This is a genomic window from Komagataeibacter saccharivorans, from assembly GCF_004348195.1.
In the GTDB taxonomy this organism is placed as follows: domain Bacteria; phylum Pseudomonadota; class Alphaproteobacteria; order Acetobacterales; family Acetobacteraceae; genus Komagataeibacter; species Komagataeibacter saccharivorans.
The window spans coordinates 1,492,498-1,542,500 of record NZ_CP036404.1; the positions used below are offsets into that span (position 1 = coordinate 1,492,498).

At 57.5% G+C, this 50,003-nt stretch carries 39 protein-coding genes, 1 tRNA gene, 2 rRNA genes and 2 pseudogenes (2 of these 44 only partly in view); 20 read left to right on the forward strand and 24 right to left on the reverse strand.

Annotated elements, in window-relative coordinates:
• The 3 genes from KSAC_RS06810 to KSAC_RS06820 form a co-directional block, all read right to left on the reverse strand.
• Window positions 1-245, reverse strand: partial view of an SDR family NAD(P)-dependent oxidoreductase gene (locus KSAC_RS06810; RefSeq protein ID WP_118963618.1) — the start only. It extends 535 nt beyond the left edge of the window; 245 of the gene's 780 nt are visible here — the first part of the coding sequence; it begins with the start codon at window positions 243-245; its stop codon lies off the left edge, out of view.
• A gap of 299 nt (window positions 246-544) precedes the next feature.
• Window positions 545-1,795: an aromatic ring-hydroxylating oxygenase subunit alpha gene (locus KSAC_RS06815; RefSeq protein WP_132304826.1), complete on the reverse strand. Its 1,251-nt coding sequence runs from the start codon at window positions 1,793-1,795 to the stop codon at window positions 545-547.
• Window positions 1,796-1,906: 111 nt separating this feature from the next.
• The gene (locus KSAC_RS06820; protein WP_165927295.1) at window positions 1,907-2,809 is read right to left on the reverse strand and encodes a LysR substrate-binding domain-containing protein; all 903 of its coding nucleotides are present in this window, start codon (window positions 2,807-2,809) and stop codon (window positions 1,907-1,909) included.
• A 257-nt stretch (window positions 2,810-3,066) separates the two neighbouring features.
• Here KSAC_RS06820 and KSAC_RS06825 point away from each other — a divergent pair, with 257 nt between their 5' ends.
• The 3 genes from KSAC_RS06825 to KSAC_RS06835 all read left to right on the forward strand — a co-directional run bounded on the left by KSAC_RS06825 (window position 3,067) and on the right by KSAC_RS06835 (window position 6,074).
• A complete protein-coding gene (locus tag KSAC_RS06825; protein WP_132304830.1) occupies window positions 3,067-3,435 on the forward strand; it encodes a hypothetical protein in 369 nt (122 codons plus the stop codon).
• 78 nt (window positions 3,436-3,513) lie between these two features.
• On the forward strand, window positions 3,514-5,295 hold the full coding sequence (locus KSAC_RS06830) for a copper resistance system multicopper oxidase (RefSeq protein WP_102323073.1): 1,782 nt from the start codon (window positions 3,514-3,516) through the stop codon (window positions 5,293-5,295).
• A gap of 26 nt (window positions 5,296-5,321) precedes the next feature.
• Window positions 5,322-6,074 carry a copper resistance protein B gene (locus KSAC_RS06835; RefSeq protein WP_243705360.1) on the forward strand — a complete coding sequence of 251 codons (753 nt, stop codon included), beginning with the start codon at window positions 5,322-5,324 and terminating at the stop codon, window positions 6,072-6,074.
• Between the two features lie 26 nt (window positions 6,075-6,100).
• Here the strand turns inward: KSAC_RS06835 and KSAC_RS06840 are convergent, their stop codons facing one another.
• The 6 genes from KSAC_RS06840 to KSAC_RS06865 all read right to left on the reverse strand — a co-directional run bounded on the left by KSAC_RS06840 (window position 6,101) and on the right by KSAC_RS06865 (window position 14,042).
• Window positions 6,101-7,057: an NAD(P)-dependent oxidoreductase gene (locus KSAC_RS06840; RefSeq protein WP_132304834.1), complete on the reverse strand. Its 957-nt coding sequence runs from the start codon at window positions 7,055-7,057 to the stop codon at window positions 6,101-6,103.
• Window positions 7,058-7,142: 85 nt separating this feature from the next.
• A complete protein-coding gene (locus tag KSAC_RS06845; RefSeq protein ID WP_207918778.1) occupies window positions 7,143-8,435 on the reverse strand; it encodes a Zn-dependent hydrolase in 1,293 nt (430 codons plus the stop codon).
• 10 nt (window positions 8,436-8,445) lie between these two features.
• A complete protein-coding gene (locus KSAC_RS06850) occupies window positions 8,446-8,874 on the reverse strand; it encodes a VOC family protein (RefSeq protein WP_102323070.1) in 429 nt (142 codons plus the stop codon).
• A gap of 124 nt (window positions 8,875-8,998) precedes the next feature.
• A complete protein-coding gene (locus KSAC_RS06855) occupies window positions 8,999-10,315 on the reverse strand; it encodes a CapA family protein (protein WP_110546699.1) in 1,317 nt (438 codons plus the stop codon).
• A gap of 21 nt (window positions 10,316-10,336) precedes the next feature.
• Complete coding sequence (locus KSAC_RS06860) at window positions 10,337-11,635, reverse strand: MFS transporter (protein WP_102323068.1); 1,299 nt, start codon at window positions 11,633-11,635, stop codon at window positions 10,337-10,339.
• Between the two features lie 79 nt (window positions 11,636-11,714).
• Window positions 11,715-14,042 carry a TonB-dependent receptor gene (locus KSAC_RS06865; protein ID WP_165927296.1) on the reverse strand — a complete coding sequence of 776 codons (2,328 nt, stop codon included), beginning with the start codon at window positions 14,040-14,042 and terminating at the stop codon, window positions 11,715-11,717.
• A 358-nt stretch (window positions 14,043-14,400) separates the two neighbouring features.
• Here KSAC_RS06865 and KSAC_RS06870 point away from each other — a divergent pair, with 358 nt between their 5' ends.
• The 3 genes from KSAC_RS06870 (at window position 14,401) to KSAC_RS06880 (ending at window position 17,753) form a co-directional block, all read left to right on the forward strand.
• Window positions 14,401-15,816: an amidohydrolase gene (locus tag KSAC_RS06870; protein WP_341812859.1), complete on the forward strand. Its 1,416-nt coding sequence runs from the start codon at window positions 14,401-14,403 to the stop codon at window positions 15,814-15,816.
• A gap of 59 nt (window positions 15,817-15,875) precedes the next feature.
• A complete protein-coding gene (locus KSAC_RS06875; protein ID WP_132304838.1) occupies window positions 15,876-16,745 on the forward strand; it encodes a LysR family transcriptional regulator in 870 nt (289 codons plus the stop codon).
• 108 nt (window positions 16,746-16,853) lie between these two features.
• Window positions 16,854-17,753: a LysR family transcriptional regulator gene (locus KSAC_RS06880; RefSeq protein WP_132304840.1), complete on the forward strand. Its 900-nt coding sequence runs from the start codon at window positions 16,854-16,856 to the stop codon at window positions 17,751-17,753.
• A 122-nt stretch (window positions 17,754-17,875) separates the two neighbouring features.
• Here the strand turns inward: KSAC_RS06880 and KSAC_RS06885 are convergent, their stop codons facing one another.
• On the reverse strand, window positions 17,876-18,802 hold the full coding sequence (locus tag KSAC_RS06885; protein WP_132304842.1) for a LysR family transcriptional regulator: 927 nt from the start codon (window positions 18,800-18,802) through the stop codon (window positions 17,876-17,878).
• A 599-nt stretch (window positions 18,803-19,401) separates the two neighbouring features.
• Here KSAC_RS06885 and KSAC_RS06890 point away from each other — a divergent pair.
• The 3 genes from KSAC_RS06890 to KSAC_RS06900 all read left to right on the forward strand — a co-directional run bounded on the left by KSAC_RS06890 (window position 19,402) and on the right by KSAC_RS06900 (window position 21,662).
• Entirely contained in the window at window positions 19,402-20,430 is a 1,029-nt protein-coding gene (locus tag KSAC_RS06890; RefSeq protein ID WP_102323063.1) for a Dyp-type peroxidase, read from the forward strand.
• 1 nt (window position 20,431) lies between these two features.
• Entirely contained in the window at window positions 20,432-21,226 is a 795-nt protein-coding gene (locus tag KSAC_RS06895; protein WP_132304844.1) for a family 1 encapsulin nanocompartment shell protein, read from the forward strand.
• Between the two features lie 100 nt (window positions 21,227-21,326).
• Entirely contained in the window at window positions 21,327-21,662 is a 336-nt protein-coding gene (locus tag KSAC_RS06900; protein ID WP_102323061.1) for a hypothetical protein, read from the forward strand.
• 196 nt (window positions 21,663-21,858) lie between these two features.
• Here the strand turns inward: KSAC_RS06900 and KSAC_RS06905 are convergent, their stop codons facing one another.
• A complete protein-coding gene (locus tag KSAC_RS06905) occupies window positions 21,859-23,415 on the reverse strand; it encodes a vWA domain-containing protein (protein ID WP_132304846.1) in 1,557 nt (518 codons plus the stop codon).
• Window positions 23,416-23,591: 176 nt separating this feature from the next.
• Here KSAC_RS06905 and KSAC_RS06910 point away from each other — a divergent pair, with 176 nt between their 5' ends.
• Window positions 23,592-25,166, forward strand: a complete 1,575-nt coding sequence (locus KSAC_RS06910) for an RNA repair transcriptional activator RtcR family protein (RefSeq protein WP_132304848.1) — start codon at window positions 23,592-23,594, stop codon at window positions 25,164-25,166.
• A gap of 222 nt (window positions 25,167-25,388) precedes the next feature.
• On the opposite strand, the gene KSAC_RS06915 is transcribed toward KSAC_RS06910, so the two are convergent.
• Entirely contained in the window at window positions 25,389-27,776 is a 2,388-nt protein-coding gene (locus KSAC_RS06915; RefSeq protein ID WP_132304850.1) for a TonB-dependent siderophore receptor, read from the reverse strand.
• 367 nt (window positions 27,777-28,143) lie between these two features.
• Here KSAC_RS06915 and KSAC_RS17815 point away from each other — a divergent pair, with 367 nt between their 5' ends.
• Both KSAC_RS17815 and KSAC_RS06930 read left to right on the forward strand, forming a co-directional pair.
• A complete protein-coding gene (locus tag KSAC_RS17815; RefSeq protein ID WP_132304852.1) occupies window positions 28,144-28,248 on the forward strand; it encodes a transposase in 105 nt (34 codons plus the stop codon).
• Window positions 28,249-28,733: 485 nt separating this feature from the next.
• Window positions 28,734-30,104, forward strand: coding sequence for an NAD-dependent succinate-semialdehyde dehydrogenase (locus tag KSAC_RS06930; protein WP_132304854.1), 1,371 nt, complete (start codon window positions 28,734-28,736; stop codon window positions 30,102-30,104).
• 128 nt (window positions 30,105-30,232) lie between these two features.
• On the opposite strand, the gene KSAC_RS06935 is transcribed toward KSAC_RS06930, so the two are convergent.
• Window positions 30,233-31,537, reverse strand: a complete 1,305-nt coding sequence (locus KSAC_RS06935) for an MFS transporter (RefSeq protein ID WP_132304856.1) — start codon at window positions 31,535-31,537, stop codon at window positions 30,233-30,235.
• A gap of 252 nt (window positions 31,538-31,789) precedes the next feature.
• On the opposite strand from KSAC_RS06935, the gene KSAC_RS06940 reads away from it, so the two are divergent.
• Window positions 31,790-32,458: a glutathione S-transferase family protein gene (locus tag KSAC_RS06940; protein WP_118962883.1), complete on the forward strand. Its 669-nt coding sequence runs from the start codon at window positions 31,790-31,792 to the stop codon at window positions 32,456-32,458.
• Window positions 32,458-33,018: a GNAT family N-acetyltransferase gene (locus tag KSAC_RS06945; protein WP_408884748.1), complete on the forward strand. Its 561-nt coding sequence runs from the start codon at window positions 32,458-32,460 to the stop codon at window positions 33,016-33,018. Before KSAC_RS06940 ends, KSAC_RS06945 begins: the two co-directional genes overlap by 1 nt.
• Before the next feature lie 231 nt (window positions 33,019-33,249).
• On the opposite strand, the gene KSAC_RS06950 is transcribed toward KSAC_RS06945, so the two are convergent.
• Window positions 33,250-34,104, reverse strand: a complete 855-nt coding sequence (locus KSAC_RS06950; RefSeq protein ID WP_132304858.1) for a hypothetical protein — start codon at window positions 34,102-34,104, stop codon at window positions 33,250-33,252.
• 340 nt (window positions 34,105-34,444) lie between these two features.
• Between KSAC_RS06950 and KSAC_RS17820 the strand changes: the two genes are divergently transcribed.
• Window positions 34,445-34,555, forward strand: coding sequence for an AbrB/MazE/SpoVT family DNA-binding domain-containing protein (locus KSAC_RS17820; protein ID WP_132304860.1), 111 nt, complete (start codon window positions 34,445-34,447; stop codon window positions 34,553-34,555).
• 20 nt (window positions 34,556-34,575) lie between these two features.
• On the opposite strand, the gene KSAC_RS06960 is transcribed toward KSAC_RS17820, so the two are convergent.
• The 4 genes from KSAC_RS06960 to aspT all read right to left on the reverse strand — a co-directional run bounded on the left by KSAC_RS06960 (window position 34,576) and on the right by aspT (window position 40,138).
• Window positions 34,576-35,583, reverse strand: a complete 1,008-nt coding sequence (locus tag KSAC_RS06960; RefSeq protein WP_243705331.1) for a hypothetical protein — start codon at window positions 35,581-35,583, stop codon at window positions 34,576-34,578.
• Window positions 35,584-35,591: 8 nt separating this feature from the next.
• Window positions 35,592-36,701: an asparaginase gene (locus tag KSAC_RS06965; protein ID WP_243705332.1), complete on the reverse strand. Its 1,110-nt coding sequence runs from the start codon at window positions 36,699-36,701 to the stop codon at window positions 35,592-35,594.
• 125 nt (window positions 36,702-36,826) lie between these two features.
• Entirely contained in the window at window positions 36,827-38,416 is a 1,590-nt protein-coding gene (locus KSAC_RS06970) for a bifunctional aspartate transaminase/aspartate 4-decarboxylase (protein WP_102323050.1), read from the reverse strand.
• A gap of 30 nt (window positions 38,417-38,446) precedes the next feature.
• Window positions 38,447-40,138: an aspartate-alanine antiporter gene (aspT, locus tag KSAC_RS06975; RefSeq protein WP_132304862.1), complete on the reverse strand. Its 1,692-nt coding sequence runs from the start codon at window positions 40,136-40,138 to the stop codon at window positions 38,447-38,449.
• A gap of 320 nt (window positions 40,139-40,458) precedes the next feature.
• Here aspT and KSAC_RS06980 point away from each other — a divergent pair.
• Together KSAC_RS06980 and KSAC_RS06985 are read left to right on the forward strand one after the other, a co-directional pair.
• A pseudogene (locus KSAC_RS06980) lies at window positions 40,459-41,269 on the forward strand (IS5 family transposase); the annotation flags it as partial.
• 310 nt (window positions 41,270-41,579) lie between these two features.
• A protein-coding gene (locus KSAC_RS06985) for an IS5 family transposase (protein ID WP_207918819.1) occupies window positions 41,580-42,358 on the forward strand; the annotation gives its coding sequence in 2 pieces (ribosomal slippage) (window positions 41,580-41,918 and window positions 41,921-42,358; 777 coding nt in all).
• A gap of 20 nt (window positions 42,359-42,378) precedes the next feature.
• Here KSAC_RS06985 and KSAC_RS06990 read toward each other — a convergent pair.
• Window positions 42,379-42,774 carry a nuclear transport factor 2 family protein gene (locus KSAC_RS06990; protein ID WP_132304864.1) on the reverse strand — a complete coding sequence of 132 codons (396 nt, stop codon included), beginning with the start codon at window positions 42,772-42,774 and terminating at the stop codon, window positions 42,379-42,381.
• A gap of 93 nt (window positions 42,775-42,867) precedes the next feature.
• Between KSAC_RS06990 and KSAC_RS06995 the strand changes: the two genes are divergently transcribed.
• Window positions 42,868-43,680 carry an AraC family transcriptional regulator gene (locus KSAC_RS06995; RefSeq protein WP_132304866.1) on the forward strand — a complete coding sequence of 271 codons (813 nt, stop codon included), beginning with the start codon at window positions 42,868-42,870 and terminating at the stop codon, window positions 43,678-43,680.
• A 177-nt stretch (window positions 43,681-43,857) separates the two neighbouring features.
• Here KSAC_RS06995 and KSAC_RS07000 read toward each other — a convergent pair whose 3' ends face one another.
• On the reverse strand, window positions 43,858-44,823 hold the full coding sequence (locus tag KSAC_RS07000; protein WP_207918781.1) for a LysR substrate-binding domain-containing protein: 966 nt from the start codon (window positions 44,821-44,823) through the stop codon (window positions 43,858-43,860).
• Between the two features lie 98 nt (window positions 44,824-44,921).
• Here KSAC_RS07000 and KSAC_RS07005 point away from each other — a divergent pair, with 98 nt between their 5' ends.
• Window positions 44,922-46,232, forward strand: coding sequence for a D-serine ammonia-lyase (locus tag KSAC_RS07005; RefSeq protein ID WP_132304870.1), 1,311 nt, complete (start codon window positions 44,922-44,924; stop codon window positions 46,230-46,232).
• 339 nt (window positions 46,233-46,571) lie between these two features.
• Window positions 46,572-47,327, forward strand: a pseudogene (locus tag KSAC_RS07010) (IS5 family transposase).
• Here KSAC_RS07010 and KSAC_RS07015 read toward each other — a convergent pair.
• From KSAC_RS07015 to KSAC_RS07030, 4 genes are all read right to left on the reverse strand, one after another.
• Window positions 47,258-47,758 (reverse strand): sigma-70 family RNA polymerase sigma factor, encoded by a 501-nt coding sequence (locus KSAC_RS07015; RefSeq protein ID WP_165927297.1) that lies wholly within the window; start codon window positions 47,756-47,758, stop codon window positions 47,258-47,260. The pseudogene KSAC_RS07010 and the gene KSAC_RS07015 overlap by 70 nt on opposite strands.
• A 305-nt stretch (window positions 47,759-48,063) precedes the next feature.
• Window positions 48,064-48,140: transfer RNA gene (locus KSAC_RS07020), tRNA-Met, on the reverse strand.
• A 21-nt stretch (window positions 48,141-48,161) separates the two neighbouring features.
• Window positions 48,162-48,277, reverse strand: a 5S ribosomal RNA gene (gene rrf, locus KSAC_RS07025).
• A gap of 113 nt (window positions 48,278-48,390) precedes the next feature.
• Window positions 48,391-50,003 (reverse strand): 23S ribosomal RNA (locus KSAC_RS07030); it runs 1,126 nt beyond the window's last position.

Here is a 50,003-nt window from a genome sequence, read left to right on the forward strand (position 1 = left end):
ACCCGACCGAAGGCATCGACGGCGCAGGCTATCAGACGTTCGATTTCTTCGCGCCTGCTGACATCGCATTCGACGGCCCGGATAACATCGGCACCACCCAGGTCTTCCTGCGTCTGCGCCATTTCGGAACCGGCGATATCCCCGATGACAACTTTTGCGCCGTCCGCGATAAAGCGTTCCGCGCAGGCGCGGCCCAGTCCCTGTGCGCCACCGGTAATAACCGCGACCTTGTCTTTCAGCTTCATGTCTGCACCTTCCATATCGGTTCGGTAACGCAATGACCTGCCCCGTACCGGACCGCGACCTGCAGGACGCGGCAGACGATCAGGAAATGGACCATATATTATAAAATCATACCGGCCTTTATGCCTTACGGTAGATGTTATATGATTAAAACGAAGATGCAACAGTTCCGATATGAAACTTCCAGCCGGTGGCAAACAGCATGAGCCACCGGCTGAAAGCGGACTGACAGGGCAATGCAGCAGCCCTGAAAGACCGTTACATTACCCTTCTACTTCAAGATTACTCCATCAACAGGTAATCAGTAACCATTGGCCTGCATGCGATCGACGTACCATGTCATGAACGTATCAAGCTGCTGTTCGGTGAAACGGGAATACGGACCGGGCTGGTAGCCGTAATTGCTTACCCCCTGCTGCGCCAGACCGACCAGTTCCGCATCCTGCACGTTTGTGGCCTTCCATACGGCGGTCAGGTTTTCCACGTCATAATCCACGCCTTCAACCGCATCCTGATGGACCAGCCATTTGGTGCGCACCAGCGTCCGGTCCGGTGACAGGGGGATCACAATGACGGACAGTGCATGGTCCCCCATGAAGTGATGCCATGAATTATGCGTCCACAGATGCACATCCCCCAGATCCTTGCGCGTCATATGTCCAAGCAGACGACTGCATGCCGCACGGCCATCGGGGGTCTGTGATTCACCCGGCCCCGCCATCATCAGGCGCTGGGTGCGAAAATTGGTGACATGGCCCGCCACATGCTCCACCGCACGGGACGGAAAGCCCTGCGCTTCCCATTCCTTCATGCGGGTTGTGTAAAGCGCTTCATGTGCGTCCGCTTGCGCACGCTCCGCGCCCTCCAGACCTGCCGGATCGTAACCGAAATCAAGCGCGATGAAAGACGTACACAGTTCGGGGTGGTTTGCAGCACAGTGATAGCATTCGCGGTTGTTTTCAATGACCAGCTTCCAGTTCCCCTCCTCGATGATATCGGCTTCGAAGGCGACTTTCGCATGGGCCAGATCGTATGGCGCCAGCCGTGGCAGCATTGTCGTTTCAAGATCGGCAATATCGGACGGCGCATCATCGGACAGGCAGGCGAACAGCAGTCCCCCGATATTGCGCAGGTTGACGCGGCGCAGCCCATGGCAGGCATGGTCAAAATCATCCCCCATATCACGCGCATGCACCAGATCGCCCGACAGGTCATAAACCCACTGGTGATAGGGGCAGACCAGCTTGCCCACGACATCACGCCCCGGCGGGGCTATACGCGCGCCCCGGTGGCGACAGACATTGTAAAACGCCCGTACCTGTTCATCATCGCCACGCACCAGAACGATACTGGTCGGGCCAAAATCGACACTGTAGATATCACCCGGTTCCGGCACGTCGCATTCCAGACCGACAAATATCCAGTGCCGGTGAAAAAACACGTCCATATCGGCATCGAACACATCTGACCGGCAGTACAGGTCCGCCGGAAGCGTAAAGCCGGGCTTGCGTGAACGCAGGAGGGCGGGGATGGATGTCTGCTGGCCTTGCATGGGTATCTGGTCCCTGTTGGAGATACGATATCGTAACGAGCCTGCGTGTCCCCACCTTTTGCGTCAACGGCATAAAAAATCCTGCGATCCATAACCTGTATTTATGGAAAGTCAGGGCGGTGGCACGGCGTCCAGCCTGCCCGCCAGCCAGTGCGCGAAATCATGCACCACCGGATGGCTATCACGATGTTCAGGCAGCATGATCGTGTAATGGGCGGGCGAGGACACAGCCAGTTCCCCCAACCGCACCAGCTTGCCCGAATGCAGAAGGTCCGCGACCAGCAGCTCCCAGCCCAGTGCCACCCCCTGACCCGCCATCGCGGCAAGGATCGCATCGGTATAGTGATTGCAGTGCAGGGTAACACCCGGCGGCGGCCCGTCCAGACCGACATGGCGGAACCACTGCCCCCACTGCATCCATGTCGGGTCCGGCGCATCACTCCCGATCAGGGGCAGGTCATGCAGGCCGCGCGTCTCCTCTGCCCTGATGAAACCCGGCGCGCAGACGGGAAAGACCATATCCCCCACGCTGCTGACACTCCGTCCGCCCGTCAGTGGCGGCACGCCGAACCTGACCATGACATCGACTTCATCCGTGCGCAGGTCAAAGGGTTCATCCTGCGAGACGACGCGTATCCTGATCCCCGGATAACGCTCACGGAATTCCGGCAGGCGGGACATGAGCCAGAACTGTGTAAAGGCCAGCGACCCACCCACGCTGAGCGTATTCCCATCGCGGGGGGAGCGGATGGCGTCTATGTCCTGACTGATCGTATCGAAGGCCGTGCTGAGCGTCCGACCCAGTCGTGCCCCGGCCTGCGTCGGTTCCACCGCGCGATGGGCGCGATGGAAAAGCTGGACGCCGAAATCGGTCTCCAGCAGGCGGACCTGCCGACTGACGGCGGCCTGACTGACGCCGAGTTCACGCGCGGCAGCGGTAAAGCTGCGCAGGCGGCTTGCTGCCTCAAATGTGACAAGCGCGCTGATGGAGGGGACATTCCTTTTAAAAGACACTTTCATTCCCCGCCCTGCTGCCGGCGCGCACCGCAAAGTCGCCCTGTCACAGCCTGTTCCGGTCGTGCGGGTTTGGCAAGCATGGAACATGCCGCAATACAGGCAGGACAGTCGGGCTGCTCGGAAAACCATGCGTCAAGACCATTTTTCACGCTCCCGTTACCGAAAGGACGGCAAGAAAACCCTTTTCCTCATGCCCCCCATGGGTATAACAGGGGTCAAAAGGCACATGGTTCATCTGTGCGCGGGAGCCCTGAATGGTCAGGACACATGGCCGGATATGGATTGGTATTGCGGCCTGCCTGCTTATGCTGGCGGGGCTGCTGGGCAGTGCTGTCCCCGTTTCCGCCCAGGCGCATCCGGCAACGGGCAACTGCCCGGGGATGATGGAAACACACTGCCTTTCCCATCAACAGCCGTCGCCTGCTACAGAACATGCGCATCATAAAGATCCGTGCTGCCATGTGCATGTCTGTGCGCCCGATCTGTCATCGCCTGCCGCCTTGCTGCGTCCTGCCGGTCTGGCCGGAACCGGCAGGCCGGATTTTGCATTTCACAGGCAGACGCACCGCGCAGGTGGCGACTGGCTGCCGCCCCTGCGACCACCCAGAATCCAGAACAGCTAAACGCCATATGGCGCGTTTCATGTCCTGCCGCCCGGACGGGATGGCAGCGCCTGACAGCTTTATTCTGGATTTATCCCTATGCATATTCCGTCCCGCAAGCGGGGCGGCCTGACACGACGCCGTTTTGTCACGGGTCTTGGCGCAGGGGGGCTTGTCTCCGCCCTTCCCCGCCCGTCACACGCAGGCACGATGGCAGCCGGCATACCCCCGGCTACATCATGCGCGACGTGGAACCTGAGTGTTGGCCGCAACCGTATTGAAATCGACCGCAAGGTCCTGCATGCCCCGTGCATCGGTGGCAGCGTGCCCGCTCCCATCCTGCGCTGGCGGGAGGGCGATACGGTCGCCATCAACGTCACCAACACATTGCGCGATGAAGATACCTCCCTGCACTGGCATGGTATCCGCCTGCCCGCCAACATGGATGGCGTACCAGGACTGAGCTTTACCGGCATCCCGCCGGGGGAAACCTTCACCTACCGCTTCCCCGTAAGACAAAGCGGCACCTACTGGTACCACAGCCATTCCGGCATGCAGGAAGCGCAGGGCCTGTATGGGGCGATCGTGATTGATCCCGTGCAGCCGGACCCACATGCCTGCACCCGCGATTATGTCATCGTGCTGTCGGAATGGACTGATGTCCCGCCGACGGACATCATGAGCAATCTGAAAATGCAGGACGACTATTACGTATTCCGCCAGCGCACGGCCGCGTCCTTCCCGCGGGAGGCCCGTGCCGCGGGAAGCGCCATGGCTGCGCTGAAGGACCGCCTTGCGTGGTCACGCATGCGCATGGCCGCGACCGACATTTCAGATGTGACCGGCATCATCTACACCTACCTGCTGAACGGCCATGCGCCGGACATGAACTGGAGCGGCCTGTTCCGTCCCGGTGAACGGGTGCGCCTGCGTTTTATCAACAGTTCGTCCATGACCTTCTTCGATGTGCGCATACCGGGTCTGGAAATGCTGGTGGTGCAGGCGGATGGCAATGCGGTCGAACCCGTGCCGGTCGATGAATTCCGTATTGGCGTGGCCGAGACGTATGATGTCATTGTCCAGCCGAAAGACAGCCGTGCCTACACGATCTTTGCCCAGAGCGAGGACCGCACGGGCTACGCGCGCGGCACGCTCGCCCCGCAGCCGGGCATGCGCGGCACCGTGCCGCCAATGGACCCGCGCCCTGTCCGCACCATGATCGATATGGGCATGGGGGACATGAAGCCCGGCGGTTCCATGAAAGGCATGGACATGTCCGACATGAAAAAAGACGACGACATGGCCGATATGGACGGCATGGACATGTCATCCATGGACCATATGAACGCCCCGCACATGGAGGTGGATGACCCCGGACCGCCGCCCCTGAACGTGGAAAACCAGAACGTCGCCAGAATGCCGGCAGACCGTCTGGCCAGCCCCGGTGACGGGCTGGAACATAACGGGCGTCGCGTCCTGAATTACACGCAGCTTCGCGCCACACGACCGGGAACCGATCCACGCCCCCCGTCGCGCGAAATCATCATGCACCTGACCGGTAACATGGAACGCTACATATGGGGGTTCAACGGACGGAAGTTTTCTGAATCTGGTCCGATCCGCCTGAAGCTGGGTGAGCGCGTGCGCTTTACCCTCATCAACGACACGATGATGGAACACCCCATCCATCTGCACGGATTATGGAGCGAACTGGAAAACGGTCAGGACGAATACCGCCCCTACAAACACACCATCATTTCCCAGCCGGGGTCGCGGCTGAGTTATCTGGTCACGGCGGATGTGCCGGGCATGTGGGCCTATCACTGCCACCTCATGCTGCATATGGAGATGGGCATGTTCCGCACGGTCATCGTGTCATGAACCATATCCTGCGCGCCGTGACCTTCATGCTTTCGGTCCTGCCCATACCCGCGCTGGCGCAGGCTGTTACCGGCACGACCTACCACGCCGCCGATGCCGCAACATCCACCCCGGTTGTCTATCTGGGCGGGATGAAGCCGGTAATGGATCAGGCCAGCTATTTCCATGGCATTCTTGATGAATTCGAAGGACGTTACGCCCCCGGCGGGTCGGATTTCCGCTGGGATGGGGAAGCGTGGTACGGCACGGATTACAACAGGGTATGGCTGAAATCCGAAGGCACGCTGGAACGCGGCAGGCTGGGCGATGGCGACCATGAACTGCTCTACAGCCGGGCCATTTCGCCCTATTTCAATGTCCAGACCGGAGTGCGCGCCGATATTGATGACGGCCCGACACGCACATGGGGCGCACTGGGCGTGCAGGGACTGGCACTGTATGAATTCGAATTTCAGGCTACCGCCTATGTCAGTGACCGGGGCCGGTTTGCAACCCGTATCGAAGGGTCATACGACTTTCTGCTGACCAATCGCCTGATCCTGCAGCCACAGGCGGAATTCAACCTGTACACCAAGTCCGATCCAGCCCGTCAGGTCGGCGCCGGTCTGTCCGATGTCGATGCGGGGCTACGCCTGCGTTACGAGATATGGCGGAAATTCGCGCCTTACGTGGCCGTTACCTATGACGGTTATCTTACGCAGGCCCGCCGGATCGTACATGACCAGCATGGAGATAGCGGATCACTTCGTTTCAGCTTCGGTATACGAAGCTGGTTCTGACCGGGCGCAGGGAAGTCGTTTGAGATTTACGCAGGTGGTGAGACGATATGGGCAGGCACCCTGCCGCCCAGACAGTCCATGATCTGGTGCGCGCACATCATGGCCATGCGGATCAGGGCTTCTTCCGTCGTCGCACCCATATGGGGGGTGAGGGTCATGCCCGGGCAGGAAAGGGCCGCTTCATCTGGCAGCGGAGGTTCCTGCGGCAGGACATCAAGGGCCGCTGCCCCCAGCCGCCCCGCCTTCAGCATTTCAGTCAGTGCGCGCGTATCAATGGCGCTACCCCGGCTTGTATTGACAATAATGGCATGACCGGGAAGCAGTTCCAGATGCTTCGCGTCCAGAAGTGGCTGGCCGGAAGCTGATGCCGGACGGTGCAGGGAAAGCACATCCGCCTGCACCAGCAGGTCCTCGATACACGCAACGCGCACCACATCATGGGCTGCAAAAACATCATCGGGCACGCTGGGGGACCACGCCGCGACCTTCATGCCCAGACCGTGGCCCGCAATCTGCGCGACATGACGGGCAATCGCCCCGAACCCGACCAGGGCCAGGGTCTTGCGATGCAGTTCCGTTCCCGCCCCTTCGTAACGGAAACCCCAGTTTCCCTGCCGGACGGCCGCATCGGCTGGGCATATCCGCCGCGCACCCGCCAGCATGAGGGCGATGGTCATTTCAGCAACGGAGCGGCTGTTCGCATCAACCGCACGGGTGACGGGAATACCCCGCCTGGCTGCTGCCGCCACTGCTATCCTGTTGGTGCCCGAACCATGGCATGCGATGATACGCAGCGCCGGGGCCGCCGCCACCGCTTCGGCGCTGAAACCAAGGTCACGGGTTATGACCGCCTCGGCATCTCCGACCTCCGCAATGACGGCTTCCATCGTGGGCATGGTGGCAAAACGCGTCCGGAGTCCCTGTTCATGCAGGAACCGCACCGCTTCGGGGTGAATGGGTTGCGTTATGAAGCAGGTGCTCATGATGCCATTTCCACGTCGGGTATAAAATCAGGGTGCCAGTGCATATTACGGGGCCGGTGCCACAGGGCACCGCCCGCCCCCGGTTTCAGGGCCTGCTGGCGCGCTGACGCAACAGGTGTTCCAGCAGCCTTACGCCATACAGGAAGTCATCGAACTCCATGCTTTCGTCCGGGTTATGGCTGCCGTTTTCATTGCGCACGAACAGCATTTCCGTGGGAATGCCCTGCCCCGCGAATGTTGCGGCGTCATGTCCCGCGCCGCTGGCCATCGACACGACCGGGATGTTCATGCTGGCGGCAAGTTTTTCCGCTTCAGCCTGCAACCCCGCATCCATGATGGCCGGGGTACTGCGCGTGCGCGGTCCCAGATCGACGGTTACGTTAAAGTCGCTCTCGACACGCCGGGCCTGTTCGATAACCAGTCCGTTCATCCGTTCAAGCAGGTCCTCATTACGCGAACGGATGTCGATGACCAGCTCCAGCCTGCCCGGCACGGCGGCGAAGTTGGCCTGCGCGGGATCGGTCTGGCACACGCCAAAGGTCAGGGTCATTTCTTCCCCTTCCGCCTCAACCTGCCGCCATGCCTCATGCAGGGCCATCATCATGCTGGCCCCGGCCATGACGGAATCGGAACGGAAGCGCCGCGGCGTGGCGCCAGAATGGGCGTACTGCCCATGAATGACGGCGGAACGATAGCGCGTGCTGCCGCATATACCGGTCACGATCCCCACCGGAACATCCGCTTCCAGCAGAACCGGACCCTGTTCGATATGCAGTTCTACAAAACAGTCGATATCCGCCGCATTCAGCACGGACGCCCTGCCGCACAGTTCGGGCTGAGCGCCACAGGCAAGCATGTGTTCACGCAGGCTGGTCCCGTCATCGCTGCGTGGTGTATCCAGCAACGCGGGGTCAAGCAGGCCAAAGGCCGTCCGGCTGCCCAGATAGGAAATGGGAAACCAGACACTCTCCTCCGCCCGGGTGACAATAAGCGTCGTGTCCCGCTCGGGCCGGTAGCCAGCCCTTGCCCATGCACACAGCACCAGCAGCCCCGCCACGGCACCCGCCGCGCCATCAAAATTACCACCGCACGGAACGGTATCCGCGTGGGAGCCGGTCATGACGGCAGGCAGGCTGCGGTTCTGGCCCGGAATGGTGATGAACAGGTTCGCAGCCCAGTCCCGGCGGACCTCAAGGCCATGTTCCCATGCCACGCTTTCGAACAGGGCGTGGGCGCGGTTCTCCCCTTCCCCATACGACGGGCGCGTCATGCCCCGTCCGTCAAAACCGATTTCGTGCAGTCGTGCGAAGACCCGCTGCCCCAGAGCGGCGTCCAGAACCGGCGCGGGACATTGGGTGGACATGAGGGAACTGGCCATAACGGGGTCCTTACTGCTTGGTGAAAAGCTGGGTCATGTCCGCGAACGCCTTGAACTCCAGCGCATTGCCCGCAGGGTCGCAGAAAAACATGGTGGCCTGTTCACCGGGCAGACCGGCGAAACGGATGGTCGGCTCCATGCCGAATGCGATGTCGTGGGCACGCAGCCGGTCGGCCAGTGCTTTCCAGTCATCCATGTCCAGCACGACACCAAAATGCGGGATGGGCACATTATGCCCGTCCACCGCCCCGCTGCCTTTTCCTGCGGCGGAATGGCAGGCATCGGGGATCAGGTGCGTTACAACCTGATGGCCATACAGGTCGAAATCGATCCACGTATCCGTGCTGCGCCCTTCCGGGCACCCCAGAACGGTTCCGTAAAACGCCCGGGCGGCATCCAGATCATCGACAGGGAAGGCAATATGGAAGGGATTAGCCATGAATACACCACAAAGTTACAAATAACGTATTCATATCATGCGGTTTTTTGGCGCAATAACATGAATATATGACTTCACACGCAAGAAAATGTTTCTGTTTACGCCTTATCGACGCAGAAGATTTTCAGCTCCGTTCCAGAACCAGCTTTTCCCCTTCGCGGCGGAAATGGGTGCCGTAAGGACGACACAGATCCTCGAAACGGGTGAGGATGTGCTGCGCCTCATCCCCCGTCGCCAGGAACGGCAGCCCGCGACGGTGGGCGGAGCGCCCCAGCCCGAGGGAGACGGGATGGATTTCCATGGACGCAAGATTGCCGTTCCCATCGAATTCACACACGGGCAGCAGCGTTTCCCAGAAACGCCGATCGGCAGGAAAGCCCTTCGTATCGTTAAGGGTCCGGGTCTTGTACACCTGATGCGGTGTCACGTCGGTATCCACCTTGTAGAAGGTATAGGAATCTTCAGGCAGCATATCGACCAGTTCATTCTGGCCAATAAAGTTGCCAAGGCTGTAGAAAATCGGCTTTCCCTTGTACAACTCCATCCCCTTGAGCAGATGCTGGCCGTGGCACACCACGATATCAGCCCCCTGATCGATGACTTCACGTGCAAAGGTTTCCAGAAACGCACCCGGCTTTTCCCAGCTTATATTCCCGTCTTCGTCATAACCCACTTCGTGGGTATGCACGCTTACGATCACCACATCGGAAACGACACGCGCCTCGCGCACCCAGCGTCCGATTTCTTCCACATCGCGGGTATTGGGCGTGGTCAGGATGCGCGTCTGCGGCCCTTCGACAAAACGGGTGCCATCCAGTGTCAGCGTGCCTTCGGGCGCGGGATAGCCAAAGCCCAGCTTGATCTGTTCTTCCTTGATCTTTTCCAGACCAAGACCGGTGGAAACGCTGCGCAGCATGGCCAGTTCTTCAGGCCGCACCTGATAGGTGGTGGTGAAATGCAGCGGATTGAGACCGGGGCGCCCCTGCATGCTGCGTGTCTGATCGGCAGCCTCCTGCCCGCGCGCAAAAGTGGAGCAGCACGACAGCATCGAAACCGTACCCCTGGTATGGCTGTAATAGGCGGGGCGACGCGCCTCCTCCAGTGTCAGTCCGACACCGGCATACAGGAGTTCGCGCTTCCTGAGTTCCTCGATTGCAATCCTCAGGCCGGAAATACTGTAATCAAGACAGTGGTTGGTCGCCGCCGCGAACAGGTCGAAACCGGCGGTGCGCAGTTCGTCCAGAATCCACGGATGCGCACTGAAATGCGACCCGCCATGATCCAGCGCCGGATCACCCTGATAATCACTGGGCATGATCTCAAGATTGGTGAACGAGGCATCACATTCACGGATCATGTCGAACAGTGGCGCGCATACCGGGTCCACATCCGTATTCAACCGTCGCAGCACGATGCTGTCACCCGTAAGGCAGACTTTCATTTCTGTTTCTTTCAGCAGGAATTAGACAATTTCGGCAGGCATGTCAGAGCGGACATCGCCCCGCGTAAGGGTCCGGGTGACAGACCACAGGATGGCCGCACCAAGGGCAACCGTAATCCCCATGCACACCATGCCGGCGGACAGGGTTCCCGTAAGGGTGGTCAGCTTGCCCACGGCCATGGGGCTGATAAAACCGCCCCACAGCCCGATGGCATTGATCAGGGCGAAACCGCCGGTCGCGGCACTGCCCTGGAATACATTGGCGGCCAGCGCCCAGAACACGACGTAGGAGGCATAGATGCCCGCCGTCGCACCAGCCAGAATGACAAGCTGGAGCGCAAAGACATTCGGCACGACCGTTGTCAGCACAAAGCACGCACTGGCCAGCAGGGCCGGGGCATAGCAGTGGAAACTGCGTTCCTTCTTCCTGTCAGAACGCGCGCTCCAGTACGCCATGGAGGCGACGGACACGACATACGGAAAGGACGAATACAGCCCCACCGCCATGGGCGAATGCACCCCGGCTTCATGAATGAGGGATGGCAGCCAGAAATTGAGCATGTACATGCCTGCCATCAGGGCGAAGAACCCCAGCGACAGAAGATAGATCGCCGGATCGCGGATCACGGCGGAAAAGGCGACATGCCGCACGTTGCGCCGGACACTCCAGCCTTCGATGATCTGGCGTTCCCCCGCGGAAAGCCATTTTGCATCCATCGGCGTGCGGGGCAGGACAAACACGATGACGATGCCCAGCAGGACGGAAGGCAGCCCTTCCATCACGAACATCCACCGCCAGCCCGCCAGACCGCCGACCTGATCGAAATGCGACAGCAGCCATCCCGATACGGGACCAATCAGGATTCCGGCCAGCGGCAGGGAAAGCTGGTGCCAGAAAATGACGCCCGACATCCGGTTTTCAGGATACCAGCGCGCCAGATAATAAGTGCAGGTGGGCGCAAACCCGGCTTCAAATACCCCCAGCAGGAAGCGCAGGATATAGAAACTCTCGCGGCTATGGATAAAGCCGGTCGCCGCCGAGGTCATGCCCCACAGCACCATGATACGGGCAAATGTCCGCGGTGCGCCGACCTTCGACGCCCACAGGCTTATGGGAATTTCGAACAGCACCAGACCGATAAAGAAAATACCGGCAGCAAATCCGAACTGCGTCGCATCCAGCCCCACATCGTGCGAGATATGGGTCCGGGCAAAGCCCAGATTTGTCCGGTCTATGCTGTCCATCAGGTAGATCACGATAATCCACGACATGATGCGCCAGTTGAGACGATGATACAGTCTTGTCTGGATATCTTTCATTGTCCCACCCCATCGTGCCGCCTGTCCGCACCGGGGCGCGGACAGAGGACCTGTTTCAAATGATGCAGAAGTATTCCGGTCAGAAATTGTAGGCGAAACGCCCGCCGACAAAGCGCGGCTGTCCGGAAATACCCATGTTCACCGTTGTCGCCAGCGTGCGGCTGACAATGTAGTCACGGTTGAGAATGTTCGTGGCATAGGCCGTGACCGACCACGGCCCCCTGACCGGCTTGAACGTCACGCTGCCGTTCATCAGGAAGTAGGACGGCAGCAGATAGGCCCCGGTGCCACGCGGCACGGTATCCTGCGCGCCACGGTAGGAATAATCGCCTTCCATCGTAACGGTATATTTGCCGAATACAGGCCGCGTTTCGTAGGAAACGGTTCCGTTCAGGGTCAGCTTGGGAATACCCATATCCGCGCCGTTATAGCTGTCCGTAAAGGACTTCCACGTGCCGGTGCGCGCGTAATAGGCGCTGACCGCCTGAACATTCAGCACCTGGAAATCATCATAGGTGCCGCGCTGGTAGCCAACATTCTGCGACAGTGTCAGGCCACGGACGGGATGGGCGCTGATCGACAGTTCCGTGCCGAAAATATGCGAACGCGGCACGTTTACATAGGAACCGACCGTGCCCCAGTTGGGAACCAGAATATACGAGAAATACTGCTGGTCATGATAGGAATCCCAGAACGCGGCACCATTGATGCGCAGGCGGTGATTGAAGAATTCGCTCTTGAAGCCCACTTCGTAAGCCATCAGCCATTCGGGCTTGAAGCCTGCGGCCTGCTGTTCGGTCAGCGTCGTATTGGCCGTAAAGCCACCGGGCTTCACGCCACGACGGATATCGGCATACAGCATTACGTTGGGCTGGACCTGATAGTTGATCCCGACCTTGCCCGAAAACTGGTTTGTCAGCGTGCCATGATTGCCAAAGACCTGACTGTAGGTCCGGGCCAGCGTCACGGGATTGTAGCGGTAGACGGCGTCATCCAGGAACTGGCGGTCGTCGGTCTGGTGTTCCAGCCCGAAGGTAAGGCGCAGCTTGTGCGTCAGGCTGTAGGTCAGGTTCACGAACTGCGCGAAATCCTGCTGTGGCTGAACGTGCGCACTGTTCTGGAAATAGTACTTTCCCGAACGGTCGGTATAGTCGAACCAGTTTTCGCCCGATGCGCGCACGCGGTTGTAATACATGCCCGTCACCCACTGCAGACGGTCATCCAGCACCCGGCCTGACAGGCGTATTTCCTGTGAAAACACATTCGTGCTGCCCGTCAGGTAACTGTCACCCGAACGGTACGCTTCCGCATCGCGGTCGATGTATTCGTGGCGCTGCTGCTGCTGGAAGGACGATATGGTGGTCAGTCTGGCCCAGCCCAGATCCCGCTCCATATCCAGGTTGATGCCCCACTGCATGTCGTTATAGGACGGCTTGCTGTTGGGCGAGATCCCCAGAATTTTGGCGTATTGCGGGTTCAGGCTCCACCCCGTGGCATAGATATCGCGATCGCGCGGCAGGATGTTGCTGTTATCGCCAAGAATGAAGCCCGCATCCGCTTCGGATGAATCCTGCGACCAGTTACCCGTCAGCTTGATGTTCGTTTTGTCATCCGGCTGCCAGGCCAGCTTGGCACGCAGCGCACCTTCATTGGCGCGCCCCAGCGATTCCCCATTGACGCGGTTGTAACGGAACGCGCCACCTTCGAGCATCTGCCCCGCGATGCGGAACTGCAGCCGCTTCGTGATGGGCCCCGATACATAGAAGTTGGTCTTGCTGCGTGCGTAGCTGGCGATATCCTCTGACACGCCATAATGCAGGGTTTTGGTCGGATCATTGGTGGTGATCCGGACTTCGCCCCCGGTATCGGCTATGCCATGCTCGAAACCGACCGGGCCGGGGTCCACGCCAACTGACGCCACATCGAACATCTGCCCCGAGCTCATGGCCGTGATGGTGTAGGGCACGCCATCAAAATACGTCATGACGGATGACATGTTGTTCTGGGTATAATCCTGCATGCCGATACCGCGCAGGTAATAATCCGGCACGTTGGAACCACCCTCCGTCTGGATGGTCAGGTTGGGCACCAGATTCTGGATATCCTCGACGGTCGTGACGTGATGCGTCACCAGTTCTTCGGCGGTCAGGTTGGTGGTATTGCCTGCCCGGTGCTGGTCCGCGCTGAAGGGGCGGCGCGTGCGGGTAACACTGATCACTTCGGGGGCCGCGTGGTGGTCATGGGCCTGCGGGGTTGATGCGGCATGATGCGCAACGACTGGCGTCCTGCGCTGTTTTTCATCCGTTACGGTTGCAGCCAGCGCGACACCCGCGGGCAGGCCACCCGTATAGACGGACAACATCAGGAAACTGCGAAAGGCATGCCCCATGACGGATTTGTGTCGCATATGCTGGACCGCAAACATTCTGAACTCCTGCTCCATATCACCGACCGGGGCGACCAGATCGGAACCACTATGTTGCATATTCAGAACATAACTTTTCAGCGACAAATAGCTATTAGTTCTTGGTTCAAAAGATATTAAAACTATGCAATAACATTTTCATATACCCTGCAACCCGCAAAAATCTGCTAAATATCAATAATCAGACCCTTTTTCTTCCCTCCCAAACCATCATAAAAACCTTCTTTTCAGCCCCAATGTCGCATAAGCTCGCATGGCCATCCACCTGATTTACATTATTATAAAGTAACATTCAGGCTGCGCAGGCAGCCCTCCTTTCCCCTTCTGCGGATCATGCCCCATGGAAATGCGTAACCTCGAAGATATCGGCACTCATGTGGATGCGCTCGCCCCCGCCGCCATCGCGCTGGGGGATGCCGTGTGGGATACGCCTGAACTCTGTTACGAGGAACGGCGCTCCTGCGAGCTGCATACCGCGATGCTGCACGAACAGGGATTTACCGTGACACCGCATGTCGCTGGCATTCCCACCGCCGTAATGGGTGAAAGCGGAACAGCAGGCCCCGTTATCGCCTTTCTGGGTGAATATGACGCCCTGCCCGGCCTTGCGGCACAGGCTGGTATCTGTCGCCCTGTCACGACATCTGCCAACGGCCATGGATGCGGGCATAACCTGCTGGGGGCGGCATCGCTTCTTGCCGCCGCAGCCGTTGCGCGGTGGCTGCGCGCCAGCGGGATGCCGGGGCGGGTACGATATTACGGCTGCCCGGCGGAAGAAGGCGGGGCGGGCAAGGGCTTCATGGTCCGGGCAGGGGCCTTCAAGGATGTGGATGCCGCCATTTCGTGGCATCCGACCGCCTTTTGCGGTGTATTACCGCCTTCGTCCCTTGCAAACATGCGCATGGACTTCACCTTCAGTGGTCGTTCCGCGCATGCCGCAGCCAGCCCGCATCTGGGCCGTTCGGCCCTTGATGCGGTTGAACTCATGAATGTTGGCGTGAATTACCTGCGCGAACACATGCTGCCCACGTCGCGTATCCATTATGCCTATGTCGATGCAGGCGGCAGTGCGCCCAATGTTGTCCAGTCCCGGGCCGTGGTGCGCTATTCCGTGCGGACGGAAGCACTGGCGGACCTGTCCCCCCTGACCGAACGGGTAAAGCAGGTAGCCGAGGGCGCCGCCCTGATGACGGGAACAACCGTTACCAGCCATGTGACTGCGGGCGTGGCCAATCTTCTGCCCTGCCCGCCGCTGGAAAAAATCCTGCATGAAAGCTTCATGGAAATCGGACCGCCCCGTTTCAGCGACGCGGACAATATTTTTGCCAGGGAAATTCAGGCAACCCTTTCGTCTGATGAAATTGACGCAGCCTTTCGCCAGATTGGCCGCCGCCGCCGCGATATTGCCCTGACCGATTTCATCCTGCCATCCGATGGGATATTTTCCCTCGGTTCAACAGATGTCGGCGATGTCAGTTGGACAGTCCCGACCGTGCAGGCGCTGGGGGCCACCTGCGCCATCGGCACGCCGCTCCATTCATGGCAGATGACGGCGCAGGGCAAATCGTCCATCGCGCATACGGGAATGATCCATGTCGCCCGGGCGATGGCGCTTACGGCAACACAGCTTTTCCTGTCACCCGAACTGTTGGCGCAGGCACGCGAAGACCATGCCGCCCGCCTTGCTGAACAGCCCTATACGTGCCCTATTCCCCCCGATACGCATCCGCCCGTTCAGGCCAGCTTGCAGGACTGACGCCGCCTGTTCCCATAACTCAGGGCGTGCGCCCGCTACCGGAAGGAAAGATACCGCCCATGGATACGCGTTTTCTGGAAAGCTTTCTTGCCATAGTGGAACGGGGTTCCATAGCGGATGCGGCACGCCATCTGGGACTGACCCCCGCTGCGGTTGCCCAACGCATCAAGGCGCTGGAAGATGAAATCAGGCAGCCGCTTCTGGTCCGCGCGGGACGCAGCGTCACGCCAACGGCGGCGGGGCTGGGCATTATTGAAAAAAACCGCCTGCTTATACGCGGCGTGGAAGACCTGAAGGCCATCGCAACACATAACGAGTTCGCGGGTGAACTGAAAATCGGCGCGATCTCGACCGCGATGACCGGCATCCTGCCTTTCATGCTGCGACAGTTCTTTGTGGATTACCCCAAAATCGACCTGCACGTGACACCGGGACAATCCATAAAGCTGTATCATGATGTGGTTGAAGGTCAGCTTGACGGGGCGCTGATTGTGGAACCGCCCTTTTCCATTCCGAAAACCTGCGGCTGGAAAAGGCTGCTGTCGGAACCGCTGATCGTGCTGGTGCCCGAAAGCTGCACGGAAACGAACCCGTTAAAGATCCTGAAGGAAAACATGTTCCTTCGCTATGACCGGACCCAGTGGGGCGGCAGGGTGGCGGATGCGTTCCTGCGCGAAAACCGGATTTTCCCGACCCAGCAGCTTGAACTGGATTCCCTTGAAGCCATTGCCCTGATGGTAAGCGAGAAGGTTGGCGTATCGCTGGTGCCGGACTGGCTGCCGCCCTGGCCCGAAGGGCTAAAAATCCGGAAGGTGCCCGTGTCCACGCCCCCACTCCTGCGTCATATCGGCATCCTGTGGCAGCACGCATCCCCGCATGCGACGCTCATCCGGCAGATGGAACCCCTGCTGCAATCCCGAAAAACATAAGCAACAGGCCGCCTGCGGGCAGATGTAAATGCCAGCCAATACTTTGCAGCACGCTGGACAGACGCAACCTTCCGATATTTTTCTGATACAGTAATAGAGAATCAATCCATGGATACCCGCTTCCTCGAAAGTTTCCTGATTGTGGTTGAACAGGGATCCATCGCTGGCGCGGCGCGACAGTTGCGCCTGACACCCGCCACCGTGGCGCAACGTATCCGCACGCTGGAAGATGAAATCGGCTGCGCACTGGTCCAGCGTGAAGGACGCTCCGTCCACCCGACCGAAAACGGGCTGGCCATCCTTGAACAGAGCCGCGCTGTGATAACCAGCATTCAGGAACTGCGCACCATCGCCACCAGCGATACCCCGGTGGGCAAACTGAAGCTGGGCGCAATATCCAGTGCGGCGAACGGGTTGCTGCCGCCTTACCTCAAACGGTTTTTCGAATGCTACCCCGGCGTCGAACTGCACATCACGCCGGGTTCATCATCCGTGCTGCACAATGCTGTTCTGGACGGGATTATTGACGCGGCCTTTATTGTTGAGCCGCCGTTCGATATTTCAGCAACCTGTGTATGGCAGACGCTGCGTTCCGAACCGCTGGTTGTCATCACTTCGGAAAGTGTCACCGATACGGACCCGCATGCGATCCTACGGCATAATCCGTTCATCCGTTATGACCGTAACCAGTGGGGCGGGCGGTTGGCTGACGAATATCTACGCCGTAACGGGATATGGCCCCATGAACGTCTGGAACTGGACTCCCTTGATGCCATCGCCATCATCGTCAATCAGGGCACTGGCGTATCCCTTGTACCGGACTGGGCGCTGCCCTGGCCTGATGGGGTGCATCTGAAAAAAATCGCGCTTCCTGCGCCTGCTCCGTGCCGGAACCTCGGTTTCCTGTCCCAGCGCAACGCCCCGCGACGCCGCCTGATCAACCGGTTGCTGGAAATCCTGCAGGCCCCCCTTCCTGTCGCGCAGAACATCGTGGCGCACAACGCGTAGGCCGGGGCGCAGAGTGTGGCATCCCGAACGTGTCACCTTTTCGCGCAACCATGAACATACCCTCTGGCGCCATTGCTACAGTGCGCCCGAACGATATGTCCCGATCCGGGTCGACCAGCGCATCAATTCGGGCGTGGCCAGCACAGATTGTCAATCTGCTGGCGGAAATCTGTTTCCAGACCGACTTTCCAGACCTGTGCCACAAAATCCGAAGGCGGATGTTCGCTCAGCCTTACCAGACCGATTGACCCCGGTGAAAAACCGGCAAGCCGCCGCATCTGCAGCAGTCCGGTTGGGGGCACGCGCAGGGGAAAGGAAGAAAGCGGCAGTATGGTTGCCAGTGCGCCAGACATTATCCGGGCATGGATCAGTTCAAGTGACGCGGTTTCCAGCCGAATGATGGGGACCACCCCCGCTGTCTGGAATCCAATATCCACCAGTTGCCGGCAACGCATGCCCTTGCTCAGTAGCGCAAGCGGAAATGTGGCAGCTTCTTCCCAACTGATTTCATCCTGACAAGGAAAAACGTAAGCCGACGTTCCTGCAAGAACCTGCTGTTCCGTATAAAGCGCCCTTACCATGAAGGCCTGCGCCTGCGGACACTGATCATAATACATGATCCCGATATCCAGTTGTTTACTGGCCAGTTTCCCGATTATTTCCGCATTGGGCAGAACAGAGACATCACAGGAAAAATCCCCGATCTTTTCCTTTATCGCGTCCATCAGGACCGGGACGATATGCACCGCAGTCGGGATTACGCCAATCTTGATGGCTCCGGCAATATCCTCTTTCGACAGGGAAATTTCATTACGCATCTCCGCAACGTTACGCAGGATGTCATTTGCCCATTTCATGACACGCGCGCCTTCCGCCGTCAGACCGAAGACCTTCTTCCTGCGATCAACAATAGTGACCCCGAGTTCATGTTCCAGTTGCCGGATTGCACGCGAAAGCGCGGGCTGCGAGACGTTGCACACATCCGCGGCCTTTGAAAAGCTGCGAAGCCTGTCGATCTCACGAAGGTAATAAAGCTGCTTTAAAAACACATTCCCCCCAGACAATAACCGTACTTTATCAAACCCGTTTTACAGATCCCGTCGCGCATGCCCGATGTGACGTCTTTCTTCCCTTAAACAATGACACGGGGTGTGCATTTTCTGAAATCCGGCACGAAACACTGGCATTTTCCATACGCAAGGCGTTTTCCCTCCGGACGCAAGCCATCCATTTCCGGGTGAGGCAGATCAGGGATTTACCCTGCCTCCATTGTGTTCAGTTTCTGCCTTCGCTTCCGTTGGCCTGTAGAATGAAACCGGCCAGATTCTTCAAGGCACCCTGCCGTGGATGCCGCCCCGCATGACCCATGCGTGCAAAGGACATGCGTTTGATCAGGTATGTCATAGCCAGCCAAACAGCCTCCGGCATGCGCTCGTTCCTGCATGGGAAATGGGCGGGTTGAGGCAGTCGGATAGCAGGCCATCCAGAACTGTCAGTCATACGATTATGCATTAAAGTTATAACGATGATCTTTTTGTGATTGATCTGGTTATTTTACCTTGCGCCGCGTCTTGTCACAATCTGCCATAAGCCTATGCTGGCAATCCATTATCGTCATGTGTGCGTCACCGCAGGGAGTTTCAGTCCGTTGGCCATACCTCAACCCGTTGATACGAAGCTGACCCAGGCGGCGGTATTCCTCGTCATGACCCTGAACGGGGACACATCGACCAATATCCAGATACGAAACCTGCTGGGGGATCTCTCCTCCCTCGTGCGGGGTGTGGGGTTCAGGATTCCCGATGGCCGGTTAAGCTGCGTTACGGGCATTGGATCGGATGCGTGGGACCGGCTGTTCGGTCTGCCGCGCCCGAAAGACCTGCATCCGTTCATGGAAATAAACGGCGTGCATCATGCCCCCGCCACACCGGGCGACCTGCTGTTCCATATCCGCGCCACACGGATGGATCTGTGCTTTGAACTGGCCACCGCAATCGTATCCCGGCTGGAAGGTGCCGCGACGGTGGCGGATGAGGTGCATGGCTTCAAGTATTTCGACGAACGCGATCTGCTCGGTTTCGTCGATGGGACCGAAAATCCGTCCGGGCAGGCTGCACTTGATTCAACAATAATCGCGGATGAAGATCCCACCTTTGCGGGCGGCAGTTATGTCATCGTGCAGAAATACCTGCATGACCTGAAAAAATGGGATGCCATCCCGACCGAGGTGCAGGAACACATCATCGGCCGCAGGAAAGTATCGGACATAGAACTGGCGGATGAAGCCAAGCCCAGCTATGCCCATAACGTATTGACCAATATTGAGGAAAACGGGCAGCAGCTACAGATCCTGCGCGACAACATGCCGTTTGGCGAGATTGGCAAGGGGGAATTCGGCACATACTTCATCGGGTATGCGTGCTCCCCCGCGCGAACGGAACAGATGCTGCAGAACATGTTCGTTGGAAAACCGCCGGGCAATTACGACAGGATTCTGGATGTCAGCACGGCGGTTACCGGAACGCTGTTTTTCATTCCCGCAAGCGACTTTCTCGATAGCGCGCCGGACAGGAATACGGACGAACCGGACGCTTCGCCCGAACCCACCACCCCGCCAGACACATCCCTGCCCCATGGCGGTTCCCTTGGAATCGGATCATTGAAAGAGGAAATCTGACATGAATAATCTGCACAGACATCTCGCCCCCATTTCCAGCGCGGCATGGTCCGAGATAGAGGAAGAAGCCACGCGCACCATCCGCCGCCATCTGGCCGGACGTCGTGTTGTTGACACATCGGAGCCGAAGGGCACGACCCTTGCCGGTATCGGCACGGGGCGCGGCAAACAGATTGCGGCGCTGGATGAGGGCGTGCGGGCATTGCAGCGCGAGGTCCTGCCGCTGGTGGAACTGCGTGTCCCCTTTACCCTGTCACGTGACGAAATCGACGCGGTGGAACGCGGCTCCCTCGATTCCGACTGGCAGCCGGTCAAGGATGCGGCGCAGAAAATCGCCTTTGCCGAAGACAGGGCCATTTTCAACGGATACGCTGCGGCCGGCATTTCGGGCATCCGTCAGGCGACATCAAACGCGCGCCTGAAACTTCCTGCATCGGCAAAGGATTACCCGCACATCATTGCCGATGCGCTGAATGCCCTGCGCCTTGCCGGTGTCAATGGCCCCTATTCCATTGTCCTGGGCGCGCAGGCCTATCAGGCTGTCAGCGGCGGGGATGACGACGGTTATCCCGTTCGCAAGCACATCGAAAGCCTGATCGACGGCAAACTGATCTGGGCGCCCGCCATTGAAGGGGCTTTCGTGGTCTCCATGCGTGGTGGCGATCTTGCCCTTGATATCGGGCAGGATTTTTCAATCGGTTATCTGGGGCATACTGCTGAAACGGTAGAACTTTATCTGCAGGAGAGCTTTACGTTCCGTATGCTGACAAGCGAAGCTGCTGTCGCCGTGGAATAGGAAGGGCAACCGCCTTCTGATCTGTACCACCTGTTGATTCCGGCCTGTCGGACAGCTTTTTTGCTTACGACAGGCCCCCTGTAGATTTGCGAGGATACAAATGGAAAACCCGCTGGAAACCTCCGCCAAAACAGAAGCCCGCATTGCCGCAAAGGCCAGGGAAATGTGGGCTGCCGACGGAAAGCCCGCCTGTGGGCCAGATGCGTACAAGGAATCAGCATCAGAACTGATCGGGATGGAACTCAATCCTGATGCCGGACAGATACCGGTCGACTCCCCTGTCCCGCTGGACCCGAACGGTCAGCCGGTCGAACAGGCATGGCTGGAAGAAAACCTCGGCAATTCCGGTGGCAGCATGAACGAACTCGATGACAAGCAGGAAGTACCGTTTGCCACCCGGCAGGAAGAAGAAAAGGCCCTTAAAGATCAGGAATAACAGATACCCCGTTACTACCTGCGGACACGCCGGAGTGTCACTTAAGCCCGTACGCCAAAGGTGCCAAAGGACTGCCCCCCTGTAATCAAAGGGGATGAAAAAGTTCCGGCGACAAGGGGATGGGGAGACGAAGAGGGAAGGGTTCCCGTAGGAGTGGCCTTGTGACTGTAGTCCCCCCGGCATTCGCCGGTCTTTTTTACAATGGCTGGGCCATGATCTGCCCTACCCAATGTGCTGCTTCCATTTGGCCCGACATGAATTGGGCCATCTGTTCAAAGATCATATCTGAAAAACCGCCAATATTCAATATATCCTTCCGTTCGCTCGCCTGTGTGGTGCCATAGGGCTGGATGTCGATGCAGACCAGACGCGCCGCAGGATTGCGGGCTTTCAGTCTTGTCCACTCCCGCATCATGCCCGTGGGTGTTTCATCAGGATATGCGCCTCCCCATGACTCATTGTCCGAGACGAATACAACAAGGTCCACCGTCTCGTACCGGGCATTGAGCCATGCCAGCGGGGCCGCGCAATCCGTGCCCCCTCCGCCCAGTTTGGCAAGACGGCGGGCGTTGGTCAGGATCGTATCACGGGGCTCCAGGGCGATATCGAACACCCGCTCATCAAAGGGCAGGATACGGGCGGAAGGGTTGCCGCGCTTGATCGCCGCCGCTACGAGAGCCGCGACATCAATGCACTGCACCGCCGTAGTGGCACCACGCCTGTAACCCGTAACGGGCGCGCGCATGGAAACTGATACATCAGGGCATATCACCACACACCCGCCCAGATGGGGTACATTGCCTACCGCGCGTTCCATCGTGTCATGCAGGGCCTCCCTCAGGGCCGCAGGCACCTCCGGCCCCAGTGCCTGAAGGGTAGCGAGCAACTGATAGGGCATGGCTTTCGCCATCCTGATCCGTTCGGGATCGCGCAACACCGCCGCCACATGGTCCACGACCATCGGATCGTCAAAGGCACCGTTACGGGTCAGCATGTTCAGCCCCTGCCGCAGGGTCTGCCATGAAGCCGTAAGGGCAACCGTGCCCCACTGCCGGGACGAGAGCGTCAGACTGTCCAGCAACTGGAACGGCACGGCGGGCACCCGATCTGATATGCCGGAACGGAAGGCCAGCAGATCCTGCACCACGGAAGGCAGGGCTGATGGATCGGCAGGTTTGCCAATCAGCCATGCGTAGAAGGCCTCACGTTGCGGGTTACCCGGACGTGGATGGACCATACGGATGATATCGGCCAATGACGGAGCGTTCCCTACCGAGGCCGCCAGAAGCTGCTCGTCAGTGGCACCATTCAGCCAGTCCCGCATCATGGCCTTGGGACGGGACCCCAGGGATTTACGCCCGGTCTGACCGGAACGCATGATCTGCACAAAGGTACGCAGCATCCGGCCGGATCGCACCACCTTCGGGAACGCACGGGCAAACAGCACCGGGTCGCGTCTGGACAGAACAGCCAGCAGCAGGGCCGGCGTATCCTTCATATGTCCCCTTTCCTGAACGTGGATGGCGGCGCGGGCAAGGAAATCCGGGCTTACTGTTTCGGCAAGTTCAACCAGAATGCGCATCTGTTCCTGTGCGTCCTGATAAAAGCCCCCACCAAAGGTCCCTGTCATGGCAAGCTGGGCGAGCCTGTGCGCCGGAACGAGATCATAGGCGGGCGCACCTGCCGCATTACGCGCATTGGTCCGCGGCATGAACATGTCCCGCAGCGATGCAAACACGGACCGGTTTGCCATGACTCTGTTCCTTTCTTCGTTACCCCCCTTTTCTGCCGGATGCGAACGTGAAAAAAAAAGAAAAACGACATTTCATTATAAGTCGTTGTTATAAAACATCATTATGCGCGTTTCGTCACGGCTTCATCGATCAGTATTATATGGATTTATATCCTTTTATCATATTATATAAACCCATGCGTAATGTTGTCATTGGCTTCCTCGGCACCATCCTTGACCAGGGGCGTCGCCGCTCGTGGCGACCGTCGGTGCAGATCTGTGCCCACCCCGATTTTCCTGTTGATCGGCTGGAACTGCTCCATGACCACCTTAATCTGCGATTGGCCGAAAAGGTGGCGCGCGATATCACGGCACTATCACCCCGGACCGAGGTTCGGCTGGTGGACATGGAACTGAAAAATCCATGGGATTTTCAGGAAGTTTACGGAAAGCTGTATGATTTTGCGGAATCCTACGGCTTTGACGAGGATCGGGAGCACTATTACGTCCACCTGACAACTGGCACGCATGTCGCCCAGATCTGCTGGTTTTTGCTGACGGAAAGCCGTCACATCCCCGCCCGCCTGCTGCAGAGTGGCCCACCAGAGGGAAAGGCTGCACCCGACGGCACGATTGACATCATTGATCTTGATCTCGCCCGCTACAATGCACTGCAACGCCGCTTCGAGACGGCGGCGCGTGAGCATTCCTACATGCTGCGTGGCGGTATCCCGACCAGAAATGCCGCCTTCCATAACGTAATAGAACGGCTGGAGCAGGTCGTGACCCGTTCGGATGAACCGATCCTGCTGGTGGGGGAAGCTGGCGTTGGCAAAACCACGCTGGCGCAGCGCATCCATGAACTGAAACTGCAGCGCCGCCGGGTAAAGGGGCGTCTGGTCCATGTAAACTGCGCTGGACTGCAGGGGCAGCATGCCATGGCCGCCCTGTTTGGCCAGCGGCGCAATGTCGTGGGGCTTGCGGGCACCGAGCGGGCAGGCTTCCTGAGCGAGGCAGAGGGTGGAGTGCTGTTCCTTGATGACATTGATCTGCTACCCCACGCCGAGCAGGCACTTCTGCTCGATGCGCTGGAACGCGGCAGTTACTATCCGGTGGGGTCTGATACCGCGCAGAGTTGCCGTTTTCATCTGATCGCCACAACCAGCCGGGACCTGTCCGTACTGTCGCAGCAGGGTATCTTGCGCCCTGATCTGCTGGCGCGACTGGCGTTATGGGTATTCCATCTTCCACCGCTACGTGAACGGCGGGAGGATATGGAAGTCGAACTGGCATATGAACTGGAAAAAGCAGAGCGAAGTCTGGGGTGCAAAATCGGCTTCAATGTGGATGCCAGGGCACGCTATCTGCGCTTTGCCCGTGACCCGGCCATGCCATGGTCGGGCAATTACCGGGATCTGTCGGCTTCAGCCCGCAGGCTCTGCACCCTTGCGGAACGCGGGCGCATAACCCTGCCTATGGTCGAGGCGGAAATCCTGGCGCTGACGCATCAGTGGGCTGCGATGCGGCGGGATGGTGACATGGCATTACTGGCTGAAGTAATGCCCGACCCGACCAATGTGGACGAGTTCGACCGGGCGCAACTGGCTGCTGTGGTGCGGGCGTGCCGGGAGTCATCATCGCTATCCGCGGCAGGGCGGCGACTGTTTGCCCTCTCGCGGAAGGAAAAGACCAGCCAGAACGACGCTGACCGCTTGCGCAAATATCTTGGCCGTTTTGGCCTGAACTGGGAGATGGTATCGAGCGGCACCTGAGATGCCAGCACCGTACACCCCGTCACTGTTCCGGTTGGGGGGCCGGTGCAGCACTCCGCGAGCCAGACGAAAATACCGTATGCCCTTCCATCTGGCTCTTAAACATCCAAAACACATTCATTCACAGACACATCTTCCACGAGTGCCTGTGAATTACGCTGCGTCCTTCAATCCAACAGATTGACAGACCTTCCGCCTGTCATCCCTCCCCCCATAATCAAATCAGAACTCTAGCGAGAGCGTGAAGTGATAGACGCGCGGCAGTCCCGCATACAGGGTCGAGGCCGCGCCGGACGTGCCGCTGGGCGCACCGGTATAGACAGATGCCCAGTAGCGTTCGTTCGTGGCGTTGCTTACGCCAAAGCGTGCAACCCACGGGAACCTGGCAACATGGAAGGCGTAGCGCGTACCCAGATCCAGCGTGGTGTAAGAACCGGTATGCAACGTGTTGGTGATGTTCGCCGCACGATTGCCCATGTAATGAACACTGGCATTGAACGCCCAGCCCGAGGCGAAGGCGCCCATTGATGCCGGAAGGCGATAATCCAGAAGCACGTTGGCCTGCAACGGCGCCGCCCCCACAATTTCCTTGTTGTTGTAGGCGGCAGTCCTGCTGTTGACCAGTTCCGCATCCAGCCAGGTCATGCCGGCCAGAACGGACAGGTTGGGCAGCACCTCGCCCGAAATCTGGGCTTCCACACCATAGTTGCGCTGCGTTCCGCCATATTCATAGGTCTGGCAGGTCGTGCCGCCTGAACAGGTGCCATTCGCCGCCGGAATATACATTGCGTAAGGCGAGGTCATGCGGAACCCGGCCACGTTGAACTGCATTTTCTGATACCGCAGTTTATAGCCAACTTCGTATTCTTCCGAATGGGCAACAGGCAGCGCAATGTTGGTGTTGGTATAGTATTTGCTGTTTGGTGTGACCGGGCCTGCTTCAGCCGACCGCCCATATGTGAAATACAGGGTCTGGTTCTGGGTAGGCTTGTACATGATGCTGGCGGTCGGGCTGAACGTCGCGTTGGCCTGGAAGGTTCTCTTGAGCGGGCTCGTGGCATTGAGCGCGCCCTTCTGGTCGATCCAGCTCCATGCCAGCGTACCCATGACCGACCAGTGCTTGTTGATCCGCATCGTGTCACCCACGATAAAGGACTGGCTGGTAATACTGCTCGATTTATAACGGCCACTGTAATAAGGCTGCGTACCGTTGGTGGGCGCTGCCCCATACATATTGTATGTTCCAAGGCTCTGCGCCGGTGTCAGCGCAGTTGTGGGATTATAATTGCCCATCATGTAGCCGTTGGTGCCGATAACAAGATCATGCGTGAGGGGGCCGGTATGAACCCGACCGTTGAAATACGCCATGTTACTGCCAACGCGGAAATCATCCGCCGTGGTGGTAGCGGTAGCTTTTGAGCTGTAGAAACCTTCATACCCCTGGGTTGCGCTCAACGTATCGCTGATCCCGAAGGACTGGCGCATGGCGTCCTGATACAGTCCGCCCAGCGTAAAGCTCCAGTCCTTGTTGATCTGGTGCTTGATCTTGGCCAGGAAGGTATTGGTTTCCATATTGTACCCGCTCCAGTCAGGCGCCATGCGCCGACCCAGATCCGGGGCTTCGGGCAACTGCCCGCCAATGCCGGTGGGATTGGCAGCCGTGCCAGCGGAAATACCAAAGCCGGGGGCCATGCCACGTTCGTCATATGTATAATGGCTGGCATCAAGTTCGATAACCGTCTTGGAATCGATATGGATATCGAAATCGGCGCTGACCATCTCACGCCGTATCCAGCTTCCGGGCGCGTAAGCTGAACCATTGGCGTGCAGCATGTTCAGGCGGTAGCCAAACCAGCCATTGCGACCGATCCGGCCCGAAATATCGCCATTGACCGTAGGCGTGCCGATGGAATCCACGCCAACCGAAAGCCGTTCGGTACGCCGGTTGGTCGGGCGCTTGAGTGTGTATTCAAAGACACCCGCCGGATTTTCGGGTCCATACATCGCCCCGGCCAGACCATTGAGAACCTGAAGGTTATCAACCCATTCCGCCGGATAAGGCGTGGTGGAAACCACGTTCAGCCCATCAAGGCGGGAATTGGAGATGACATCGGCCTCAAACCCACGGGACTGCGGGCGTGACGTATTGGGGTCACCGCGGATTTCCAGCTGTACTGACGGCAGGTACTGCGCCATATCATTGATGTTACGCAGTTGCTGGTTCACCACCACGTCATGCGTGACGCCCATGACGGAATACGGCGTATCCAGCGTATCGCGGTTGCCCAGCGGCCCCAGATACACGGTCTTGTTCATATATTTGGCACCAGTACCGTCTGCCGCGTGGTGGCCATAGACGGTTACCGTTTCACCATTGGAACCATCCAGTATCCCGGCGATGGGAGCGGCTGTAGACGGTGTTCCGGCAGGCGGTGTTTTAGTAGCCTGCGCCCCGGTGGCCGATGTACCACCGGATGTCGTCTTTACGGCAACGGGCTTGCCTGTCTTGTCCAACTGCGCGGAAACGGACGGTGCGGCCAGCGCCGTAGTGGTCAGCAGAAAGGCACCAGATGTGCCAGTGAGGAAAAAGGTATGGAAACGACGCTGCATAGATCTGGTGCATCCGAGATATGAACAAAGAACATAAGACGCGCTCTTTTTTCATCCCGGAGACAGGCTTGTCTATATATATCCATACCTAGACATATGTATGAGTGGATATAGTCACAATGTGTTGCCAGAATAATACAGTTGGTATGAGTGGCTGCTGATCAATGCGGAAAACGTCGGGATAAGGACCTATTGATTTTGTTGAATTGATCTGTGTTCCGTGATCCACAGGCATCCGGGGAGGATGGGCCTGCGAGTGATATGTTCTTGCTATCCGTGAGCCTGATGGAGGGGATTACGCCGTATTTTCCTCTGGCGCATGGCGTGCTGCGGGTGAATGACCGGCGGGTTCTGAGCGAGATCTTATATGATCCGTAACGACCTTCAGTGGAAAGATGCCCCGAAAGAATATGGCCCTCGCAAGACTTTATATAACCGTTTTATCCGGTGGAGCCGTCTGGGTATCTTTTGACCGGGTCTTCGTCACGCTGACAGAACAGGCTGGTCGTTCGGCGCGTCTGATGATTGATGCGACACACCTCAAAGCGCACAGGCCTGCGGCGTCCCTGCTTGAAAAGGGGCTTTTCCCGGCCATATCGGACGCACAAAAGGCGGACTGAACTCAAAGCTTCATGCCGTGTGTGATGGTCAGACCGCCCTGCGTGACGTCGCGCACAGGCAATATCAATGGTCCCGGCTGCGTCGCAATGGCGATCCCGATGAGGCACAAGCCCGGAAAGCAGCGCATAACAGACTGTCAGAAAAGGGGTTTTCACGCGATCTTGAGCGGGAATCCCTTTGTCATGCGTCAGTGTCTATATATATCCGTATATAGACAAACACAGCCGATAGCCCACCATCCCGATACACCATCACATGCCTGCGGGCCGATCATGCCCTGAACGTCGGGGTGGCTGATAGCTGGCTGACACAATAAATGGGAGGCCACTGTTCACCATGCTGTACCAGTCCATAAATCCGTACACGGAAGAAACACTCAAGACATTCGACCTGCATTCGGATGCCCAACTTGCCAGTATTGTCGCCAAGGCAGACAATACCTACAAAAACAACTGGCGTCGCAAAACCTATGCCCAGCGTGCCGCGATCCTGCATAAAGCCGCTGAAATCATGCGCCATAACCGCGATGCCTTCGCAACCCCCATTACCGTGGAAATGGGCAAGCTGTTCCGCGAGGCACAGGCCGAAGTGGATCTGAGCGCCGATATCCTTGATTATTATGCCGACAATGCTGAGAAATTCCTCGCTCCCGTTGACCTGAAAGTGGATGATGGCAAGGCCACGGTCCTCAGTCAGCCCATTGGCATCGTATTCTGTATCGAACCGTGGAATTTCCCGTATTACCAGCTTGCCCGCGTTGCCGGGCCGAACCTCATGGCGGGCAATGTACTGATCGTTAAGCATGCTCCCGGCGTGCCGCAATGTGCGGTCATGTTTGAGGAACTGTTTGCCGATGCAGGTGCGCCCGAGGGGACATATTCAAACGTATTCATTACTAATGAACAGTCGGCAACCGTCGTGGCCGACCCGCGCGTGCGCGGTGTGGCGCTGACCGGCAGTGAACGCGCAGGCAAGGCCGTGGCGGCGGAAGCGGGAAGCGCGCTGAAGAAGAACACCATGGAACTTGGCGGCAGCGACGCCTTTATCGTGCTGGATGACGCCGATCTGGATGTCGCGGTCAAATGGGCGGTCTGGGGCCGGATGAACAATACCGGGCAGTGCTGTGTCGCAGCGAAACGGTTTATCGTGCATGAAAAAATTGCCGATGCCTTTACCGCGCGGTTCAAGGCAGCATTGGAAAACCTGGTACCAGGCGACCCGATGGATGAAAAAACCACCCTCGGGCCGCTATGTAGTGAAAGCGCACTGAAACTGGTGCTGGGCCAGATCGAAGCCGCCGTGGCGCACGGTGCGCATGTGGTGACCGGCGGCAGGCGCATTGACCGACCCGGCTATTTCCTGCAGGCGACCATCCTTGATAATATCAACAGGGACAATCCGGCCTTCCATCAGGAGTTCTTCGCACCCGTAGCCATGATTTTCCGGGTGCCGGATGAACAGTCGGCCATCGACCTGGCCAATGATTCTCCATACGGTCTTGGCGGGTCCGTCATCACGACCGATATCGAACGCGGCAGGCGTGTGGCCGCGCAGATTGAAACGGGCATGGTCTTCATCAACCGCTCGACCTGGACTGCGCCCGGCCTGCCATTTGGTGGCGTGAAGAACTCGGGCTATGGCCGCGAACTGTCTTCGCTGGGCATAGAAGAATTCATCAACAAGAAACTGGTGCATATTCCGGCATAGACCGGCCGTCAGGCGATCAGCATGCCGTAATATGCCGTATGTCTCCCCCTGCGTATGCAATCGCAGGGGGAAACATCGGAAATCTGGCAAGATGCCTTGCCCATCCGATTACAGCGCGGACAGGATGTTCATTCCTTGGCAGGCCATGCCAGAAGGCAGAAGACCTGCATACACACCGCCCCCAGCGGCAGCCACACAAAGCCCGCCGTAATCCACGCTGACAGTTCCGGTGGCTGCGTTACTCCATTCTCAACGTAATGGCCCTGCGACAGGAACTGCGCCAGAACGAAGCCGGTCAGGCCCATCGCCAGTTTCGTAACCCATGTATTGATCGAATATGCCAGCCCCGCTGATCCGGTCGACGTACGTGGATCACCATCATCCACAGCCTGTGCCAGCAGGGTGTAATACAGCGGGGACATCACGCCCTGAGCCAGTGCCAGAAGTGCTACGGACAGGAAAAAACCTGTCATGGACGCACCCGCCACAGCCATTGCCAGATAGGCTGCTCCCTGTGCGGTCAGGCATATGATCCCGCTGCGGACGGTCCCCAGACGTCTGGCAAGCGGAAGGCACGCAGGCACGGCCGCAAACAGCAGGACGGTGATGAAGGTAATGATATTGGCGCCCAGTTGCTCCGTGCCACCAAGAACGACCCTGGAATAATACAGGGCAAATCCGAACAGGGCCGCCTGTCCCACGAAATAGAAGAATGCGAGCAGGTTGCTCAGCACCCACTGCCGGTTTCCACATAGATGGCGCAGCGTTACCGTCAGGCCCTGTCGCACGGGCGCAGGCGGGTGCCGCACGGTGCAGCCGCGCGCCACGCACAGCCATAAAACACTGCACAGAACCGACAGCGCCAGCGCATAGACGGCCATACCATACCGGTGCTGCGCCGCACTTTCGCCACCACCCAGCCAAGTAATGGCGGGAATGGTCAGCAGCGCCACAAGCAGCGATCCGGCCTGACAGCCCATCATGCGGAATGCATTCAGGCCAACCCGCTGCGTGGCGGAGCGGCTGATCATGACGGCCAGTGCACCATAGGGCGTGTTGATGCATGAATAGATCGCACCAAATACAATATAGGTCACTCCCGCCCACAGGACCTTTCCCCCAGGCGAAAGCGGCAGGGCCAGAAAACACACGAAGCCCGTTATGCCAAAAGGAATGGCAAGGACCCGGATCAGGCGCGGCACGATCAGGCCGCCCAGACGGTCAACAACATAGCCGATAACGGGATCGCAGAAGGCATCAACAACACGCGCCACCAGCAGTATCCACGATACGGCAATCAGCGGCAGCCCGTATATATCTGTGTAATAATACATCAGATAGGATGACGTCATGCCCCACATCATGTTGGAGGCAGCATCACCACACCCATAGGCCATCTTTTCTTTCACGGAAAGCGCCTGTCTGTTCTCCATTATCCTGCTTTCCCTGAAAATTTAGGACAGGCCGTACGCTATCATATGACCATGAAACGACAAGCCGGGCCGGACGCCATCAATCCATTGTCAATTACCATATCCGCTTTAAGGAATAATGCCGAGGTATCTTTATCGTCTCCGATGAAGGCCCCTCTCGGGTGTGGGGAATTCAAAACCGTTCGCGTATTTCCGGTAAGCAAATAACCCTCAGCGCCCTCCCCTGTTACATTGGGCAAAGGATAGAGCACGGTGTCATACAGACTATACTATTCTCCAGGCACGGCGAGCATGGCGGTGCATTGGATGCTCATAGAGATCGGTGCACCGTTCGAAACGGTTCTGGTCGATCTTGCATCGGGCGGGCAGCAGACCGCCGCATATCGTCGTCTAAACCCGGCGGGTCGGGTGCCAACCCTTGTCGTGGATGGTAGTGCGCATGGTGAGTCGGCCGCGCTGCTGATGCTTCTGGCCGAACGCCATCCCGAGGCGGCATTGATGCCGGCTCCCGGTTCTGCGGACAGGGCAACCTGGCTTGAAATCATGATCCAGCTTGCCAACACACTGCTTCCTGCCATGCGCGACTGGTTTTATGCCGATACGGATGGGGAGCCGATCGGGGCGGATGCTGTCCGTTCTCTTGCGCGTCGAAGGATCGAAACCGCGTGGGATCATCTCGACAGGCGACTATCATCCAGCCAGTCCCATCTGGTCAGCGACCGGCTCAGTACAGCAGATTTTCTGGCCATCATGCTAATGCGATGGGCACGCAACATGCCTCGTCCGGCCACAACATGGCCCAACCTCAGTGCCTATATCGAGCGCGTAACGCAAAGACCTTCCTTTATCGAGGTCAATCGACGCGAGGGGCTTGCCAACTGGCCCATGTCCCTGGACCTGCCTGAGCAGGATGGGAGATAATGTTTCCTCACAAAAGGAAAAAACAGATGGCTTTTGTCATTCGCACTGCATGTGCTGAAGATGCCTCTTTCCTTCCAGGCATTGAAAGATCAGCCGCGCAACTTTTCCGGCAGGTACCACCATTAAGCTGGATCGCTGATGATGCTGTCCTGCCAGAAGAAACACATCTTGCGTGCATAAGGGCTGGAACATGCTGGGTTGCCACAGACGAAAAGGATCATCCGACAGGCTTCCTTAGCGCCCGCATTTGCAAAAAGGACCTTCATATTCTTGAGATGTCGGTTTTCAGGAAGGAACAGGGTCGTGGAATTGGAAAAGCCCTGCTCCACACTGCCTGCACCTGGGCAAAAGGGCACCAGATGGAGAGCGTGACTCTTACGACTTTTCGAGAACTTCCCTGGAATGCGCCTTTTTATGCCCGAATGGGCTTTGAAAGCCTGCCAGATAGCTCATTGAATGCCAGGTTAGCCTTCCTGTTACGGGAGGAAATGGAAAATGGCTTTCCGGCAGGCACCCGATGCGTCATGCGTCTGGATCTCGAAAGCTTCCATCCATTCTGATCTGTACAAGGATGCAAAGCAAAGCCTGACAATAACATTATACGGGCACGCTGGTTGGTCGAGATACAAGGGCGACTGCTGCCTGTGTGCTTCTGATGCACTTTAGGAAAATTTCTCTCGCCAGCATCATGACGAGATTTCTTCGGCCATATGGAGGCATAGGTCAGATCGCAATGGAAGCTTCCGCCCTCCCCACATCGGCGGTTCCCATCAACAATCCACATCAGGGTGTTATGTGGCCTGTGTCGTTTTGCCGTTTTCCGTATCCTGCTTATCTGAAGCAGATGTATTCAGGCTGTCCTGACTGATGGAGCTTGTGCCGCTGGCAGATGATGCAGAGCTGGATGGCGACGCAAAAAGTTCATCAACAATTTCCCTGTCGAGTTCCGCGTTCATGCCATCCATGTTGTCAAAATGGCCGACAATGCTCGTCGTGTTCCCTTGCGGGGTAAAGTTGTAGGGCTGGGAACGGTCCACTGTCGCGACGGAAGTGTTCAATGTTGGCAGTGAACTGCTCGGCAGGACATTTTCTTCACCGGAAAAACTGGATGAGAGCGTGAAACCGGTCTGTGTTCCTGAAGCCGTCTGGACCGTATTTTCCTGTATGTTGATGGAGAGGGAGGACGATCCCCACATTTCCTCCTCATTCGCCTGTTCTTCCCGCTGCTGCAGGTAGAGAAGGGATCTTTCCAGCGGGATCGAAACCGGCTGCTGGTCATCATATGTCAGGTTTCGTTTGCTTATGTCCTGCAGGCCGGCATTGATTGTCTGCATGAAGGATGTATTTGCGGTTTCCTGATCAAAAGCCGTTTCAATACCGTTTTCGGCGGAGCCACCATGGGCGTCGATTTCAAAGCGCATTTCGTCGCTGGTCACGTATGCGGCCCATTTCTGCGCATCGGATGTCGAAGAACTGGTTATGACCTGCGCAAGGGTATCGTAAATCTTCTGTATCGTACCGGTACCGGCGGAGCCGCCTATCTGCGTGCCTTGCGTGTTCAGATAATCTGCCGCCTCGCTGGACAGGGAAACCTGGTCAGGGTCCGAACCATCGACCACACCTGAACTTTCGGATGTGTCGCTCACAACTGCGCTGCCATGCTGGAGTGGACCCTGACCATCATCGGCATCAGATGGAACTGCCCCCTGAAACCACAAAGCTGACCATGAAAGACTGGTTGTCGTTACGGTTGTCATAATTCACTCTGGTTTCCACGCTGGCAGAAAGGCAGACCTGCTAAAATAAACAAAGAACATTGAAACGGTAAGGAGAACGTTAATTTCCTGTTGTTTATTCATCACGAGGAAAAGAGCGTGATGAATACCCGGTCAGTAGCGGGCGTGGAACGTATGTATTTACTGCCTGCACGGTTTTTTCGTGCAAACATCCGATCATGACATTGCCGCCCCCGCGGGGAGGACCGCCATGCCGCTTTTCAGGTGGGATGGCAGCATTGCCATCCGTATGCCTTCTCACATCGCCAGACAGTCTGGCCTTCAGGAAGGCGACACTGTGGGCGCTGTTTTTAGCCCCTGACGCAATGCAGGCAATGGGGGTCAGAAAATCGCATTGATGGCAAGCTGGGGCGAGACCTGAATGCTTTTGTTATGCCCGGCATAATAGAAGGATGACCCGGCAATCACGCCCCATCGCGCATTCCAGTTATATTCAACCGCCGGCGCGACCTGCCAGTCGCCCGAGGCTGATCCAACCCGGTTCACCACCTGCCCGCCTGCGTTGCGCCCGTGGATGTACGACCCGTTGGCCCAGTCATAGGCTACATCGGTCGCCAGCACCCATTTGCGGGTAATGCCGTATTCCAGCGAAAAACCAGCCTCTCCACTCATACCCGGCCGTCCCCGGCCACGAAAGCCCTGCGTGGTGCCATAGCTGGTCACATCCTGCAGTGCGGCCGAACTGACGGCGCGACGGAACCAGTTCCACATACGCAGCCGCAGGGCATGATTGCCCGGCAGGGTGTAGGTAGACTGTTCCGTCAGCGCCACCCGGAACACATACGCCCCCGTGCCAATGCCATCCTGCGCGTGGCCAAGGTGACTGTAATCCCCCGTGGGAAAGATCATGCCCGCAAACAGGTTGAAAGCGGGAATGTAGCGCGCAGGGTCAGGCCGGACGAAGCAGTAGATCAGATCGACCGGAAAATCACCGAATTTGGGACCATGCGAATGGTCCGTCCCGTTCTTCCACCCGTAATCGATGACGGTGTGCATCTGGACGCTGAAATCCTTCGTGATGCCGTATTTCCACAGGGTGGAATTGGCGAACATGCGCTGCATCGGATGCCTTGCCGGTCCAGCCGCCCCCTGCGTGTCAAACGTGCCCAGTGGCTGACTGTAGGAATAATAGGGTTCGACATTCAGCGCGCCCGGCCGACTCATCACCCCCGAGGGCGAGACGAGCGATCCGGTATACCATTGCTGCGCATGGGCTGTTCCCATACCCGCCATAAGGCAGGCAAACACCCGGCCACCCATCCAGACATGTGCCCGCTGGCTGGTGGCCGCCCTGAGTCCACACATGGTCGTGGACGATCTGGCGTGCATGCCGTCCCTCAGTGACCGGCCGCGAAGGTCCGCTGTATGTCAGCCGCTGCGGTTGTACCATCGGCCAGCAGCAACTGGAGCAGGATGCGCGCCTTGGCCGGGTTCAGGTCGAGCGAGGCCACAAGGCCATGCTGGTCGTCATCCACCTCCACATCGCGGTTGACGAAGCCATCCCCCACGCGGGTGGAACGCACCACCACAATCCCCGCCCTCACCGCCCGGTCCAGCGCGGACAGGGCATCGTCGGACACGTTGCCATCGCCCATGCCCGCCACCACAAGACCACGCGTCCCTGCCCTGATGGCATCGTCAATCTGTCGTCCGTCCATGTCTGCATGGGCGTATATGATCTCGACACGGGGCAGCTTGTGATCGGCTGGCAGCCCAAGGTGGCCGGACTGCTGTGCCGGGGTGACAAAACGCACCGATGCCGGATCGACAAAGCCCACCGGCCCGGCATTGCGGGACAGGAAGGTCTGTAGCGCCGTGGTATGCGTCTTGCTGACCCAGCGGGCGGCATGAATCACATCGTCCACGACGACCAGCACACCCCGCCCTGCAGCCTGCGGGGCGGTAGCGACCTTGACTGCTTCATACATATTGGCCGGACCATCGGCACTGATGGCCGTACCCGGCCGCATGGCCCCGGTCAGGACCACCGGATGCGGAGTGTCCAGCACGGTATCAAGGAAGAAGGCCGTTTCCTCCATGGTATCAGTGCCATGAGTAATGACGACGGCATCGGCTTCGTTATGGGCAAAAGCCTGCCGGATGCGTTCAGCCAGCCGGAACCACACCGCATTGTTCATGTTCTGGGATGGAATATTGGCAATCTGTTCCACCCGCAGTCGCCCCAGCCTGTCCACGCCCGGCACGCCTGCAATCAGTTCTGCGCCGGTCACGGCACCCGCGTCATACCCAATAGCTGAACGCGCGCTGGCCCGGCCTGAAATGGTGCCACCGGTGGCCAGCACCAGCACGCGCGGCAATGTCGCGGGCGCTACGATAGCAGGTGTGGTGGTGTTGGCCGCAAAGGCAGGCACAGACATGACAGACAGTATGCCCGCAGCCATAAGGGCCAGCGGTAGCAGACGTGAAACGCAACGCGCGGTAGACATGGCGTGAATATCCCATCGGTTTCCCGGCGCGAAAATGCTGTCCGTTTCGCACCGGGGCCGGAAGTTCGAGAAAACAGAAGAATAGGGTCAGCCGGAAGCATCCATGACGCTTCTGGCCAGTACCTTCAGCCCCGCTGCGCGGTGAACTGCGCGTGGTATTCTTCAACCATATGGCGCAGGGCACGACCGATGGCGGCGTACTGGAACTCGTTCAGGTTCGCGAGCGACGCGCGCGCCGCAGGCCGCGTTGCGCCAAACCCCGCACCCGGCAGCAGCACGATGCCGGTTTCATCGGCAATACGGAACAGGATCTCACCCGTGCTGGCGCGCTCGATCATCCATCTGGCGAAGTCTTCACCATACAACGCGCTACATGTGTCCTGCAGATCGATGAGGGTGTAGTAGTCCACCGCATTCGCATCCTCGGACGGCCTGACACCCAGTTCGCGGTACAGCGCTTCCTCACGCCGGTGGATGACGCTTTTCAGCGTCGCCTTGTAACGTCCTTCATGATCCATCAGCGCAAACAGCGAGAACAGCACCATCTGCACCTGCTGCGGCGTTGACAGGCCCGCAGTATGATTAAGGGCGACAGCCCGGCTGTCGGCCACCAGACGGTCGATGAATTTCAGCGTCGCGGCATCCGTGGTCAGGCTGGAATAGCGTTTGTCCAGCGCCGCCTTCGCATCAGCCGGAAGCCGGGCCAGACGCGCGTCGATCGCATTGTCCCTGTGCATGCCGATCACACCCAGACGCCAGCCGGTCGCACCGAAATACTTGGAGAACGAATAGACAAGGATCGTATTGCGCGGACAGGTCGCATAAAGCGAGCGGAACCCATCGGCAAAGGTGCCATACACATCATCCGTCAGGATCATGAGGTCCGGGCGGTCCGCCACGATGGAGGCAATCTTTTCCAGCGAGGCATCGTTCATCTTGACTGATGGTGGATTGCTGGGATTGACGCAGAAGAACATCTTCACCGCCGGGTCGCGCAGCTTTTCCAGCTCGCTTTCGGGATACTGCCAGTCCAACGCCGGATCAGCCTGTACCGCCACGACTTCCAGCCCGTATTCGGCCAGTTGCGGGATCTCGATATAGGGCGAGAAGATCGGCATGCCGATGGCGACCTTATCCCCCTTGCGGATCAGATCGTTCTGCCTGAGCGAATTGAACACATAGGCCATGGCCGCCGTGCCGCCTTCAGTCGCGAAGAAATCAGTCGTGTCCAGCCCCACGCTGCCACCCACCATTTCACGCAGCACGTACTGGCCTACGACCTTTTCGCTCAATTCCAGCATGCGCGGCGGTGTGGGGTAATAGCAGCCCAGTATGCCCTCCACCATTTCCAGCAGGAAACGGTCCGCCTGCAGGCCCATCTGGTCACGCACGTAACTCAGGGCGCGACCAAGCAGAGTGGCTTCCTCGTGGCTGGCGTTATCCATGATGAAGCGGTCAAACCGGCCCTCGATCCCTTCGACCCGCACCGTACCGCCCAGTCCCTGCGACAGGTAGGACATTGACAGCCGAGATTCCGACAGGGCGAACTGACCCAGCAGGAAAAAGGCCGCGCGCGGCAGGGTGGCAAGAAAATTGGGGTTGCCCCGCCCGGCATTCAGCATGGTCCGGTCAGCCCGGGACGATGCAAGGCGGATCAGTTCATCCTTGAGTTCAAACGGGCTGAGATCACGGTAACTGGAATAGTCGATAGCCATTGTACGGCTCCCTGTTGTTGATATTGTTGTTCAGGCAAATGCGACCACAAGCGGCCCAAGCAGGGTCAGCAACACGTTCGCCACCGCATAGGTGATGGCGAACGGTGTTGTCGGCACCGCATTTCCCGCCTTGTTCAGGACCTCGCCAAAAGCGGGATTGGCGCTGCGCGAACCCGCCAGCGCGCCCGCGAAGATGGCCGTATTGTCGTAGCGCAGGACGTAGCGGCCAAAGAACATGGTGATGACCAGCGGCACCATGGTGACCACCACGCCCAGAAGAAACAGCGTCATGCCGTGCTGCATGATCGTGGCGATGGCCTGCTGGCCCGTCTGCAGTCCGGTCACGGCCACGAAACCCGCCAGCCCCAGGTCAACCAGCAGGGTTGACGCAGCCGCGGGCATGCTGCCGCGCGCCGGATGGCGGCCATGGAACCAGCCGAACAGCAGTCCGGACAGCAACGCGCCCCCGCCGCTGCCCAATGTCAGCGGAATACCGCCAAGGCGCACTACGCCGAGGCCGATCAGCAGCCCAAGGGCAATGCCAAGGCTGTGAAAAATCAGGTCGGTCTTGATGCCGGGCGTAAGGATCGTACCAACCTGTGCCGCGACCCGCTGCACATCAGAAGGCGTGCCCAGCAGGGTCGCTACGTCGCCTTCGTGCACCGTAGTATCGGATGCAAGCGCCACCGGCTGGCCCGCGCGTGACAGTCCGACCAGATAGACGCCATGCTTCACTGCTGCCGAGAGCAACTGCGCGCACTGCGCAACCGTGCGCCCGGCAAAATCCCTGCGCGATAGCACCACGTCATGCCGAACAAGGGACAGGTCCATGCCCGGCACATCGCCAGTTTCCGTGCCCACGCGCTGTCCTGCGGCAATAATGTCGGCCCGCTGCCCCACCAGCAGGATCTGGTCACCTGCCTGCAGCACCGCATCGACAGTCACACCCACAGGACGGCCACCGCGCATGATCCGCTCGACGGTTACGGCATGGGCCGCACTTTCGATGCTGGCGACACTCAGGGCTGCCTGCGTGACACGATAGGTACGGCCCACGATATCGGGCAGCGCCGGAACCTCGCCTTCTCCGCAGACATAAACACCACCAGCCTGTGCCGCTTCGGCACGCACGGCATCTTCACGGATGCCACGGCCCATGAACCATGGCAGGATGTTTACGCACAGCAGGATCGGTCCGATGGAGCCGAAAATATAGGTCACGGCATACCCCACTGCGACATTGCCCTGCATCTGCTGCACCTGCGCCAGCGGCAACCCCAGTTTTTCAAGCGACGACCCGGCAGTACCGATAATGGCCGACTGGGTCAGGCCACCTGCGGCAAGACCCGCAGCAAGCCCCTTATCCAGATGGAACAGTCGCGCCACCGCCACGACTGTAACAAGCCCGGTTACGGCCAGCACCACGGCCATCAGGATCTCGCGTAATGACTGCCGCCCGAGCGAGCGGAAGAACTGCGGGCCGCTCTGGAACCCCACGGCATAGATGAACAGCGCGAAGAGCACGTTCTTGATGCCAGAATCGATATGTACCCCGACCTGGGCGATCAGTACAGCCGCCAGCAGCGAACCAGCCACGCCACCAAGCTGGAACGAGCCGAAGCGAAACTGACCAATCCAGCACCCGATGACCAGTGCAAGGAAAAGGGCCATTTCCGGACACGCACTGAATAGGCTGGAGAGAAGGTCGCTAAATGCGTGCATCAAATGTTTCCCTGCTCGTGATTGTTTTTACAAGGAAAAATCGCGATTCCTCACTTTCCCGTCATCGCCCTATTCATTAAAAAGAAATAAAAGTCTACAAAAATAATAGTATTTATATCGTAATGTTATGTATTGATAATTATTCCGTCATATATGCTGGTATTATTCATGAAAATAACGATCAGTCATTTTATCATGTATGCTGTGCCTACGGCTCACAGCACAGCAATACCAGGAGCCCGACCGAAAGTTAATTGGTTGATTACAGAAGGTTATGATTCATAGGTTTGCAAGAACCGGATGAGATCGAGATGGCTTAAACTGAAACCACCCGCACGCAGTATCGCCGGGACGACCTTGAGTATGCAAAGTGACCTGCCCGATGCGAAATGGGCGCTGATTGCTCCGCAGATGCCCGGAAGAAAGTGACCTGGGAGACCGCGTCGGATTGACCTGCGCCGCGTCATGGAGGCACCCCTTTATATTGTCACGACGGACTGCCAGTGGCGGCAGTTCCCGGCGTTCACGACCGTGCAGGGCTATTTCTATCAGTGGGTCCGCGAGGGCCGCTGGGAAGCGTTCAACCATATTCTCGTGATCCTGTCGCGCGAGCAGGATGGACGGGATGCTATGCCGTCAGTGGGCATCATCGACAGCTAGTCGGTTAAAACCGCTGAAAATGGCGGACCACGCGGTTATGACGCGGGTAAGAAGATCAGGGGCCGCAAGCGGCATATCGCGACCGACCCGCCGGGTCATGTCGTGGCGGCTGTCGTTCATCCCGCCGACATTCAGGATCGTGATGGTGCGCTGCTGATAGCGGTCAGGATACGCTCATTGTTTCCCTAGCTTTGCCATCTGATCGGTGACGGGGGATATGCTGGCGAGAAGTTGCGTGGTGCGCTGGCTAAACTCGGTCGATGGACGATCGAGATCGTCAAACGTAGCGATCGGGCCGAAGGCTTCGTCGTCCTGCCCAAACGCTGGATCGTGGAGCGCAGCTTTGCATGGCTCGGACGCTGCCGCCGTCTCACGAAGGATGTCGAGGCAACAATCTCGTCATCCCACGCGTGGTTGATGATTGCCCATATCCGCAGAGTTCTGCGGAAAATCAATCAAACCGCTTTCTGATTCAGGCTCTAATATGTAGAAAAACCGCGCGCATACACCAAATGGAAAATAGGCTGGCAGAAATCCACCAATGTCCAGTTTTGTGTAATTTTCAGCCACCCGCAAATGTCCGAGATGAGGCGCAAGTGATATATCTGCTCAGCGCAGGCAAGCGGCAGGCTACTTACGCCTTCATTGCAGTCATTCACCAGTTCATTTGTGTTTTCCGAAAGCAGACACTTCATATCTGAAATGAGAGCATCTGCTCGAATTAGGGTCTGTTAGTCCTTGAATGACAGAACGGACTTCATAGCTGTTTATGATGAGCATGATGCAGTCTGTCTTTTCTGATACCGCATGGTCCGTCTGGGAGCCTTTGATCGAGGAAGTCCGTCCGAAGGGCAAGACCCCATCGAAGAACCTTCGAGGGACGATATCTGCGATTTTCTGGCGCCGTCAGAACGGTGCAAAATGGCGCGCTCTGCCATCTGAGTTTGGTCCCTGGTGGATTGCCGCACAGTTGTTCATTCGCTGGTCGAAGCTTGGGGTGCGGCAGTGCCTCTTTGAAAAGGTCAAAGACCGGGATCAGGCCCTCGGCATGGTTTTTCTCGATGGCACGACGATCCGTGCCCATCACAAGGCGGCCGGGGCCGCCAAAAAGGGGGATACAGAGGATGCCTCAGGGATCGTGAGGCGCCTGGCCGCTCACGTGGAGGCTTTGGCAACAGGGTCTGCGTAGCCGCGGATGGGCATGGCAGGGCGCTGTCCCTCACACTGTCGCCCGGACAGGCACAGGAACTGCCATCCGCTTATTTCTTGCTCGACGATCTGCCGTACCCACCGACCTATGTCGTCTGTGATCGTGGATATGCCTCGCATAAATTCCGTGAATATCTCTGGAACCGGGGATCTCGTCCTGTCATCCCGCCAAGGAAGAATGATCCGGAAGTCGCCTGTCCAAAATGGGCTTACAGACACCGGCATCTGGTCGAAAACCTGTGGGCAAAGCTCAAGGAGTGGCGGGCTGTCGCGACCCGATACGAAAAGACAGCCGCGTCCTGTCTTTCCGTCATCCTCATCGCTGCTACAGTAGACTACATCAAGGCCTAACAGGCCCTAACTGGGTTTTCTCATTGTAGCGCCCCAAGCGCCCGATCGCTTCCACTACCTTCCAGAACGTGCGTCAGTTCATCCACCAGACAGATGCGGCCTTCTCGAAACTGATAAAAGGCAATAACCTTGATCAGACTTTGCTCGCCGGAACGACGTGTTGCACGAGCCACGTGCACGGTGGCAGCCTTATCATCTTCACATACGACATGCTGAATATCTATTTCCAACGCACCAAGAGCGTTGCGTAAGGCATATGTGTGGGCCTGGAAGTCGCCCAATGTCATTTCACGTCCATCGACAAATTGCCGATAGTCCGGCGTCATGAAATCCAGCAGCTTATCCGGAGTTGAACCAAAGTCCGTGAATGTGGTGAACATTTCCCTGATGATCTGCTCGTGGTGTGTGGAAGACATGGAATCCCCTTTAATCTTGTGAATTGAGTGGACCAGAAGATTGTAAAGGAGATGCTTTTGGCATTCTGCCGATCGTAGGCCATAATTCGACTCATGCACGCTAAACCGTTTTCCTTTTTATCAGAAGATCCTGCTCCGTCATGTGGCGTTCCCTGGCTATCTGGAAGTCCCGTAAGACAGACGAACCGCCGAACCACTGACCTGCATGTTCACGAAAAGGGGCAGATATTCGTCGTGGAAAGCGGTGTTATGGCCGTTATGACTCAACATTCCTACTGGCTAATCGGGCCGGGGCAGCTTCTCTGGCTGCCTCCTAGCTTTGTTCATAAAGCACGCTCCCACGGTGCTATCGCAGGCTGGAATCTGTATATTACTGCTGAGAGGTATTCTTCAGTTGCACAGAAGCCTTTTGTGGCAGACTGCACGCGATTATTGATGGCTCAGGTTGAACGTCTGTCGCAAAATACCAAAGAGGCAATATGGCAGGACAGCTTTACAAGACTGGCCGAAAGCTTCTGGGATGAATTCCTGTCCATTCCGCGTCATTCTGTTTCACTACCTTTTCCCGAAGATGCTCGGCTAAAGCGGATCGCAGAAGCCCTGAGTGTCACTCCTGCTGATCCACGAGGACAGCAGGAGTGGGCAGATATGGCAGGAATGTCTTTACGGTCTTTCATCCGCCATTTTACCGCTGATACGGGAATGCAGTTTTCAGTCTGGCGGCAGCGCCTGCGTATTCTTAATGCGCAGGAAAGGCTAGCGCGACGCCAACGTGTGACCGATGTCGCCGCCGCAGTCGGTTACGAAAGTCTGGGCGCGTTTGCTGCCGCCTTTAGAAAAAACACCGGCTATAGCCCCAGTGCCTATACACAACGCTGCCGGGTTGGGGCAACTGACCCAATATGAGCATAATCTGGTAAGATTCGTCATTGATAGGCATTCAGTAAACGGATTACTACAGGCTTATGTCAGTCATTTGGTAACTGCTTTTTTAAATACTTCTACATGGGTAGTTTTCTCCCATGGTGCGGGCACTTTTTTGATATCGTCTTACGCGCGCTGCTATCCCTGTCGGGCGGGCAATCATCTGCTTTTCAATGAACGGTCCTCTGTTGGCATGGATTTCAACATGTTGTCTCGCTGTCGCCGAAAATGGGCACATTCGGTTCTTAACCAATTCGTGAAAACATTTACTCTCCTGTCTGCGGCGTCACGGCAGATCAGGACATAACGTGCTCTTGCAGGCATCGGCTTCCCAAATGGGAAAACAAGTCTTCCAGAAAGAATGTCGTCATACACTAGGGCCATTCTACCCATTGCCATACCCTGATTTTTCAGGGCAGATCCCAGCGCGAGACTGGACAGGTTAAACTGCGATCCGCCAACCGTGCATTTGTAATCGTCCGTATTTTCTTTTATCCAGTCATTCCATTCACAATATTCAGGGGCACCCGTCCACGGTTCGTTATCGTGCAGAAGGTGGACATTTCTTATTTCCAGCGGTTGTTCTTTTTCTGAAAATGATGGCGTTGATACAGGAATAATAAACTCATCAAGCAGGTCTTCCGCCGCCACATCATTGTATTGTTTGGGGTCGTAACGAATGGCGATATCAATACGGCCCCGTGCAAGTTCCTCGCAATCCAGATCCTGAAACTCCGCAACAAGTCGAACCGGGACATGAGGATGCCGTGCGTTAAAATCCGCAAGACGGGGCGTCAACCAATGCAGGGCAAACGAAGGCGAGCAACTTATCTGCAGAGGCGCATCAGGTGTCTGTAGTTCTCCAAGAATAGCCTCGGTATCCGAGAACACACGTGTCATGACTTTGTGCAATGCCTCTCCTTTTCCTGTTAGTGTCAGGGTACGTGCGGATCGTATGAACAATCTGAGGCCAAGATGCTGTTCAAGCAGCCTGATCTGTTGACTGACCGCTCCCTGGGTTACGCATAGATCGGCGGCTGCCCTCGTAAAGGAGAGCTTCGTTGCGACGACATGAAAGCTGCGAAGCGCTCCCAGAACTGATGTTGAGGGCAGAGGCATATCCATTAACTCCGCTAATGCATCAATTAGAATATATCGTTTCCGCCTGATGCCACGACGCGCTACACGTCATCGCCAGAACAGCATCATTCAGGCCGCGTGAAATGACGAATAGCAAAGATTATAGCCATATTATAGATTGCTTGCGCACGAAAAAGCGTTGTCTCTGGCTTAATGATCGGCTGTCCCCTGACTGCCGCCCTGATCAGTCCATATTAGCTGGAATCGCTGATGCAGGTACTCGCTTCAAGCGGTGTGAACCGCTTCTCGCAGAGCTCTTCAACGAATTGGGCCCGACAGATGGTCGAATTGAGTCTCCCCTGACCGATGCGGGGAAACTGGCCGCATGTTCGCCCGTAACCGCACCAGGTGCGTGGTTCATCAAGCGTGATGACCTGCTTCCAGTCGCAGGTTCGATCAAGGCGCGGGGTGGGTTTCACGAGGTTCTCGCCTATGCCGAAAAACTCGCGCTTGACCATGGCATCATCAGTCCCGACTCTGACAGGCATTGTCTGGCAGGAGAGGCGGACAGAGAACTCTTTTCCGCACATAAGATCCTCGTAGGCAGCACTGGAAATCTGGGCCTTGCAATCGGTACCCTGTCGGCTGCCCTTGGGTTCAGATCGGAAGTCCATATGTCTGCCGATGCCAGACAATGGAAGAAAGATCGTCTTCTGGCGCGGGGCGTGGCTGTCGTTGAACATCAGGGGGACTATTCCGTCGCAGTTGCGACGGCGCGTTCGCTCATGCAAGAGTCCGACTACTTTGTTGACGATGAAGCATCCGCCCTTTTGTTTTACGGCTATGCAACCGCAGCACTGGAACTGAAAATGCAATTGCATGCGGTAGGGCGCAAGGTGGACAGCCAGACGCCGTTGCTGGTTTATCTACCGTGCGGGGTAGGCGGTGCACCTGGCGGCATTACGGTCGGGCTGAAAGCGATTTTTGGCCCAGACGTACACTGCTTTTTTGCTGAACCGGTTGCATCACCTTCCATGCTGCTCCAGTTATGTTCTGGCCAGATGGAGCCGGTCTCCGTTGCAGAAATCGGACTAGATAACAAAACGGAAGCCGACGGACTTGCCGTCGGACAGGCGTCGTTGTTTGTCGCGCGTCGCATTCAGGAAATGCTGGCAGGCGTATTTACGGTTTCCGATGACGAGTTATATGAAAATATGGCTCTTGTAGAAAAATATCTGGGATTTTTACTGGAACCATCTGCAGCGGCCGGACTGCGCGGGCCAATATGGCTTAATGAAACCAAAGCAGGGCGGAAATATCTGAAGAGACATCAGATCGTTCCAGATCACGCGACACATGTTATCTGGGCAACAGGAGGTTCTCTTATTCCGGAACTTCAGCGCAGTCATTACAGGAATATGGCTGAGATGAAGATAAGATCGTTAGAATGTTGATTTTCACTGAGAACTGACCCGGGTAGGGCGGAAATTTTCATCGAGATTTGACCCATGCCTTCACACTCCCCGGCAGCATCTGCTGGGGGTTTGAGGAGTGATTGACATGGAGCTTCTGAGTGTGATCCGTCGGTGGACTGCCGGGATCATCTTCCAATCCGCGAGATTGAACGCCGGACGGGACTGTCACGCAATACGATCCGGAAATATCTCCGGCCAGAGAGTATTGAACTGCGGCTCTACGGCGTGTCGTCAGTTAAGCTCTGAATATGGCATGTGAGGGTTGTACTTTGTGTCTGCGTGTGCTGACTGTTTTCCCGTTTTGAGGGAGACAGATAGATGCGGCGCTATAGTTTACGCGATGACCAGTGGGAGCGGATAAAGGATCTTCTTCCCGGTCGAGAAGGCTATGTCGGCGGCACTGCGGTGGACAACCGTCTGTTCGTGGAGGCGATGCTGCATCGCTATCGCGCGGGTATTCCATGGCGCGACCTTCCTGCCCGTTTCGGGGACTGGAAAAACGTGCACCGGCGTCTGCGCCGCTGGTGTGAAAGCGGCGTCATCGAACGGATATTTTCGTTATCTGGCCGCTGATCACGACAACGAATACATGATGATCGACAGCACAATTGTCCAGGCGCATCAGCATAGTGCCGGAGCTCTCAAAAAAGGGGCACGGATCAGGCCATCGGACGATCACGAGGCGGGTTGACTACAAAGATCCATGCCATCTGCGACGCTCTGGGCAATCCGGTGAAACTCGGCATCACACCGGGACAGGATGCCGATATCACCTAGGCAGAACCGCTTCTGGAAAACATCGACCCGGATGCTTTTCTTGCTGACAAGGCGTATGACGCGGACAGGTTGATCGATCGGCTGATACAGCGCGGGATTATCCCGGTCATCCCGCCAAAACGCAACAGAACGACACGACGGAAAACCGATTTTTCTCGCTACCGTGAACGGAACCTTGTTGAGAGGTTCTTCAATAAACTCAAGCAGTTTCGCGCTATCGCAACCCGCTACGATAAACTGAAATCGACCTTCCTCGCTGCCGTGCAGTTCGCCTCAATCATCATCCTGCTTAACTGACGACACGCCGTAGTCTTCAATCCTTCAAGACGGTGCAATTCCACGGCTATTCTTGTGCGTTCTGGGAGTTCTGCAAGAGCATCCCGCACAATGGCCAGTTGCTGGCGATGAAAAATCTCGACTTCCGGAACGGCCCGCTCATCTGGTTGAAGATGAGTTGTCTCGCTTCCATTGTCAGAAATCACATAACGGCTACGACTGATATGTGCCCGTCTACCATCAAGAGCAATATTTCGGACAATGCGAAAGAGATAGCGTAACGGTTCACGAACAAAATTCGGATCAGCCTGAGAGAACGTCGAGAAACGAACCCACGCTTCCTGAACGATATCCTCGCTTTGCGTCGTAGTCCCCGTGACAGTGGTCGCATAATCGACCAGCCGTTTACGGTTCTGCACGAACAGGCTCAGATTGTCCTTCTCGCTGTCCAAAGGTGCGCTGTCCACTTCATCACGCGGTCATACGAATCCGCTTCACCACATTTAAGAACCATTCTTATCTGGTAGCTACGTGAGGACGGCAGTGAAGGCAAGGAGAAGGTTCGCGGATCGGCCCTGTGCTGTGTGGCCTGGGCCGATTCTTACCCTTCCCGGCCCTCTTCTGGCGCGCCCCACGCGCTCCGGAACTACGTGGGATTTCTCCCCCGATTGATTCCTATATGATTCCAGTTAGTGCTCTGGAACGCAGAAAGCCCGCTCGGAGAGCGGGCTAACTACTTGAGTTCATTTGAATTTCATGGTTGCGGGGGCAGGATTTGAACCTGCGGCCTTCAGGTTATGAGCCTGACGAGCTACCGGGCTGCTCCACCCCGCGGTTGTTTGGGGAGACTGGAAGACCTGGCGGCGACCGACTTTCCCGTGCCTTAAGGCACAGTATCATAGGCGCTGGGGCATTTCACGGCCGAGTTCGGGATGGGATCGGGTGGATCATTCCCCGCCATAGCCACCAGGTCATCCAGTCTCCCCGGTATGGGGAGAGGATGTGATGGGTTGGTGCGTTTTTGTTATTGTGTTGAAGAGTGGATGACTGCTGTGCATGTGTGTTGCCCTTTTGAGGGGGCGATGGAATGAGCCTATTGGGCGATTAGGACCAGTTAGCTGCACGCATTACTGCGCTTCCACACCTGGCCTATTGACGTGATGGTCTATCACGGCCCTTGGGGAGACCTTGTTTTGAGGTGGGTTTCCCGCTTAGATGCTTTCAGCGGTTATCCCGTCCACACTTAGCTACCCGGCTGTGCCGCTGGCGCGACAACCGGTGCACCAGAGGTATGTTCATCCCGGTCCTCTCGTACTAGGGACAAATCCTCTCAAGTCTCCAACACCCACGGCAGATAGGGACCGAACTGTCTCACGACGTTCTAAACCCAGCTCACGTACCACTTTAATCGGCGAACAGCCGAACCCTTGGGACCTGCTCCAGCCCCAGGATGTGATGAGCCGACATCGAGGTGCCAAACCTCCCCGTCGATGTGGACTCTTGGGGGAGATCAGCCTGTTATCCCTAGAGTACCTTTTATCCGTTGAGCGATGGCCCTTCCACGCGGGACCACCGGATCACTATGGCCGACTTTCGTCTCTGATCGAGCTGTCACTCTCACAGTCAGGCGGGCTTATGCCATTGCACTCGACAGCCGGTTTCCGACCGGCCTGAGCCCACCATCGCGCGCCTCCGTTACACTTTGGGAGGCGACCGCCCCAGTCAAACTGCCCACCATGCAGGGTCCCGGACCTGGCTAACAGGCCTCGGTTAGACATCAGAAACAGTCAGGGTGGTATTTCAAGGATGGCTCCACCGGAACTGGCGCCCCGGTTTCAAAGCCTCCCACCTATCCTACACAGAATGTCTCTGATGCCACTGCAAAGCTGCAGTAAAGGTTCATAGGGTCTTTCCGTCTGACCGCGGGTACCCCGCATCTTCACGGGGAATTCAATTTCGCTGAGCCGATGCTGGAGACAGCGGGGAAGTCGTTACGCCATTCGTGCAGGTCGGAACTTACCCGACAAGGAATTTCGCTACCTTAGGACCGTTATAGTTACGGCCGCCGTTTACCGGGGCTTCAATTCGGTGCTTGCACACCTCCTCTTAACCTTCCGGCACCGGGCAGGCGTCAGGCCGTATACGTCGTCTCTCGACTTCGCACAGCCCTGTGTTTTTACTAAACAGTCGCTACCCCCTGGTCTGTGCCACCCGCCGATGGTTGCCCACTGACGGGTCTTGCTTATCCCGAAGTTACGCAAGTAATTTGCCTAGTTCCTTCAGCATCGTTCTCTCAAGCGCCTTGGTATTCTCTACCAGTCCACCTGTGTCGGTTTCGGGTACGGTCTATATGCCAGAGCTATTTCCTGGAATACTCCAAAAGCCGGATCAATCCGATAAGACCCGACAACATATTGTATTCGTCACTTCTGGCAGGCCCGGGAATATTTGCCCGGTTTCCATCGACTACGGCTTTCGCCCTCGCCTTAGGGGCCGGCTCACCCTGCGCGGATTAACCTTGCGCAGGAACCCTTGGACTTTCGGCGACAGTGTTTCTCGCACTGTTTGTCGCTACTCATGTCAGCATTCGCACTTCCGATATCTCCAGAGAGGGTCACCCCGTCTCCTTCACAGACCTACGGAACGCTCCGCTACCGCGCATTCAAAGAATGCACCCACAGCTTCGGCACGTGGCTT

What these genes read in the sequence shown, in the direction of transcription:
- KSAC_RS06895 (WP_132304844.1), top strand. Translation starts at nt 20,432, where the DNA reads ATGAATAATCTGCACAGACATCTCGCCCCCATTTCCAGCGCGGCATGG.
- KSAC_RS06860 (WP_102323068.1), bottom strand. Translation starts at nt 11,635, where the DNA reads ATGAAAGATATCCAGACAAGACTGTATCATCGTCTCAACTGGCGCATC.
- KSAC_RS06830 (WP_102323073.1), top strand. Translation starts at nt 3,514, where the DNA reads ATGCATATTCCGTCCCGCAAGCGGGGCGGCCTGACACGACGCCGTTTT.
- KSAC_RS06825 (WP_132304830.1), top strand. Translation starts at nt 3,067, where the DNA reads ATGGTCAGGACACATGGCCGGATATGGATTGGTATTGCGGCCTGCCTG.
- KSAC_RS06870 (WP_341812859.1), top strand. Translation starts at nt 14,401, where the DNA reads ATGGAAATGCGTAACCTCGAAGATATCGGCACTCATGTGGATGCGCTC.
- KSAC_RS06855 (WP_110546699.1), bottom strand. Translation starts at nt 10,315, where the DNA reads ATGAAAGTCTGCCTTACGGGTGACAGCATCGTGCTGCGACGGTTGAAT.
- KSAC_RS06960 (WP_243705331.1), bottom strand. Translation starts at nt 35,583, where the DNA reads ATGCACGCCAGATCGTCCACGACCATGTGTGGACTCAGGGCGGCCACC.
- KSAC_RS06815 (WP_132304826.1), bottom strand. Translation starts at nt 1,795, where the DNA reads ATGCAAGGCCAGCAGACATCCATCCCCGCCCTCCTGCGTTCACGCAAG.
- KSAC_RS06965 (WP_243705332.1), bottom strand. Translation starts at nt 36,701, where the DNA reads ATGTCTACCGCGCGTTGCGTTTCACGTCTGCTACCGCTGGCCCTTATG.
- KSAC_RS06900 (WP_102323061.1), top strand. Translation starts at nt 21,327, where the DNA reads ATGGAAAACCCGCTGGAAACCTCCGCCAAAACAGAAGCCCGCATTGCC.
- KSAC_RS06910 (WP_132304848.1), top strand. Translation starts at nt 23,592, where the DNA reads ATGCGTAATGTTGTCATTGGCTTCCTCGGCACCATCCTTGACCAGGGG.
- KSAC_RS17815 (WP_132304852.1), top strand. Translation starts at nt 28,144, where the DNA reads ATGATCCGTAACGACCTTCAGTGGAAAGATGCCCCGAAAGAATATGGC.
- KSAC_RS06905 (WP_132304846.1), bottom strand. Translation starts at nt 23,415, where the DNA reads ATGGCAAACCGGTCCGTGTTTGCATCGCTGCGGGACATGTTCATGCCG.
- KSAC_RS06935 (WP_132304856.1), bottom strand. Translation starts at nt 31,537, where the DNA reads ATGGAGAACAGACAGGCGCTTTCCGTGAAAGAAAAGATGGCCTATGGG.
- KSAC_RS06990 (WP_132304864.1), bottom strand. Translation starts at nt 42,774, where the DNA reads ATGTCTTCCACACACCACGAGCAGATCATCAGGGAAATGTTCACCACA.
- KSAC_RS06930 (WP_132304854.1), top strand. Translation starts at nt 28,734, where the DNA reads ATGCTGTACCAGTCCATAAATCCGTACACGGAAGAAACACTCAAGACA.
- KSAC_RS06845 (WP_207918778.1), bottom strand. Translation starts at nt 8,435, where the DNA reads ATGGCCAGTTCCCTCATGTCCACCCAATGTCCCGCGCCGGTTCTGGAC.
- KSAC_RS07000 (WP_207918781.1), bottom strand. Translation starts at nt 44,823, where the DNA reads ATGGATATGCCTCTGCCCTCAACATCAGTTCTGGGAGCGCTTCGCAGC.
- KSAC_RS06865 (WP_165927296.1), bottom strand. Translation starts at nt 14,042, where the DNA reads ATGCGACACAAATCCGTCATGGGGCATGCCTTTCGCAGTTTCCTGATG.
- KSAC_RS07005 (WP_132304870.1), top strand. Translation starts at nt 44,922, where the DNA reads ATGACGAATAGCAAAGATTATAGCCATATTATAGATTGCTTGCGCACG.
- KSAC_RS06880 (WP_132304840.1), top strand. Translation starts at nt 16,854, where the DNA reads ATGGATACCCGCTTCCTCGAAAGTTTCCTGATTGTGGTTGAACAGGGA.
- KSAC_RS06835 (WP_243705360.1), top strand. Translation starts at nt 5,322, where the DNA reads ATGCTTTCGGTCCTGCCCATACCCGCGCTGGCGCAGGCTGTTACCGGC.
- KSAC_RS06970 (WP_102323050.1), bottom strand. Translation starts at nt 38,416, where the DNA reads ATGGCTATCGACTATTCCAGTTACCGTGATCTCAGCCCGTTTGAACTC.
- KSAC_RS06840 (WP_132304834.1), bottom strand. Translation starts at nt 7,057, where the DNA reads ATGAGCACCTGCTTCATAACGCAACCCATTCACCCCGAAGCGGTGCGG.
- KSAC_RS06875 (WP_132304838.1), top strand. Translation starts at nt 15,876, where the DNA reads ATGGATACGCGTTTTCTGGAAAGCTTTCTTGCCATAGTGGAACGGGGT.
- KSAC_RS06945 (WP_408884748.1), top strand. Translation starts at nt 32,458, where the DNA reads ATGTTTCCTCACAAAAGGAAAAAACAGATGGCTTTTGTCATTCGCACT.
- KSAC_RS06850 (WP_102323070.1), bottom strand. Translation starts at nt 8,874, where the DNA reads ATGGCTAATCCCTTCCATATTGCCTTCCCTGTCGATGATCTGGATGCC.
- KSAC_RS06995 (WP_132304866.1), top strand. Translation starts at nt 42,868, where the DNA reads ATGCACGCTAAACCGTTTTCCTTTTTATCAGAAGATCCTGCTCCGTCA.
- aspT (WP_132304862.1), bottom strand. Translation starts at nt 40,138, where the DNA reads ATGCACGCATTTAGCGACCTTCTCTCCAGCCTATTCAGTGCGTGTCCG.
- KSAC_RS17820 (WP_132304860.1), top strand. Translation starts at nt 34,445, where the DNA reads ATGCCGCTTTTCAGGTGGGATGGCAGCATTGCCATCCGTATGCCTTCT.
- KSAC_RS06915 (WP_132304850.1), bottom strand. Translation starts at nt 27,776, where the DNA reads ATGCAGCGTCGTTTCCATACCTTTTTCCTCACTGGCACATCTGGTGCC.